38 protein-coding genes, 2 pseudogenes and 2 CRISPR repeat arrays are annotated in these 44,628 nt (G+C 45.6%); of the genes and pseudogenes, 17 read left to right on the forward strand and 23 right to left on the reverse strand.

Annotation, left to right across the window (positions count from 1 at the left end; all coding sequences use genetic code 11):
• Positions 1 to 64: 64 nt before the first annotated feature.
• Positions 65 to 412, reverse strand: a complete 348-nt coding sequence (locus ACIFQM_RS03830) for an MTH1187 family thiamine-binding protein (protein WP_025682770.1) — start codon at positions 410 to 412, stop codon at positions 65 to 67.
• A 529-nt stretch (positions 413 to 941) separates the two neighbouring features.
• Here ACIFQM_RS03830 and ACIFQM_RS03835 point away from each other — a divergent pair.
• Together ACIFQM_RS03835 and ACIFQM_RS03840 are read left to right on the forward strand one after the other, a co-directional pair.
• Positions 942 to 3,275, forward strand: coding sequence for a ribonucleoside-diphosphate reductase subunit alpha (locus tag ACIFQM_RS03835; protein WP_430041385.1), 2,334 nt, complete (start codon positions 942 to 944; stop codon positions 3,273 to 3,275).
• Between the two features lie 23 nt (positions 3,276 to 3,298).
• Positions 3,299 to 4,330, forward strand: a complete 1,032-nt coding sequence (locus ACIFQM_RS03840; RefSeq protein ID WP_430041383.1) for a ribonucleotide-diphosphate reductase subunit beta — start codon at positions 3,299 to 3,301, stop codon at positions 4,328 to 4,330.
• Between the two features lie 196 nt (positions 4,331 to 4,526).
• On the opposite strand, the gene ACIFQM_RS03845 is transcribed toward ACIFQM_RS03840, so the two are convergent.
• Complete coding sequence (locus tag ACIFQM_RS03845; protein ID WP_430041381.1) at positions 4,527 to 5,363, reverse strand: HAD hydrolase-like protein; 837 nt, start codon at positions 5,361 to 5,363, stop codon at positions 4,527 to 4,529.
• 177 nt (positions 5,364 to 5,540) lie between these two features.
• On the opposite strand from ACIFQM_RS03845, the gene ACIFQM_RS03850 reads away from it, so the two are divergent.
• Positions 5,541 to 6,050 (forward strand): hypothetical protein, encoded by a 510-nt coding sequence (locus ACIFQM_RS03850; RefSeq protein WP_430041379.1) that lies wholly within the window; start codon positions 5,541 to 5,543, stop codon positions 6,048 to 6,050.
• A 9-nt stretch (positions 6,051 to 6,059) separates the two neighbouring features.
• On the opposite strand, the pseudogene ACIFQM_RS03855 reads toward ACIFQM_RS03850, so the two are convergent.
• Together ACIFQM_RS03855 and ACIFQM_RS03860 are read right to left on the reverse strand one after the other, a co-directional pair.
• Positions 6,060 to 6,331 (reverse strand): annotated as a pseudogene (locus ACIFQM_RS03855) (ADP-dependent NAD(P)H-hydrate dehydratase); the annotation flags it as partial.
• 51 nt (positions 6,332 to 6,382) lie between these two features.
• Positions 6,383 to 7,015: an NAD(P)-dependent oxidoreductase gene (locus ACIFQM_RS03860; protein WP_430065038.1), complete on the reverse strand. Its 633-nt coding sequence runs from the start codon at positions 7,013 to 7,015 to the stop codon at positions 6,383 to 6,385.
• 296 nt (positions 7,016 to 7,311) lie between these two features.
• On the opposite strand from ACIFQM_RS03860, the gene ACIFQM_RS03865 reads away from it, so the two are divergent.
• Together ACIFQM_RS03865 and ACIFQM_RS03870 are read left to right on the forward strand one after the other, a co-directional pair.
• Positions 7,312 to 8,280, forward strand: a complete 969-nt coding sequence (locus ACIFQM_RS03865) for a flagellar export protein FliJ (protein WP_430065040.1) — start codon at positions 7,312 to 7,314, stop codon at positions 8,278 to 8,280.
• 273 nt (positions 8,281 to 8,553) lie between these two features.
• Complete coding sequence (locus tag ACIFQM_RS03870; protein WP_430041373.1) at positions 8,554 to 9,510, forward strand: ArsR/SmtB family transcription factor; 957 nt, start codon at positions 8,554 to 8,556, stop codon at positions 9,508 to 9,510.
• A gap of 119 nt (positions 9,511 to 9,629) precedes the next feature.
• Here ACIFQM_RS03870 and ACIFQM_RS03875 read toward each other — a convergent pair whose 3' ends face one another.
• Both ACIFQM_RS03875 and ACIFQM_RS03880 read right to left on the reverse strand, forming a co-directional pair.
• Positions 9,630 to 10,688, reverse strand: coding sequence for a lactonase family protein (locus tag ACIFQM_RS03875; RefSeq protein WP_430041371.1), 1,059 nt, complete (start codon positions 10,686 to 10,688; stop codon positions 9,630 to 9,632).
• A gap of 169 nt (positions 10,689 to 10,857) precedes the next feature.
• Positions 10,858 to 12,057: an MFS transporter gene (locus ACIFQM_RS03880; protein WP_430041370.1), complete on the reverse strand. Its 1,200-nt coding sequence runs from the start codon at positions 12,055 to 12,057 to the stop codon at positions 10,858 to 10,860.
• Between the two features lie 324 nt (positions 12,058 to 12,381).
• Between ACIFQM_RS03880 and ACIFQM_RS03885 the strand changes: the two are divergent.
• The 3 genes and pseudogenes from ACIFQM_RS03885 to ACIFQM_RS03895 form a co-directional block, all read left to right on the forward strand.
• Positions 12,382 to 12,546, forward strand: a pseudogene (locus ACIFQM_RS03885) (phage holin family protein); the annotation flags it as partial.
• A gap of 72 nt (positions 12,547 to 12,618) precedes the next feature.
• Positions 12,619 to 12,945, forward strand: a complete 327-nt coding sequence (locus ACIFQM_RS03890) for a peptidoglycan recognition protein family protein (RefSeq protein WP_430065052.1) — start codon at positions 12,619 to 12,621, stop codon at positions 12,943 to 12,945.
• 32 nt (positions 12,946 to 12,977) lie between these two features.
• Complete coding sequence (locus tag ACIFQM_RS03895; protein WP_430041393.1) at positions 12,978 to 13,046, forward strand: hypothetical protein; 69 nt, start codon at positions 12,978 to 12,980, stop codon at positions 13,044 to 13,046.
• Positions 13,047 to 13,130: 84 nt separating this feature from the next.
• Here the strand turns inward: ACIFQM_RS03895 and ACIFQM_RS03900 are convergent, their stop codons facing one another.
• A complete protein-coding gene (locus ACIFQM_RS03900) occupies positions 13,131 to 13,625 on the reverse strand; it encodes a hypothetical protein (protein WP_430041368.1) in 495 nt (164 codons plus the stop codon).
• Positions 13,626 to 13,866: 241 nt separating this feature from the next.
• Between ACIFQM_RS03900 and ACIFQM_RS03905 the strand changes: the two genes are divergently transcribed.
• Positions 13,867 to 15,279, forward strand: coding sequence for a transcriptional regulator (locus ACIFQM_RS03905; RefSeq protein ID WP_430041366.1), 1,413 nt, complete (start codon positions 13,867 to 13,869; stop codon positions 15,277 to 15,279).
• Positions 15,280 to 15,689: 410 nt separating this feature from the next.
• Positions 15,690 to 17,344: direct repeats of the CRISPR family, unit length 32 nt; unit sequence ATTTCAATCCACGCACTCATATAGAGTGCGAC.
• A 214-nt stretch (positions 17,345 to 17,558) separates the two neighbouring features.
• On the opposite strand, the gene cmr6 is transcribed toward ACIFQM_RS03905, so the two are convergent.
• The 10 genes from cmr6 to ACIFQM_RS03955 all read right to left on the reverse strand — a co-directional run bounded on the left by cmr6 (position 17,559) and on the right by ACIFQM_RS03955 (position 29,155).
• On the reverse strand, positions 17,559 to 18,383 hold the full coding sequence (gene cmr6, locus ACIFQM_RS03910) for a type III-B CRISPR module RAMP protein Cmr6 (RefSeq protein ID WP_430065042.1): 825 nt from the start codon (positions 18,381 to 18,383) through the stop codon (positions 17,559 to 17,561).
• Position 18,384: 1 nt separating this feature from the next.
• Positions 18,385 to 18,771 carry a type III-B CRISPR module-associated protein Cmr5 gene (cmr5, locus tag ACIFQM_RS03915; protein ID WP_430041364.1) on the reverse strand — a complete coding sequence of 129 codons (387 nt, stop codon included), beginning with the start codon at positions 18,769 to 18,771 and terminating at the stop codon, positions 18,385 to 18,387.
• A complete protein-coding gene (gene cmr4, locus ACIFQM_RS03920; RefSeq protein WP_430048139.1) occupies positions 18,768 to 19,670 on the reverse strand; it encodes a type III-B CRISPR module RAMP protein Cmr4 in 903 nt (300 codons plus the stop codon). The genes cmr5 and cmr4 overlap by 4 nt, the downstream gene beginning before the upstream one ends.
• A gap of 34 nt (positions 19,671 to 19,704) precedes the next feature.
• Positions 19,705 to 20,958 (reverse strand): type III-B CRISPR module-associated protein Cmr3, encoded by a 1,254-nt coding sequence (gene cmr3 / locus ACIFQM_RS03925; RefSeq protein WP_430065044.1) that lies wholly within the window; start codon positions 20,956 to 20,958, stop codon positions 19,705 to 19,707.
• Complete coding sequence (gene cas10, locus ACIFQM_RS03930; protein WP_430065046.1) at positions 20,927 to 22,759, reverse strand: type III-B CRISPR-associated protein Cas10/Cmr2; 1,833 nt, start codon at positions 22,757 to 22,759, stop codon at positions 20,927 to 20,929. Before cas10 ends, cmr3 begins: the two co-directional genes overlap by 32 nt.
• Positions 22,729 to 24,093: a type III-B CRISPR module RAMP protein Cmr1 gene (cmr1, locus tag ACIFQM_RS03935; RefSeq protein WP_430065048.1), complete on the reverse strand. Its 1,365-nt coding sequence runs from the start codon at positions 24,091 to 24,093 to the stop codon at positions 22,729 to 22,731. Before cmr1 ends, cas10 begins: the two co-directional genes overlap by 31 nt.
• 28 nt (positions 24,094 to 24,121) lie before the next feature.
• Entirely contained in the window at positions 24,122 to 25,141 is a 1,020-nt protein-coding gene (locus ACIFQM_RS03940; protein ID WP_430048144.1) for a DUF6602 domain-containing protein, read from the reverse strand.
• Positions 25,142 to 25,496: 355 nt separating this feature from the next.
• The gene (locus ACIFQM_RS03945) at positions 25,497 to 25,871 is read right to left on the reverse strand and encodes a hypothetical protein (RefSeq protein WP_430065050.1); all 375 of its coding nucleotides are present in this window, start codon (positions 25,869 to 25,871) and stop codon (positions 25,497 to 25,499) included.
• The gene (locus ACIFQM_RS03950; RefSeq protein ID WP_430041356.1) at positions 25,864 to 26,112 is read right to left on the reverse strand and encodes a hypothetical protein; all 249 of its coding nucleotides are present in this window, start codon (positions 26,110 to 26,112) and stop codon (positions 25,864 to 25,866) included. The genes ACIFQM_RS03945 and ACIFQM_RS03950 overlap by 8 nt, the downstream gene beginning before the upstream one ends.
• A 262-nt stretch (positions 26,113 to 26,374) precedes the next feature.
• A CRISPR array of direct repeats spans positions 26,375 to 28,029; the repeat unit is 32 nt; unit sequence ATTTCAATCCACGCACTCATATAGAGTGCGAC.
• Between the two features lie 364 nt (positions 28,030 to 28,393).
• Positions 28,394 to 29,155: an AAA family ATPase gene (locus tag ACIFQM_RS03955; protein WP_430041355.1), complete on the reverse strand. Its 762-nt coding sequence runs from the start codon at positions 29,153 to 29,155 to the stop codon at positions 28,394 to 28,396.
• A 212-nt stretch (positions 29,156 to 29,367) separates the two neighbouring features.
• On the opposite strand from ACIFQM_RS03955, the gene mprF reads away from it, so the two are divergent.
• Positions 29,368 to 32,010, forward strand: a complete 2,643-nt coding sequence (mprF, locus tag ACIFQM_RS03960; protein ID WP_430048304.1) for a bifunctional lysylphosphatidylglycerol flippase/synthetase MprF — start codon at positions 29,368 to 29,370, stop codon at positions 32,008 to 32,010.
• Between the two features lie 117 nt (positions 32,011 to 32,127).
• Here mprF and ACIFQM_RS03965 read toward each other — a convergent pair whose 3' ends face one another.
• Positions 32,128 to 32,754, reverse strand: coding sequence for a nitroreductase family protein (locus tag ACIFQM_RS03965; protein ID WP_137061387.1), 627 nt, complete (start codon positions 32,752 to 32,754; stop codon positions 32,128 to 32,130).
• 239 nt (positions 32,755 to 32,993) lie between these two features.
• On the opposite strand from ACIFQM_RS03965, the gene ACIFQM_RS03970 reads away from it, so the two are divergent.
• Both ACIFQM_RS03970 and ACIFQM_RS03975 read left to right on the forward strand, forming a co-directional pair.
• Entirely contained in the window at positions 32,994 to 33,470 is a 477-nt protein-coding gene (locus tag ACIFQM_RS03970; protein ID WP_430041353.1) for a disulfide oxidoreductase, read from the forward strand.
• 169 nt (positions 33,471 to 33,639) lie between these two features.
• Positions 33,640 to 34,125 carry a CcdC family protein gene (locus tag ACIFQM_RS03975; protein ID WP_430041352.1) on the forward strand — a complete coding sequence of 162 codons (486 nt, stop codon included), beginning with the start codon at positions 33,640 to 33,642 and terminating at the stop codon, positions 34,123 to 34,125.
• Between the two features lie 243 nt (positions 34,126 to 34,368).
• Here ACIFQM_RS03975 and map read toward each other — a convergent pair whose 3' ends face one another.
• Positions 34,369 to 35,115 (reverse strand): type I methionyl aminopeptidase, encoded by a 747-nt coding sequence (gene map, locus ACIFQM_RS03980; protein ID WP_430041351.1) that lies wholly within the window; start codon positions 35,113 to 35,115, stop codon positions 34,369 to 34,371.
• A gap of 364 nt (positions 35,116 to 35,479) precedes the next feature.
• On the opposite strand from map, the gene gntK reads away from it, so the two are divergent.
• Together gntK and ACIFQM_RS03990 are read left to right on the forward strand one after the other, a co-directional pair.
• Positions 35,480 to 37,033: a gluconokinase gene (gene gntK, locus ACIFQM_RS03985; protein ID WP_430041350.1), complete on the forward strand. Its 1,554-nt coding sequence runs from the start codon at positions 35,480 to 35,482 to the stop codon at positions 37,031 to 37,033.
• Between the two features lie 12 nt (positions 37,034 to 37,045).
• The gene (locus ACIFQM_RS03990; RefSeq protein ID WP_430041349.1) at positions 37,046 to 37,219 is read left to right on the forward strand and encodes a hypothetical protein; all 174 of its coding nucleotides are present in this window, start codon (positions 37,046 to 37,048) and stop codon (positions 37,217 to 37,219) included.
• Here the strand turns inward: ACIFQM_RS03990 and ACIFQM_RS03995 are convergent.
• Both ACIFQM_RS03995 and ACIFQM_RS04000 read right to left on the reverse strand, forming a co-directional pair.
• Positions 37,208 to 37,324, reverse strand: coding sequence for a YjcZ family sporulation protein (locus tag ACIFQM_RS03995; protein WP_430041348.1), 117 nt, complete (start codon positions 37,322 to 37,324; stop codon positions 37,208 to 37,210). The genes ACIFQM_RS03990 and ACIFQM_RS03995 overlap by 12 nt on opposite strands.
• 150 nt (positions 37,325 to 37,474) lie before the next feature.
• The gene (locus ACIFQM_RS04000) at positions 37,475 to 38,296 is read right to left on the reverse strand and encodes a MerR family transcriptional regulator (RefSeq protein ID WP_430041347.1); all 822 of its coding nucleotides are present in this window, start codon (positions 38,294 to 38,296) and stop codon (positions 37,475 to 37,477) included.
• 593 nt (positions 38,297 to 38,889) lie between these two features.
• Here ACIFQM_RS04000 and ACIFQM_RS04005 point away from each other — a divergent pair.
• A complete protein-coding gene (locus ACIFQM_RS04005) occupies positions 38,890 to 39,846 on the forward strand; it encodes an L-lactate dehydrogenase (protein ID WP_430041346.1) in 957 nt (318 codons plus the stop codon).
• A 95-nt stretch (positions 39,847 to 39,941) separates the two neighbouring features.
• On the opposite strand, the gene ACIFQM_RS04010 is transcribed toward ACIFQM_RS04005, so the two are convergent.
• Positions 39,942 to 40,568 (reverse strand): sensor histidine kinase, encoded by a 627-nt coding sequence (locus ACIFQM_RS04010; protein WP_430048301.1) that lies wholly within the window; start codon positions 40,566 to 40,568, stop codon positions 39,942 to 39,944.
• 432 nt (positions 40,569 to 41,000) lie between these two features.
• Positions 41,001 to 41,741, reverse strand: a complete 741-nt coding sequence (locus tag ACIFQM_RS04015) for a LytR/AlgR family response regulator transcription factor (protein WP_430041343.1) — start codon at positions 41,739 to 41,741, stop codon at positions 41,001 to 41,003.
• Between the two features lie 496 nt (positions 41,742 to 42,237).
• Here ACIFQM_RS04015 and ACIFQM_RS04020 point away from each other — a divergent pair, with 496 nt between their 5' ends.
• Both ACIFQM_RS04020 and ACIFQM_RS04025 read left to right on the forward strand, forming a co-directional pair.
• The gene (locus tag ACIFQM_RS04020; protein WP_430041342.1) at positions 42,238 to 42,972 is read left to right on the forward strand and encodes a YiiX/YebB-like N1pC/P60 family cysteine hydrolase; all 735 of its coding nucleotides are present in this window, start codon (positions 42,238 to 42,240) and stop codon (positions 42,970 to 42,972) included.
• A gap of 110 nt (positions 42,973 to 43,082) precedes the next feature.
• Positions 43,083 to 44,309 (forward strand): hypothetical protein, encoded by a 1,227-nt coding sequence (locus tag ACIFQM_RS04025; RefSeq protein WP_430048298.1) that lies wholly within the window; start codon positions 43,083 to 43,085, stop codon positions 44,307 to 44,309.
• Positions 44,310 to 44,628: the final 319 nt, after the last annotated feature.

Raw genomic sequence — 44,628 nt, forward strand, 5'->3', positions numbered from 1 at the left:
TTATTCAACAGGCGTGCTATTATACTCTTCATTACATAAAAATCAATGACTTACATCCATTTTTTCAACTAGGATTTGGATTTAGTTCGGTAACGTTTCCTGTTGCGGTGCCAGATAGTTTATCTGCGACGGAACGGAGCTTTTGGCGACTGGAGGAAGGCTTATCTCGGCGGTCGTCGATTTTAACCGAGGTGGAAACGCGCTTGGCTCCTGACAGGAATGGCGCTTCGTGCAGCGCAGCAATAGCGGTGAACACATCGTCCAGCGAACCTTCAATAATCGTACTCATGGAGGTAAGCTCATAGGTAATTCCTTTTTGCGTCTTCAACACTTTTTGCATCTGGGCAACGTAGTCGCTCAGGCTCGTACTCCCCGTTCCAATCGGGATCACTGTCACTTCTGCAATGGCCATCGCCAAGTTCCTCCTTTAATTTAAAATCGTCACTTCTTTAAAAATCTAAAACCTCTGTCCGATAAAGCAACCTTATTTCATAAAAACAGTCCATATGTATGCTGCTTGTTTCTGTAGGAAACATCTTTATCATTCATTGTACCGTTCACAAAGCCTCAATTCAAATGCAGCCCGCGACTACTCTGCAAAATTTGATTTTCCATTCCTTTTCCTTTACGTATGGCTTCAAATGTTGCTATAATACTCCTTGCGCTTATTTGAAATTTTAAGTTTCTCAACACAACATGTTGGGTTAAATATTTATAAGACGTCTAAATGTAGTGATGTAGCCGATAAATCGTACGGGAACCATCTTTTCCCCCTTCATTGGCAAGCGCATCGCTATTTCTATGTTGTTGGATTACATACAGCCCCAAAATGCTGTCTGAACCAAGCAAGTAACCCGGGAATTTTCAGCGTCGTTTTTCATTTTCACTGTCATTTATTTTCAAGTTTATCTCCCAAGTCAGGAAAGCGAGGAATTAATCCCATGCCACAACTCGTAACGAAACCAAACAACCGCCAGTTGGCTTTTGATGAAATACGCATTTCCGTATATGCCGACCGTATGCTCAGCGGATTGGACAAGCTGGATAAAGATCGCCTGATTCGCGGTGTGGTCAGCAAGCTGCGCCGGGACGAAGTCACGGGCGACGAAATCAGCAACGCATTTGCGATGGCTGCGCTTGAACTGGTCAGCAAGGAAGAACCGGACTGGAAATTCGCCGCTGCGCGCGCTTTGCTCACTTCCTTATATAAAAAAGCGGCTACTCACCGCCGTTACAAATCCTATGCGGACGAGCCTTACGGCGCTTTTTATCCGCTGATTACCGAGCTGGTCAAGAAAGGCATCTATCGTCAAGAGCTGCTCGACTACTACACTAAGGAGCAAATTGATGAGCTGGGTGCATCCATTTTGCCGAAAAATGACCTGCTGTTCGATTACATCGGGCTGTTGACGCTGTCCGAGCGTTATCTGGCGAACGATTTTGACGGACGGGTGATGGAGCTGCCGCAGGAACGCTATATGATCATCGCAATGTACCTGATGCACAAGGAGCCTGCCGACAAGCGTATGGAGCTGGTGAAGGAAGCTTACTGGGCGATGAGCAACATGTATATGACGGCGGCTACGCCAACCATGTCCAATGCAGGGAAAAAGGTCGCCGGACAGCTCTCCAGCTGCTTCATCGACACCGTAGATGACTCGCTGGAAGGCATTTTCGATTCCAACACCGATGTAGCCCGTCTCAGCAAAATGGGCGGCGGCATTGGCGTATACCTCGGTAAAATACGGGCACGTGGCTCCGACATCCGTGGACACAAAAATACAAGCTCCGGCGTCATCCCGTGGATTCGCCAGCTAAACAATACAGCGGTCAGCGTAGACCAACTGGGTACACGTAAAGGCGCAATTGCCGTCTATCTGGACGTATTCCACAAAGATATTCTTGCGTTCCTCGATCTGAAGCTGAACAACGGTGACGAGCGCATGCGTGCACATGATGTTTTCCATGGCGTATGTCTGCCCGATCTGTTCATGGAGCGGGTGGAAGCACGTGGCGAATGGAACCTGTTCTGCCCGCATGAAGTGAAGAAGGTCATGGGCTGGAAGGATGACAGCGGCCGTCCACTGGGGCTGGAGGATTTTTACGATGAAGGCTTTGGTAAAGGCTCCTTCCGCGAGAAGTATGAGGAAGCGTCACAGCATCCCATTCTCTCCCGCATTACGGTGCCTGCCATCGACATCATGAAGCGCCTGATGAAATCGCAGCTGGAAACAGGTACGCCGTACATGTTCTACCGCGATACCGTAAACCGTGCGAACCCGAACCGTGCCCACGGTATGGTATATTCCTCCAACCTATGTACGGAAATTATGCAAAACCAATCGGCGACCGTGGTGGAAAAAGAGGAATTAGTCACCAAGGATGGACAAACACGCATTGTCATTTCCAAAATTCCCGGCGATTTTGTCGTCTGCAACCTGAACTCCATCCATCTGGCTCGCGCTGTTCCGGCAGGTGTGCTGGATCGTCTCGTACCGATTCAGGTACGTATGCTGGATAACGTGATTGATATCAACAACATTGAGGTGCTGCAAGCACAATATACGAACAGCCAATATCGCGCAGTCGGTCTGGGTACATTCGGACTGCATCATCTGCTCGCACTCGAAGGCATCCGTTGGGAATCCGATGAAGCGGTAACCTATAACGATCATTTGTACGAAAAAATTAACTATCTGGCTGTAAAATCAAGCATGGAGCTGGCGAAGGAAAAAGGCCGTTATGCCAAATTTGAAGGCTCTGACTGGTCTACCGGGCACTATTTCACATCCCGTGGCTATACGGACGGTATGCGTGAAGGCAAATTTGTCACCACCTCAGAGTGGAGTGAACTTGCGGAAGAAGTCAAACAAAACGGTGTCCGCAACGCATGGCTGTTCGCCATCGCGCCTAACGGCTCCACGTCCATCATCGCAGGTTCTACAGCCAGCATTGATCCATTGTATGAGCTGCTTTCCTATGAAGAGAAAACAACCTACAAGATCGCTAACCCTGCACCGGACTTGAATGAAAAGACAATCTGGTACTACAAAACGGCTTTCCTGCTGGATCAGCATGCTTCGATCAACATGGCCTCTGCCCGTCAGCGTCATATTGACCAGGGCCAAAGCTTTAACCTGTATGTGCGCCCGGATATCAAAGCTACTGAATTCCTGGAACTGCACATTCATGCCTGGAAATCAGGGATGAAATCAACCTATTATGTACGCAGTCGCGCACTGACGATTGAGGAATGCGATAGCTGTGCATCCTAATATAACGAAGGAGAGAATCTCCCATGCAGTTACAAAAGATTTTTAACACGGAAGCACCTAACCGCTCTACCCGCATTATTGAAGGCGAAAACTCCGGCATTCTGAACTGGAACGATATTCGCATGCCGCATATGTACAAGCTGTACAAGGTGTTGCTGCTGAACCACTGGATTCCGGATGAAATCCCGATGTCCAAGGATGCGTCCCAATTTCCTACGCTGGATGCCGAAGAACAGCGCACGTTCAAAATCAACATCGGCCTGCTGGCCGTGCTGGACTCCATGCAAACGATGTTTGTCGGGGATGTAAAACGCTACTTTACCGATTCCTCGCTGGAAGCTGTGTCAGCCATTATCGGGCAGCAGGAAGTCGTGCATAACCAATCCTACTCCTACGTGCTGTCCTCTCTGGTATCGGATCAGGAGCAGAAGGAAATTTTTGAATACTGGAAAAATGATCCTGTATTGCTGGAGCGTAACACGTTCATCTCAGACATTTACCAGGAGTTCCGTGATGAGCAAAATCCGCAAACCTTTTTCCATGCGATGGTGGCGGACTTGATTTTAGAGGGCATTTTCTTCTATAGTACGTTCGCTTTCTTCTACAATCTGGCCCGTGATCAGAAGATGATGTCGACCAGCCAAATGATCTCGTATATCCAGCGGGATGAAAATCAGCATTGCTACTTTTTTGCCGAAGTGTTCAAGCAATTGCTGTCTGATTTTCCTGAGCTGGACACGAAGGAAAATACGGATTATGTCTACCGCATGATTGACCGCGCAGTGGAGCTGGAAACGAATTGGGCACACTACACGCTCAAGGAGGTTCGCGGCATCGACTTGAACGAGCTGGGCGATTATATCAAGTATATGGCGAATATGCGCCTGAGACTGCTCGGTATGGACAAAGCCTACGAAGGCGTAGACGTAAATTGTATGCCTTGGATCAAGCCGTTCTCGGATGAAGCGCTGAACGCAACAAAAACAGACTTTTTTGAAGCAAAATCGCGCAATTACGGCAAGGTCGGAGAGGACAACGGATTTGACGATTTGTAATTAACCAGATACAGCCTTAACTCGGTATTTACCGGGCTAAGGCTTTTTTTCATGAGTTTCATCCGAATCTTCGAGATACATTTTAAAACAGTCGTATGCCCAGAACCTGAAAAGTTCACTTTCGTCCGATGTGGTGCATACATATACCCTAGAACCGTGTAATCCAATCCATCGCTCCACAGTGTATCAACGTTGCTCACGATGGAGGCATTAACGCTGTTTTTACTTGCTTTGTATAGGAAGGATAGCCGCCCGTATGCTGGAGCATTTCGATTTCACGCAAAATACGCGGCAAGTCAGCGACCGAGTTCATGACGATGTGGGCTCCCGCCCTTTTTAATCCGTATACGCTCTGCCTGCGCCGTTCCTCAGCCACTCTGTCGTCGGATTCACGGCTTGTTGCTTGCGACGTGATCAGCGTACCTTCGCTATGATTCAGCACACCTATTGTCCACACACCGGCATTCCTGCCCTCTTGCATATCAGCTGCCGTATCTCCTACTTTCACAATATCGCTAAGCGGGAAAACCTGTAAGCGGTGTGCAATCTCATAGATCATCCATGGATAAGGGCGCCCTTGCGATACTTCACAGGGAGCTACTGTGCAATCCAGTGCATATGGGGACTGTGCAGGCATAAAAACGTTGCCCAGCATCTCCATCGGGCAAGATGCGGTAGCGCCTGACTGAATCCGACGATCCTGCAATTCATTCAGCGCTTTATCGATACCGAAAGTGGGCTCAGCTCCCTGGATCAAAGAACGGAGAACAGGCACAAGCTCAAGATATATATGCTCGATATCCGTTCTCCCGGGATGCGTATCGAAGCAATCCAGCCATTTTTTCCGAACCTCTGAAAGTGCCAGCACATTCGCAATATGATCACGAATCGGTAATCCTCGCCCATGAGATGCCTGTTCTTCGGTTACCTGTACACCCTTCCATCTGAAAATATCACGTATTCCCTGGATTAAGCCTCGTCCTCCGGGGTCCAACAATGTACTTTCGAGATTAAAAATAACCGCTTGTATCATGCAATCCCCGCCTCTCCGTAACGCGGCTATCTGCTGTCAGTGTTTCTTAGGACCATGATACACAGCTAACGTAAAATGAAATGCCATAAAGCGTCAGCGGATTGTAATTGAAAATAAATTCCTGGATTGGTTGCCGATTACTGATTGTAATGAAGTGTACTAAGGAGGACTCACAACATGAGACATCCATGGAATGAATATAATCCCAAGATGCCTTGGCGGATGGAGCTGGGTTGTTATGCGCTGAACAAGCTGGCTTGCGGAGGGATGGTGTTTGGTCTGATATGGGCCTATTGCTATATAACAGAGGCAATGACGGGGATTCCTGTAGCCATAGCAGGCAATAGCGGTGAGCTGACCGCGCAGCTGTGGGCATATGGTTTTGCCCTCCCGGCAGCTCTTACCGCCGATGCGCTGCACGATCTCTTGCCCTGGCTGCGGAAGCCGGAGCGGCTCACCCTGTACCTTGCCGCAGGATTCAGTATTTTCCTCCTGCTTGGTTCTTTTATATCCCCTGAAGGAACGGGTGTCTTATGGAGCAACGGCATCGCGGGTATCGTGATTACGTTACTGTATTATCGGGGAAGGCATTATGCGGGAAGACTCTGGCTGAGTCGTGGATTTGGGGTACAGATCATCCTGGCCTTCCTCCTGCCCTTGCTGTTTTGGTCTATAGGGCTTCAATGATATCCCCCGCAATGACCGAGACAGCAAGCCTGCGATGATCCCTGTCAGCACATCACCTGCGCCGCCTGTCGCCATCCCGGCGTGGCCTGTCGTGTTGACATAGGCCGTTCCGTCCGGGCACGCAATGACGGTACGCGCTCCCTTGAGCACCAGCGTGACCCCGCGTGTCCGGGCGTACAGCCGGGCATGGGCGATGCGGTCACGCTGCACCTCGGCCGTAGATAGGCCCAGCAGAGAGCCATCTCGCCGGGGTGCGGTGTCAGTACAACCGCCGCGCCTCTCGGCGGTCACAATATACATGCTTCTTCGCCTCCCGTAGTGCCATCCCTTTTTTAATACCCGACCGTAAAACGGGAATTTACAAATTCCCCTTCTACCAGCTCATCAATCAGGGCAACTGCATAATCCTCAACCGAGATGCGGCTGTGACCCAATTCATCAACAACTACATGGTCCAAGCCAATGCGAAACTGCCCTGTACGCCGTCCCGGCTCAATGATTGCGGCAGGACTGCAATATGTCCAGTCCACATCCGCAGCACGATACAGCTCCAGTGCATCGGCATGTACGGCAGCCAGTGGCTTGACTTCCTCTGGAAACTCGGCGGTATCCATCAGGCGTTCACCGTTTTCCGTTTTCAGGCTACCAGCTCCGCCAACCACCAGTATGCGCTCTGCGCCGGAACGCCGGGTTCCTTCCAGTAAAGAACGGGTTGCTTCGAGCAATTCTTCCTCAGCTCCAAACTTGGGACCATACGCGCTGATCATAGCATCATGTCCTTTGGCCACGGCTGTTACGGAATCGGGATTCAAAATATCCGCTTGAACGACCGTCAAATACCCACTTTGCTCCGTTACACGCTGCAGATCACGCACCGCCGCCGTCACCTGATACTTGCGCTTGATGGCCTCCTTCACCAATGCTTGACCAATGGTTCCTGTTGCTCCAAAAATAATGACTTTCATCTGTACTTGCCTTCTTTCTGTCTATGATTTACTTACTATTACTTATCCGCTTTAGCCTCAGCTTAAACCTGCTTCTCTTACAGCCCGTCCGGGTGATTCGATCCTCTATGATGTTCTGCGGTACTTTCTATATGCTCGTATTGCTCGTTCATGCTGAATCTCCCCTCCCTGCTTGTAATCTTGTCTATTTTACCAAAAAATACTTCATATATCTCTGTCAGACGTGACCAAGCCCTTGAAATGCCTGTGTGGTCTGTGCAATAGTGTAGAAAGAACAATGGAAGGAGGGATTGCGGGTGTCCCCGACGGACTTCGCGGCATTGGCCGCATATATCTCACCCGGTCTGATTGCCGTCCTGCTGGCATTGTCCTTGCTGGTATGGCTGTATGCTCACAGCGCAGCCCAGCTTCGCAATTCGCGTCAGCAGCGGCTGAATGAATTACAGGAATCGCTACGTATCTACGGACGGCTGGCAGGCTTTCTCCAGACCTCTACTCAGTACAGCTTAAGCAGCCACGAAACACGCCAGCATCAGAGTGGACTGATTCATGCCCTTCAGGAAGCGAAGGCTGCTCCCTATTTAACCCCTCACCTTCAGGAACAGGTTCAGGCATCTCTAAGAGAATGTGACGCATTCCGCAGGGAGCTGCTTCTCAAATCACTGGAGCGCGAAATGAGCAAGCTGATCGACGAGCGTCGGCTTGTTCTGCTGGAATCACATGCTCCGGGCTGGGGTACGGCTTTATGGAAGCTGCTGCGTCCCGCTGCCGGGCCGTTGGCTCTGGCGGGTATCGTGTGGCTAATCTCACGGCTGATTGTGGAACTTATGTCGTATAGTACAATCTATAGTAGTCTGCCCGAAGCTGTCTCATCTGCGTCCTGGCTCATAGGGTGTACATGGATGAGATTTGTTTCCGGCTTGATCGCCCTGCTGTACGTATATCGGCTGATGACCCTGCGCAGACAAAATGATCTGGATGTGACGGCATCCCATTTTCCAACGAGCCTGTTGTCCATGGTGATCGCCGCCGTTGCCCTGTTTCAATGGATCGGACCGGAGGCTTCTCCCTACATACTGGCTGTGCAGCTTGTCCTGTTTGTGATCGGCTTCCGGCTCACCCGGGGCCGCTCACGGAGTGATCGCCCTTATGTCGGTCATCCCGGCTTGATGAAGGTCGATCCTTCTCAACATCAGGAAATGCACACGACAGACAAAGACAGAACGTCCGACTCTTCTTTGGCGGAGGAACATAACCGTTCCTAGACGCCAAGCGATGCAAAATCGTTTACAGCATGAACGTTAAAACCACATCCCATCACAGGACATCCCGACAGACGCCGAATGGTTTTATGGGGTGTCCTGTTTTTTGAACAATTTTAGACTTTTTGAAGGGTTAAGCTTGTGCCAGCAATCAAGGAAAGGGTATATTGTTTATATAAATGTAAATCATATCGTTTTTTATGTATGAATATTGAAAAAAATCCATATATGTTAAACTATCATCAATTGTTGATGTACGTTAGAATTGGAGGAACTATGCAACTGGACATTTCTGAAAAATCACTTCCCGTATATGAAGCACTGGCCAGTGAGGTTCGGCTGAACATGATTGTTCTGCTTGCGGAGAAGCCTATGAATATACGCGAGCTGGCGGAAGCACTGGGACTCAGCAGTGCCATCATGACCATGCATGTCAAAAAGCTGGAGAGAGCATCCATTATTTCGACCAAAATGCTGCCTGGTCGCGGTGGCGTTCAGAAAGTATGCTCACTGGCTACGGACAAAATTGAAATAGCTATGCCCCGCTATCAGCAGGATGTACGGCAATTTCATCAGACGGAGATTTCCGTCGGGCACTTTACCGATTTTGAAATTCAGCCGACCTGCGGGCTGGCTACCGTCGAGAAAATTATCGGAGAATTCGACGAGCCTCGTTCGTTTCTGGACCCTGAGCGCTTCAATTCCAAAATTCTGTGGTTTAGTCAAGGATATATGGATTATAAAGTACCCAATTTCCTCCTGTCCAGCCAAAAGGCCGAGGAGTTGGAAATTTCGATGGAGCTATCCTCCGAGGCCCCTTTTACCAACGACAACTGGCCTTCGGACATTACCTTTTTCCTGAACGATGTGAATCTGGGGACTTGGACCAGCCCGGGAGATTTCGGCGATAACCGTGGGAAATACACACCTGCATGGTGGCCTGATTTTATCAACCAATACGGTCTGCTCAAAAGACTTCGTGTTACGTCTAAGGGTACCTTTATGGACGGCAAGCAAATATCCGATGTGACCTTAAGCCAGCTGGTGATAGATCAGAAGCAATGGAAATTCCGCATTGCCATTCTGGATGATGCCCAGCATGTTGGAGGGGTTACCCTGTTCGGTACTGGATTCGGTAACTACAATCAGGACATTCTGTTCCGCTTGTACTACAAGCCTGCGGAAAACCATACGAAAACAGCAACAGTAGAAGCTGGCGACAGCAGCAAATAAACTTTCAGAGCCTGTTCTCCTCACACCCTAAAACACGCCCCTTTGCCCCATGCGTTCATGGCAAGCAAAGCGCCGTGTTTTTATTTTTCATCTTCTTTTAACGTGCCTTTTTGCATACGCTATGACTGCCGCACAGGCTCAATGCATACAGGTAAAGGAACTTCCAGCACATATCCTGTTCGAGTCAATCGTCCGTCTTCGCTATGAATAGCAAAGGATACGATGTTATTTCCGTCCTGATTCGCGACAACCAGATACCCGGACAGGATGTTGAAGTTACGCGGCGTGCTGCCAAAAGTCTCCACCCATTCAACCGTCTCCAGCTTACCGCTGTCCAGATCGACATGGTACAGCACGATGCTGTTATGCCCTCGGTTGGACACATACAGATAGCGTCCACAAGGCGTAATCCGAATGTCTGCGACTGTGTTTTCCACATCTATGCTGCCCTCCGGCAGCGTGGACAAGCTTTGCAGCCATTGAAGCTCCCCGTTGCGTTCGTTGTAGCTAAATACAGCGACCGTATTATTTAGCTCGTTAGCCACAAAGGCATAGGGACGCGAAGGATGAAAAACCAGATGACGCGGACCGGAGCCGGGCGGCAGCTCTGCCTCACGATGGGTCACCAGCTTCCCATCTTCCGTCAAACGGTATACCACAATCTGATCCAGCCCCAAATCACATACCATTGCGTACTGCCCTGAAGGATCAGAAATAATCGAATGCGGATGTGCCGCATCCTGACGGTCCTGGAGAATACCTGAGCCGGTATGCTGGACCTGCCCCGACATTTCCCCCAACCCGCCAGCTTCCGTCACCGGGAATACAACGGCATTCCCGCCTGAATAATTGGAAGCCAGCACATACCGTCCATCCGCTGTCACTGAGACATAGCAAGTGTGCGCTCCTTCGGTCCCTTTTCGATCCAATGGGTGCAACTCTCCCGTCTGCGCATGCACCTGATACGCATACAGCTCGCCTTCCTCTGTCTCACTGGCAGCATACAGCTTGGTCCCATCTGGATGCAACGCCAGAAATGAAGGACGCTCTATTCCTTCCACGCCTCCAATGATACGCATATCACCATTTTCCGCATGTAAAGCGCATACATAAATTCCTCTCTCATGGCGATGTGCATAAGTTCCTGTATAAAATAACTGTTCATTCCACTCTTTCATCGGCTCTCGTCTCCTTTGTAAACTTACCATGCATTATTACCCACGATGCAGTCGTTTCATTAACCATTTCTCTATGTATACCAAAAATAGTCTCCTTCGGCGCGACCTGTGGTTCACAAGAACGTCACAGATCGCACCAAAAGAGACTATGTTTACAAGAAAAATAACATTAAACCGCTGTCGTTTGTGTACCTTTGCTGTTCCATTTTACAGCCAGTCCCAAACTAAGGATGAGAATAACCGCCCCGAAAATGTATGGCAGATTGATATGCACCTCAAACAACGTACCCGCCAGCGCAGGTCCTAAAATGTTACCGATACTCATATAGGCATTATTCATCCCGGCTGCAACTCCCTGTTCATCCCCGGCCATTTTGGATAAAGCCGTATTAATGGCTGGTCGCAGCAGCGACGTAGCAGTAAAGAAGATGAGCGATACCCCGAGTACATAATAAAAGTTGCCAGAGAGCAGCATAAGCACAAGAGAAATCGCGGAAAACAGAAAGGAGCCGATAATAACACCTTTTTCACCAAAACGATTCAACAGCGGACTGATCACAACCGCCTGAATCACCGTTCCGACCAGTGCCCCTACCGTAATAATGATCGCAATATCGCGCTCATTGTAATGAAACTTGCCTGTCACAAAGAAAGGAAACATGGTTTCAAAATGCGTCAGCCCAAAGGTTAGGGTGAAAATCATAATCAACAGCATGAAATACGGCTTGCGAAAAGAAAGTGCAAACTGCTTAATGACATTGTCGCGTTTGGCTTTGACATTCCGGAACTTCAACTGTTTCTCCATCGACAAGGTTTCCGGCAGCAAAATCAACGAAACCAGGGCAGCTACACCCGATACTCCAGCCGAAGCGTACAAAGGCGTGCGTATCGAAATATCTGCCAGCAAGCCGCCCACACCAGGGCCGATAACAAACCCGAGAGACATGGCCGCGCCCAACAAACCCATTCCCCGACCGCGATTGTGTACCGTCGTAATGTCGGCAATATAAGCCATCATCGGAGGAATCATAAAGGCAGCCCCTGCGCCTCCGAGCAAACGGGATATATACAGCATCGTCAACGAATGCCCTATAGCAAATAGTACTGAAGAAATCGTCATGATCACCAAACCGATAATGATCATTTTTTTGCGTCCGTATTTATCGGACCATTCACCAGCTAACGGTGAAAACAGAAACTGGGTCAAGCCGAATACGGCAACCAGGTAGCCTCCCGTTTCACCAGTACCTCCGAGGGAACCCATGAATTTGGGGAGGATCGGAATGATGAGACCAATTCCCAGCATGGCAATAAACATATTAATCATCAAAATGACCAACGGTCCCATTTTCAATTGTGACTCTGACATGTTGCGTGTTGTCCTCCCAGATTATATATTTCGCATACGAAAATCTTATTTTGCAACTATTAGTTCAAAACTCTTCACTATATTAATAGACCCACGAGTAAATAACAATCATAAATTACACTAAAATGTTATCAGTAATCTGAAGCCGTTATAAGATTCTTGAAAAATAGAAAAGCAGTCTTAGCAGCTCGCATTAGGCATTGTGGAGCACATAGATAACGCTTCTGCATTAATTATATACAAACATGCGTTCTATATTCAATACACAAAAAAAGGAACTAAAAGCATAATAATGGCAGAACCCTACACGCACTCATATAGAGTGCGACTTTTTATATGGCAAACGAGCTATTGTCGATTATTGAAAACGGTGGGAGACTGGGCGCACCTATCCCTTCGGTTATCCGGCAGGCGGTCGAAGTGTTGAAGGGTAAAGGCGGTTTGGATCAACAAGCAAAAAAGGGAGTTGACGAGTATGACATACCGTAAAGATCACATACCACAAGACACGGCCTGCAACCGTCGTCCGAGGCTTCCGCTGTCCGCTACTACTATTATACCATTCATAATACAGGGAACCCGTCCAGCACGGCAGCGAATGAGCGTGCGTGGCTAACGAACTTTCATATTGCAATTGATGATCATGAAGCCGTGGAATGTATTCCATTGACAGAAAATGCTTGGCACAGCGGAGACAGGGGCAAACCGGGAAGCGGCAACCGTTCCAGCATAAGTATTGAAATTTGCGAAAGTGGGAACTACGCTAAAACGCTGACCGATGCTGTTGCGCTGGTAGCTGGTATGCTGCGGGAACGTGGCTGGGGGTGTGGATCTGCTGCGGCGACATTACGACTGGAGCGGCAAGATTTGCCCGAGATTAATGTATAATTAACGGTAAAACCTATGTACCGCTGCGTGCTGTGGGCGAGGCATTGGGTGCTGCTGTTGTGTGGGATGGTAAGACCAATATGGCTACAGTTACAAAGTAAATCCTATTGAATAGCAAATCCCCTGCCAGCATATGAATTGGCAGGGATTTTTTTGTTAGGAGTCGTTAACCTTAGCTCTTAAAATTAGAGTTCATCTGGGTTAGTGGCTGATATAGCCCATGCTGAGGCGTCAACATAAGCTCCGCCAGCGCGCCACTGTATTTCATAGTTTCCTGAGCGCAATCCGCTTGAAAACCCATCCGTGCTGTACCAATTAAATGTATCACCAGCACCCACATACTTGGTAAAATAATCTCTCCCACTGTCGACATGCTTTAAGGTAAAAGTAAGCGTCGCCCTGGTGTTGTTTTTTACACGTAGCTTAACATGACCATATCCAGGAGATATGGAGAACTCTGTTAATGGCGACTTGCCGTCAAGGTTCACATTAAAAAGATCTTTTGTTCTAAAAAGACTCACTCTGTCATGATTAACAGGTGTTGTCACCTCATTTTGGGTCGCGTAAGTCGATGGACTTGCAGAATTAGCACCTGAATCCGCAAAAATCGCACTCGGCACGGCAACAGCCCCTAACAAACTCAAAGATAAAGCTGTTGTAATTACTTTTTTCTTCTTCATGGATTATTCCTCCTTATATTATACTACCACCTCAATATACTAAAAGATTCCATATTTTATATATATTCTAAAAAAGAAATCATGAAATTACAATTAATAATTTTTTATTGTAATGTATACTATTTCAAGCGAATACCTCACAATAAGTTACAAAAATTATTGACAACTGTTAAATTGTGGTCAACAATAGAACGCAAGAATATAAAAATCTTGGAATTTTTATGTGAAGGGTGGATATGACATGAAGCATACACCTACGATTCGGACGGAATTAGACAGTTACCTCCAACAGGAAGGTTGGAGCTTAGCACGATTTGGGCAAATTGCAGGCATGAATCGGGGAGCAGTAAGTGCTATCTTGACAAGAAACAAACCTATGTCCGTTAACCAACTGGACCGAATTACTGAGACGATGGGTTTACCGGAAGGCCACTTGTATGACTTGTTTATAGATAACTATATCATCGACTTACCACCGAATATGAGGCGGATCGAGCCATTTTTGTATCGCTGTGCGGAGTTGGACAAGTTGGATGCAATCCGTCGAGTGGTGGGGATCATCATGGACAATCTACTTTACTCGCCCAGACTATATGATATTGCGGAAACTTTATTTGCACAGGGAAGACATGCTGCTGCATTACTACTCTATGAAGGTGTAGCAGAAGCGGAAAAATACCAACATTCGGAACGTTTGGCAATCTGCCATTATCGTATATTCACGATTCAGATTGGAGACGATCAAAGTCGAAACCTCAAAGCTGGTACACGATTTGAACCCTTTGTCGAACGTCTGGATGAGATAGACCAGCTTGACGCATTGAAGGATTTGGCTAACGTGTATAGGTCTTTGCGTCTATGGGACGATGTTGATGAAACAGCGAGAAAAATGAAGGAGAAAGCAAAAATTCAATATTCGATGAAACATCAGGAGAAGCGCAAGAATAGAACGCATGCAAAGAAAACAAAGAGTCCATTATTTGGTTACGTTGCTTATGCTGACCTGTTGTGTGCAAGTGTCTGTGAAGCCCGAGGCAATTACCAACAAGCTCTACAGTATACATACGCCTACGCTGATTTAGATTGGGTCAAAGAGACGGACGAGGATACTCAGCATTGGGTCAACTTGTTCAAGCATTGGTCACACGCTAATGTTATTGTGAATAAGCTTTTATCTGGAGATATAAGTGTGCTACACGAATATCTTAACTATATAGATGCATCGACAGATACAACTCAAGAAGATAGGGTTACTCAATTACTGAACATTATGATAGCGGCTAACCTATATGCAATAGATGTAAATGATATACTTAAACAGTTTGAAACAGAGATTGAGTCTTTTTCACAGCAACCATCGGGTGATATATATGCGCAACAAGTGATGCCGGATTATTTCGCGTGGTTTGGTTACGAATTGGCTTACTATTATTTACATCAAGGGATGTACAGTGATGGTTTTAAATATTTAATGAATGCATTGTTAAAAGCGAATACACTAAATAATGAGACATATTTTATAAACTGTATGGGATTGTTTGCTCGTTTTCAAGCCCATGCGGTTCCTGAAACCAAAGCAGAGTTTTTCAATTTCATTGAGAGGGTGTGGATAAACAATGTTGAGAAAAATGATTCTTCTGATCGTCGCGACTAGCTTTTTGTTTATCTTAGGTATGCCTGTTCAGCCGCATAATCGTCATGAAGGTATTAAACCTCTTGTACAACATGGAGGATACTAAACGGATAGGAATAACAATCCCCGCTAACCTTAACTGGTCGGCGGGGATATTTTTTTGCTCAATACGGAGAACTATTGTACACCCGTTTTGCATCCTCGACGGATTTAAAATCAAACTTCCTTGAGGTAAAGCTAGGCGAGATACTGGAGCATGTAGAAGAGCAGGAGAAATGATGATGCTAAAAAAATACCAAGAAGAGTGGTTATCCTATAACACACATAAACGTATCGACTGCGTGCTTCGGGGTATAATTGCAGCAGCATTATAGGGATATATCATTTTAATCATTTGTGGGCATCAATTCTAATCAAAAAAGGAGCAGGAGATTTCAATCCACGCACTCATATAGAGTGCGACGTTGATACCTTTTGCATCCATTGCACTGTTAATAGATATTTCAATCCACGCACTCATATAGAGTGCGACACTTGTGCTTCAGACAACTTTCTAGCTTGTCCATTTTCAATCCACGCACTCATATAGAGTGCGACGCAAGGTAATATTGCTGCCTCCATGATTAGTAATTGTTTTCAATCCACGCACTCATATAGAGTGCGACTGTATCTTATCCATGATTGACCGCTTCCTTTTCAAGATTTCAATCCACGCACTCATATAGAGTGCGACGAAGCACTTTGTTAATTTAGGCGATTTCGGATCAATCATTTCAATCCACGCACTCATATAGAGTGCGACGAAGATGAAAGAGAATTCCCAGACTTCGACTCCGAAATTTCAATCCACGCACTCATATAGAGTGCGACTTTGCTACAGGCGCAAAGGTTGTTGTCGATGAGGATATTTCAATCCACGCACTCATATAGAGTGCGACTACTTTTGTATCCTTTTTATTCGCCTTTCTTGATTTCAATCCACGCACTCATATAGAGTGCGACCCGTTGTTGACAGCGACGAAATCCTTGTAGTTACGCAATTTCAATCCACGCACTCATATAGAGTGCGACATAGAAGGCGCTATGTAAGCCGCCCTCTACAAAGATTTCAATCCACGCACTCATATAGAGTGCGACGTCAGCGAAGGGAATATCGGTTTATTACTTGCTGCAAATTTCAATCCACGCACTCATATAGAGTGCGACTTTAAATCGTTAATTGTGAATTGCCCAGCAGCCGTAAAATTTCAATCCACGCACTCATATAGAGTGCGACCCATATCCCCTCGAGCAGCCAAATGAGCCAACCGAGAGATTTCAATCCACGCACTCATATAGAGTGCGACCTAAGCAAGAGGCATCACAATCACAACGCTTCATGATTTCAATCCACGCACTCATATAGAGTGCGACGGTAGGAATAGGTGGCACCTGGACGGATTATAATATTTCAATCCACGCACTCATATAGAGTGCGACGAAACACCCGCAATACAAGGGCTTTATCGCTTCTATTTCAATCCACGCACTCATATAGAGTGCGACGGTGGTGTGATTGACTTTTTAACTGGTGTATTTACTGGATTTCAATCCACGCACTCATATAGAGTGCGACGTTTATTCTGATTGGCCTGTTCATAGCAATAATATTATTTCAATCCACGCACTCATATAGAGTGCGACTGCTACGCTGTTCCAGTCCGGCGGCGGTGGATAGGTAATTTCAATCCACGCACTCATATAGAGTGCGACCTATTACAAAACGGACGATCCGGCATTAAAATTTCAATCCACGCACTCATATAGAGTGCGACTTATATTTATTTATTTGTTTAAAATGATGTGAATAATATTTCAATCCACGCACTCATATAGAGTGCGACATTTTCTTGAAACTGCATGAGGCGAAATACATAACAATTTCAATCCACGCACTCATATAGAGTGCGACTCAACGAACATTTGTCAGCATATCAAACGTTAAAATTTCAATCCACGCACTCATATAGAGTGCGACTGAAATTAACTATTTCTTCTTTGTATCGCCGCTTTATATTTCAATCCACGCACTCATATAGAGTGCGACAGCGAAAAGTGGGGTAAATCAATCTTTCGCAGCTCTATTTTATCATAAATTTTAACAATAGGTATCAACTAATGAATTTGCACGCCGTACACGTTCACACTTCATTCACATTCGACATATTTTCGACAAATTTCGAGGTGCGAAGGATCCGGGGTTTTTATGTGAGCTTCACATTCGCACTTCTACGATTTCATTGATTTCTATTTGCGTGTGCTTATTTACCCTCTTTCTCATCACTTATCTGTTCAATTTCCAGCAGTCTACCGTACCCTGCGTTGGTCTTCCCACCGATCCCCTCCGTGTTTAACGCTCCAAGCAGGATCGTCTTGGCCAAGCTTAGCCACTTCGTTGCCTGTTCCGGCTCTCCCTCACAGGTTAATACGATTTGGAAGCAGGCTGACGCTGTAAGAAAGGGAACGGGGATAGGAGAATCATCGTCACGTGGAGCCTTATAATCCAAGCCCTTGTGATAAGGCTCTACTATAATTCCGTTGTAATCCTGATGATGGGGTGTAAGCACATCCTGCCTGAGAGCATGTTCAACACTTTTTGGCGTGGGAAGTGCATCGTGAAATTGAACAAATCCGGCAGACGTCGGTGTACCAAATAAAATGCCAAAGTCATCCCCTGTACGCTTCAATGTCGGATATTGGTCGCCCAGTTGCCGATGTACATAATGGGAGGCTACACCCTTTAATGCAGTTGCTGGCAGGTAAGGAACTCCGTATATGCGGTGCAAAGCCAAGCTTGTCTCCAGCACAGAATGTCCATCTCCAATGACAATCGGTGTTTGTGATTCAACTATGAATGACAACCTTGTAGCTGCTACAAAATGCTCAGGCTTGTAGTATTGGTTAAAATAATGCTTATACAAGTTCATTTTCGCCGTGGTCCAGTTCTTTTGATATGCACAGATCCGTTCATAGAACGCTGCCTTGGTATTGTCTTTGTTGCCCTTTTCCTTCAACACTTGTTCTAAATTTATTTTTTCTCCATGCCAATGCTTGTTACTCTTCGTCATAGCTAGATAGGTATTCATTTTAGAAACTCTCCTGTTCCAGCGTATCCGCTCCTTGCTCAATTTTCAGAATGGCCTCCGCATAACGCTTAAACCAGACAGAAGCACTCAGCACCTGTCGCGACAAATGAAGGTAGGCAGCATTTTGTACTTTGAGCGCATCTTCCCACGTTTGATTCAGAGCGAGCGCATTGTGCAAATGCTTCAAATATACCGTATGTGGATTTTTTTCATCTCCCGCTCCCTTTGACTGAAAAAAAGTAACAGCCAAGAGCAATCCATTGGTCAGGACGAGCGAGGGAAAACGGTGGCAGAGCTGTCCGTATTGCTTGGCAACAGCGGAGTCCGCCTCCAGTGATTTTATTCCTTCAAAAGCGACCCGTGCATACTCATGCTGCGATGATTTCATTGATCCCCGCCTCCCGAGCGTCGGCAACGCACACGTCCTTTGCCAATACTTGCGTTGCCTCCGAGCTGTACGAATATTTCTTTCTCTAATTGTTGAAGATGGGCGGCCCGTTGGGATACATCTGACGATCCATTAACCCGATCACACCAGATCATCCCATAAAAAATGGCTTCCGTGGGGACATACTCCTCATACCATAGCGCGCCTGCTTTAGTTGTTTTCGTCTCTTCCTGTATACGAATACGAGGATTCACTTCACAACACATCGTAGTAAAGTATCTAAATGTGTCATCTGATACTAACACCAACCGCTCAGTGAACAGCTTTTTTGAATCCGTCTCACTTGCTTTGAACAGTTTATTCGCCAGCAAAATTGCCCATTCGGTAAATTCCTGCGATTTTTTAATTTTTCCATAGAACTCATCCATAAAAATCTGCTGCTCATGATCCACTACACCCTGTGTAGTTACCCAAGCTACCTCACCTTTTTTTATATCCTCCTCAAATAGATTCAAATCGGGTATCCCAAAGGACAATCCCATCGCTTCTCCGTCACGTGCCAGACGCTTCAAGACCATAGGAGAAGTCACATAAGCAAAGGTTCCATATCGGCTAGCTACTGGAAAAGCAAGGATTCGCCCATCCGAGAAAACAAGCGCCCCAGCCTCTGCTCCATTACTGTTAGATTGACCAAATGCCTGCTTGCACCAAAATTCCTTTTCCTTTTGTGCATGATAATAATCTCTGTTTACTCCTTTCATGCTGCTGCCCGGAATCATGGGCCACTCCGTCACCTTCTCGCGCATGATAGGCAGGTCAATCGCTCCTAGTCCTTCTCCCGAGCCGATATGTAGTGGGGACAAACAGTGAATCCAGTACCACTGGCTTACATTTTCCATTTTTTCTACTCCTTCATGATTAGGTTTATTGATTTTAAGAGAGGTTATCTGTCAAGTTCCAGTTCCCCCATAAAGCCAGCCCATAGCCGTCTTCTTTGTCAAAAGCCTCTTTACGGCGATTCGTGTCAGACACGGATTGCAGCCACATCTCCTTCGCCAAATCAGACGGATTTCCCTCGATAACCTCAAAGAAATATACGCTGCCTGCCGGAACCATACGCCGGACTGCCTTTTCCTTGTATAAAGCATCCTTCGAGTAGCTCCATCCCGAAATCGGCTGCCAACGAGGGACACAAGCCCAGCGCAGTTGAAGCTCTACTCCGCACTTCCATGGATGCTTGGTACGAAGATTTTCGTCTAGCCAGCCAGGCAGCCAGCCTTTGCGAAAATAGGCAGGAGTCGCTAATATCATACGAATATAGGGCGCTCCCTGCATACTTTCTTGAATGGCCTGTGGACAATCCCATGATGAATCTGCTTCCACTTCGCTAAAGTAAGCCAGTCTGCGCTTGCCACCCATGGAATGTATTTCAGATACGGTATCTTCCAAGCTGACTGCTTCCTCTTTCCACTCCATTTCGGCCTCCAACGTAAGCTCCGCGGGAAAAACCAGCGATTCTGTCGAGAACAACTGCTGATCCCTGGCGGTATGTGTCTTGGGATCAATCGCTGTATGTGTGCGTTCCTCGCGGCTAAATGCAGCCATAAAAGGGGACGTTTCACCAGCTACGGGCAGCGGATTGTTTTTTTGTTCCTTGCGCCACTTTGCAAGAGACTGCATCCAATCCTCTTTGGATAGGGAATCTGTCAGCCAACGCTCCATCCATTCCCTGGAGATATACGCAGGTGCATTCTTCATCTTTTTCTGTGTTCCCGCTCCAAGTGGCGGCCAAAGTACATCTACCAGCCGCCCTTCCTGCCCTGTGCCAAAAAAGCCCTGCTCGCCCTGTGATCCATTTGTCAAATAAACAGGTTTAATGTTTTGCACACTAGCTCCGTTTTGCTCTTCATATATTTCGACGTCCTGCGGCATCGCAAAATACAAGCTGCCCTGGTGTTTATATAACGGACCTCGGACGCTCAATTTGGCAAAATGGTTAAGCCCAAGCGACGAATTCCCTGTCTTGGCCTGCTCTCTTTTAGCCAGCACCGTGCGGATCGTGCCTGCAAGCACACTTGGCGTGATATCACTTAAGGTATGCGCCCGAATCCCCGGTGTAGCGTTGAACGGCCTTCCGTCACGCACCATTACAGGGTCAAGGGGTTTTACTTGCAGCCGTTTCTTCATGAACCATTCCCACCTTTTCCAGATGAATCGTTAAAATAAGCTGCTCCGCTAATGTCCGCAACCGTTCCAACGGTTCTTTGTCAGTATCGTATAGCTCCTTCAATTTTGGAATCCAGTTCTGCTGGAGCAAGTCCTTGTCTTTCCCTTCCGGCTTCTTTTTGAACGCCAGACGCTCGATCTCCATCCACAATAAATCCCCAAGCAGCTTACGGTCACGAAGCCACGAAGAGCCTGTATCCATCTCCTTGTAGCTTTGATACATGCTACGCAGCTCATAGGCAAATTGGGATGAAAAATACGATCTGTGCTCGCTTAAAATCTTTATTTTTTCCACCGGATTCTCTCGAAACGGCAGAGCTACTTTCATCAGGCTGCCACCGCCGCGCTTGTAGAAATGAACCTCCAATGCATCACGCGTTTGCTTGGCCCGACTCTCTGCTTCATGCGCCATTTTACGTACCTCTTCCAGCGGCTCGAGCATATGAGTAATCACAATCCCCACAGACAACGTAGGAGCTGTAATCACAGAGCCCATTACATCTATAAAAGCTTGTCGCAATGCATGGGCTGCATTCAGACAGGTGTGGACTGGCAAATAAGCCATCACATCATCGCCGCCACTATACACTAGCTGCCCCTGATGATCTTTCATTATTTGGGCTGCCCGGACAGCGAAGCTGGAGAGCGCCTTGGAAAAACGAATATGGCTCTGTTCATCCTTGATGCCACGAAGATGCTGACCCATACGATCACCATCTGCAACCAGAAAAGCATAATAGGGGGTGGGGCGAACAAAATCCAGTCGATCTTCCCGTGATTTTTTTTCCAATTGGCTATACATATTTTCCAATTCCTTGGAAATTGAATGTTGAAGGCTCTCTTTCTGTTCTCCACCAACCTTAACGCATTCCTCCAGATAGTCCTCGATTCGACGTTCATAAAACAAGCGCGCATCATAGCTATCAGCATGTGATTTACGTGGTGGTTTAATCTTTTGTTCGCCAAGCAACGTATTCACCGTACGCAAATAATCGTCCACTGCCGAGCGGATATTTGCCTTGTCGTGAATTTGATTCTCAAAGGGCAGAAAAGCCGTTTCACATACGGAATAAAAGCGTTCCTGTTGCGGATGAAGTAATAAGGACAAACGTTTAATGACGGAAATGGCATCCAGGCTCTCGTTTTTCTTAATTCCCAGTGTGGACAGTCGTTCTTTATCCCTGTCCTGATTGATCCAGACGGACTCACGACCGCCATCCAGTGAAGATTTTTTCTCGCCGTACATGGCCCCTGGATCGTTCTGCTTGAAATCCCGCAGTGTTTTTCGGGCCGCTAATAATTGTTCTGTTTTCGCTAATGCCATGTCGTAGTCAAGCCCTTGCGTTGCAGTCCAGGCCGCTTGAAACTCCAGCAGATCGCTGACCTGACGATCCCATGTGCGTATATTAATAATGCGCCCGAGTTGCTGCTCAGCCGCTCTGGCATACTCTTTCCATTTCCCCTGAATAGCTCTTCTGACCTGCCAAGCTACCTTGTTCGGCTCATTCGTATCTATTAACCCCAAAATTTTGTTGGGTGCGCTGATCTCCTGTTCTTGCTCAGTTGTCGTCTCTGAACCCATTGCAGGAAAAACCAATCGTCCTCCCTGCTCTATGAACTCTTTTGCTCCAGCTTTGCTTAATTCAGAGAGCAGGTGTGAGCCAAACCACAAGTCCCGCGTTCTACGTGCCTGAGCGATGAACTCCTGCACGGGCCCGATAGAAAAGATCATCATGATTTCTTTCGATTCGTGCTGTCGCAAAATTTATTGACCTCCTCACTGTGCAAAAAAGCCTCAACGGCTGATTGATAGTTTTGCATCGGGTTATGCTCGTATAAAGTTTCAGGATAAATTTCTTCAGCTCGCAATTTTTTTATAACGTTATCTTTTTGATTCAAATGAACTTCTTCCAGTGCAGGCTGATTCAGGATAGCGATTATTCCAAGCGACCTATCCAGATTACATGCCAGTGGCTTTACGATGACAGGAGACGCAAGGCGTTCCTTATCTTTTGGAACAAGTTGTGTATCATAGGGCTCTTTTTCCCAAGGTTTTCTTTTGCGGAGTTCTGTAGTTGGCAATTTTTTGTCTTCATCCATCGTTTGCTTAAATTTAAAAATAATAGGCATTCCGAGTTGTGCTCTTGGAAAAGCAAGTAGCTTATCCGGTTTACTAGCAGGGTATTTTTTTATATGTTTAGGATGCTTCATACCTGTAATGTTACGAATAGAATCCGCTTCGGGCCATTGGCTTCTTCCAGGTCGGCTGCTGCTTTTTCCCTCATTCGCACGTCTCCGGAACAAGCGATAGGCCTCAATTGCTTCATCCCAAGCATCAAACATCCCCTCTATACGGGGGCGGAACCTTATTTGTCTACTAAGCGTCGGCCATTCACGACTTTGCTTCTCCTGCAATAATTTCAACTCATACTTTTGAATGTGTTCTTCAAACCAAGCCTGAAATTTTTGATGAGTACAGTGATCTGAGGTAGGAGAGATTCCTTTGCAGTATAAACTCCCGCATCCTCTACGTGTCCTTGCTCCGACTCCACCGAAGTTAATCCAGGCCCATAGTGCAGGTGCTATTTCTGTGCGTTGTATTTCCTCAAGATTAATAGATTTTGTGATATCATCAGTCGGTTGTTTGTAGATAATATGAAGCTTGAATGTATGCCCTATAGTGTAGTCAATGGATTTTCTTTGAGCTTTCTTCACCTCTTCATCCGCTGAAACCAATGAATACTTTGGAAATCTGGCCCTGCGGTTAACATTTTCTACAGCACGCGATTGCTCAATGCGAATTTGTATACAGCTCGGGCGACTGGTGTCTCCAAAAATCTCTGCTTCTCGTTTGCGTAGTTCATACACGTTGTCAAATGCTGCACCCCGTGTTGCTCGCCACCAGAAACGCAGCTGTCCTCGCACTGTGCTGGTACGAACCAAACGGTCTGTATCAATTTTTCCTGCAAGATATCCTCCTCCAAACATAGGCGTTACGATAGTGATGTCATATAGCTTATGCAGCGCTGGAATTTGGGCAATGCTTTTTTCCAGATTGGCGACTATCGTTGCAGGACTTTTCAGCGTTCTTCCCATACGAATCTCCTTTCCTCATCCTTTTAAATTAATCCGCGGTTTGTTCATTCTGGTCTTTCTTAGCTGTTGCAATGTCTCTAAAAGCCTGAGCATACGCCAAATGCGGAAATAACATGGGGTTATTAATCAGCATAAGCAACTGGTTAAGCTGAAAGTTCAAGGTGAGAAGGGGGTTTTCTGGTATTTTCAGATCGCACAGCGTGTTTGCAAGAGATATATCCGAAAATTTCAATTCCTTATACTTATTACTGTCGACTATGCTCTTTTTAAAATTGTCTCTATCTACATCCTTCCAGTATGAAGGTGTCACATCCATAGGACAGTCACGATTTATTTCGGCTTCATTTGCGCCCATATTCAATCGCTTTCCCCACCAGCCAAGCGTCTGCTTCTCATGTTCTACCAGCAAATCAAATGCCCTGTGCGCCCCTTGAGTGCCTGATTCAGCTCTTTTGAACAGAATAAAATCGAATACACCTTCTAGCTTCTCCCCGACATTGTCTATGGCTGTCTGTTGTTCGCGCTGAAGGTTACTGGCGAGAATCAAAATAGGTCGGGTGCGTTGCTGTGATACATTTGTAATTCCTGTTACGTACCCTTGTACCATTCGCGCAATGCCAGTTGGTCGCGGTTGTAATTTTTTAATACTATCTGCCCAATCCTTAATTTTTTTTTCATCCCACTTTGTACTCTTGCACTCAATTGCTACTGCTACAGCCTCAATGGGAATGAACTTGAGCGTATTGTACTGGAACACATAAGGCGTAAATTGCTCATCAAAGACAGCGATATCCACTTCCATAGATCGCTTTTTCTCCGAGTCAATAATAATCACTCCTTGGGCTAAAGAGTATTTAAGCGGGATAATGCTGCGGAAAAATTTGATCCACATCTCCTCGCGATAGTTTCCGCTAAGAGTGCCATGCTCAGAAGCAATGTCGATCTCTTCCACCATCATCTGATTCAAGTAGCGGTAATTATGATGAATGCGCTCAAAAACATTTCCAACCTTTCTATTTTCACCAGCTTCATCTGTAGTTTCGCTCATGTCTTACACCCTTTCTTTCATTTGAATTCGCATTTTCATGAATCTTTAGTCCTATAAATAGGTTAAATCAGATTCAAAAAAGGAAAAAAGTTCAGAACCACATAGGTATTTATATTCATTCTAATTATAATTATCTTTGTATGTATTTTACAAGGATAATTTTTCATAGATCGTGACACCAAAGTAAATAACCGTGCTACAGCAGTCATCTGTACTATATACGAAGCCCAAAAAAACAGCCCCCTGTAAATTTCAAACAAGAGATTACCAGGAGGCCACTAGCTTCATTTCGTCACTATGTTTTTTGAACTCTACTTAGAGAGATACGTCGCTGTTTCGGCATGAAATAGGTAGCTTACTTCTCGTTACCATTTATTGTAATGTACTTTGCATTGATTTCAGGAATCGTTACATCACTGCGCAGAATTGTTTTATACGTCTTCAAACCCTCTACAGTCCCCCATAACGTAACAATATCGTTCTCCAGAAGCCTTCCTTCGCCCTCTGACCTACGGTAATTCACAAAAATAGTATCTTGCCAAATACCGTACTTGCCTTTACTAACATTGACCCTCAGAGCAACAGTATGACCTGACTCAAGCGTTTGAATTACCTTCCCAGTAAAGGTGACTTCTTTCGACTTGTAGTTGTCAGGGTTTCTTGCCAAATCAATGTATTTTACATATTTTGCTGAATTTTTGAATTGTTCTGGTGTTTTTTCTTTAGCCAACAGGTTCTCCGCTTGTGAAAATAGCAATAGCGCCAAACAATGAAATAATACTAACAAGGATATACATGACGACCCGAAAGAATTTAACAAAAGGACTTAGCTTGATCTTTCCGTTTCCGTCCGAATAGTATCCCTTTACGTGCTCATCATGAACGTAACTGTATACCTCTTGTTGCTTGGATTGTTCCTTTTGAATCTTTTCCATTTCTTTTTTGAATCGCCGTTGACTACTGTTCAGCAAGTCCTTCTCCTCCTAAAGTATAAAGGCCAAAATTAACAGCATTATTCTATAGATCAATGAAAAAATCCCATTATTAAAGAAAATGAAATATTCACTATTCCGATTTTTGGCTTTTCGTGGCCGAAGCGTATATTGCAGAAGATCGAGTGAAATTCTTTAAACTGTAGTTTACGTTTGTTACTTTGTGTAATCCCCATCTACATACCACGACTCGCGTGGGGCGTAGCAAAGAAATGGATTATAATGTTATTTATGTAATCAAATTTAAATCCTTTCACTCATATAGAGTGCGACTTGATAAACAGACATCCGAAACCGTTTTTTCAATTTCAATCCACGCACTCATATAAAGTGCGACCTTCCAAGACTTAGCTAAAGAGTTTACAGTATTCCTATTTCAATCCACGCACTCATATAGAGTGCGACGTGGCAGGTGTCTGGTGAGGCAATGGCAGGCAAAGAATTTCAATCCACGCACTCATATAGAGTGCGACCTTATCTCTAGATGGATGCTTACGCCCCTTCATAGGGATTTCAATCCACGCACTCATATAGAGTGCGACCGGGGGAATCTCTCCCTCTATCCCAGGAGCCAATCCAATTTCAATCCACGCACTCATATAGAGTGCGACATAATGAATATGCTTATTCAAAATCACTTCTTCAAATTTCAATCCACGCACTCATATAGAGTGCGACGTGAAACGAAACAATGGATGGGGCACGTGCTTCACAATTTCAATCCACGCACTCATATAGAGTGCGACTAAGCCCTGACCCTAACGGGCAGGCGGGGTGAAAGGAATTTCAATCCACGCACTCATATAGAGTGCGACTACACGGTACGTGGAGTCCTTAGATGACGAATACATTTCAATCCACGCACTCATATAGAGTGCGACTGTATAGCAGCCGCGGCCCGACAAAAGGCAAACTATTTCAATCCACGCACTCATATAGAGTGCGACGATGCAGATAAGCTAATAAGCTGGCTTGAAGCAATTTCAATCCACGCACTCATATAGAGTGCGACTTGGAGTGCATCATTGCTTCGAAGGATGGAGAAAAAAGAAATTTCAATCCACGCACTCATATAGAGTGCGACTTAATTACCGCGCTCAATGTTTACAACTTAAGACAATTTCAATCCACGCACTCATATAGAGTGCGACGGCACGACATCCGGATCATTGCCGAAGCTTTAACTATTTCAATCCACGCACTCATATAGAGTGCGACTAAAGTATACGTAAATCAAGTCCAAAAGGTAGAAGGTATTTCAATCCACGCACTCATATAGAGTGCGACGTTGAATACGGCGAGAAATGGCTTGATGATCTTGAGATTTCAATCCACGCACTCATATAGAGTGCGACCACACTGGGCAACACTTGGTTCGGCACGACTCCAGAGATTTCAATCCACGCACTCATATAGAGTGCGACGGTCCAAAGATAAATAAATTCTTTTCGGGTGTAGGAATTTCAATCCACGCACTCATATAGAGTGCGACATAGTTTAATTATGTATAACTTATATAAGTCTACTAATTTCAATCCACGCACTCATATAGAGTGCGACGCCGGATCTGAAGGCGACGAAAATGTATACAGGAGGATTTCAATCCACGCACTCATATAGAGTGCGACATCGATAGCTATAATGTAGAAAATTGAGATATGGTATTTCAATCCACGCACTCATATAGAGTGCGACCCATACACGTTACGTAGAATCCCTTGATGACGAATATATTTCAATCCACGCACTCATATAGAGTGCGACATAACTACCCGCAGATATATTGCACTGCTACCAAAATTTCAATCCACGCACTCATATAGAGTGCGACGACGAACATAGATGGCCCGCAGCATTAGGGCAGATTTCAATCCACGCACTCATATAGAGTGCGACAGCGAAAATGCAGTCATTCATACCTTATTGATATAAATTCCATACATTTTAGCAAAAAACGATGCCAAAAAGGCTTGAATCAACCATTGACTTCTACTGAAGAAAGCTGATTTAATGTTTTTCGACAAATTTCGAGGTGCGAAGGATCCGGGGTTTTTATGTGAGCTTCACATTCGCACCTCATGATAAGAGCAGCATGCTCATTTTATTTACCCTTATACATATACCATACATGAGCATGATAACCAATAATAAGGTGTAGAGCCGGTGAATATTTGGGCAAAAGACAAGCTTCGATCTCATCTGCTTAGACCAACGTATAGCTATATGAGTATGGAAAGCCCTCTTGAGGTTCACCCATTCCTTATTGGGGATCTTCGAATAGCTCCTGCATCATCTTTTCTTTATTGTTCAGAAATTGTTTCATGATGATGAAATGATCGGTTTCCTCCAGCGTCCGGGTGTCTATTCCTTCATGTGTCAGGTGGTACAGAACAGAGTCGGGATAGGCCATCAAAATGGGGGAATGCGTAGAAATGATGAACTGTGATCCCTGCTGTACCAGCTCGTGGATACGTGCAAGCATGGCCATCTGGCGCAGGGGCGATAGCGCGGCCTCTGGCTCATCCATGATATACAGCCCCTGACCGCCAAACCGATGCAAAAACGCGGCAAAAAAAGACTCGCCATGCGACTGCTCATGCAACGATTTTCCTCCATAGGAGTCTCGAATGGGGCGGCCACCGTCTTCCCGATCCAGCTCGTCGATATGACTCGCCAGATTGTAGTAGCTTTCTGCACGGAAAAAGAAACCGTCCCGCGGCTTGCGGACCCCTCTCACCAGCCGAACATACTCATGCAGCGAGGAATGCGTGGCCTGTGTAGAGAAATTAAAATTTTGGGTGCCACCCTCCGGATTAAATCCCCACGCGACCGCTATCGCTTCCATAAGCGTTGATTTACCCACACCGTTTTCTCCAACAATATAGGTAACAGACGGGTGAAATTTCAGCTCATTCCATTGATGCATGGCTTTTAAATTAAAGGGATATCGGCTCTCGTCAGCATCCTGCGGCCACATCAGCTCCAATCGGCGTACAAAAAGATCACGATCCCATATACTCATGTCCGTTCAGCTCCATTACCAAGCAAATGACTGGATTTTCCATCATTATATTGGAATTATTTACGGCAATCAATCTGAAATTCGGCTTTCGTAACCCTTCTGTTGTTATTCAGGCGTTTATTACAGGTATAATATATAGTAGCCTTTCATTGGGCATGATATCTCCGTGTATCATTCAGAATCTATTTTATTATTTTCAGGCAGGTGAATCTATGAATTCAAATCACAAACCCATTCAATCCTTTAAAATCGTACAGTTCATGATGACCATCTACAGGCAGCGGCTGACACGTATTTTGCTTCCGCTGGCTGTATTGGCTTTTATTATATGGGAGGCTGGACGAGAGCTGAAAGGCTTCAATCTGGCACGTATGCTTCATGAGCTGCGGCGAATGGATGCTACCTTTCTCATCGAAATCGGCGTGTTCTCACTGATAGCGGTGGCCGCCATGAGCGCATACGATTACGTGATCAGGCATCATTTCAAGCTACAGGTCAAGCCCGGAGCCACATTCCGGTACGCCTGGATTTCGAATACCTTCAATAACGTCTTTGGCTTCGCTGGCTTTACAGGAGCGGGATTGCGTACGGTGCTGTACAAAAAAAGCGGCGTGCCGCTGGGGATCATCACCTCTGCGGTTGTGTTCCTTTCGCCTGTAGTCATTACCGGGCTTTCCTTGCTGGCCTGGGGCGGGATTGCCCATCTATATCCGGTACAGCCCGTGCTGAATGCTCATCCGTGGCTTCATTGGGCGTTATGGGGAATGGCGCTGTACCTGCCACTGTTCCTGATTATGCAGCGCTCCAAACGGTACGCCACATGGTTCAACAAGGGAGCAGGCCAGCTTTCCTGGTCCACCATCTCCGCCTCCATCGGCGCTTCGCTGCTGGAATGGCTGCTGGCTGGCCTTACCTTTGCATGGATCGGCTCGCACTTGCTGCATGAGCTGCCGATGAATGCCGTGTTCGGCATTTATGTCATTGCCGCGATTGCCGGGCTGATCAGTCTCGCGCCGGGTGGAGTCGGTGCCTTCGATATTATTGCCCTGCTCGGGCTGCAAATGGCAGGCGCCAACTCGGATCGGGCATTGGCTGTGCTACTGGCCTTTCGCGTCTTTTATTACATCCTTCCGTGGCTGATCGGCCTCGTGCTGGCTGCGCTGGAAATGATTCCGCGCAGCGAGCGTCTGAGCCAACTGGCAGAAACAAGCTGGGAAACCTCACTCAACGCTTGGCAAAAGGTATGGGGCTGGCCCGGTCAATTCCGCTTTCTGGCCGACCTGGGGGTATGGGCACTTGGCAAGCTGGTACTCATCTCCGGCGTAGTGCTCCTTCTGTCGGCGGCTACGCCCGGTCTGCTCTATCGGCTGCGTTTTGCTGAGCTTCTGCTCAGTCTGCCCGTCATGCGCCTGTCGCACGAAATTTCCGTCGTCATCGGAATTATGCTCGTGGTGCTGTCTCACGGAATATCCCTGCGCATTCGCAGAGCCCTGCGGCTGACACTCGTACTGCTGCTTGCAGGGTCCATTTTCACCTTCATTAAAGGTCTGGATTTCGAGGAAGCTCTATTCCTGCTGTTCGTAGCGCTGATGCTGTGGATCTCGCGCTCGCGGTTTTATCGGGTTAGTGCGCCGCTGAATCGGCACAATATTTTAATCTGGGGCGGATTGTCTCTGCTCGTGACTGGAGCTTATTTTGTCATCGGGGCAGGCTCCAATACTGCGTTTATGCGCAATCTGCACGCCAAAGTCCATCTGGACTTTTTTATGAACCGAAGCGATTACGGGGTTACAGCGGTGTTCAGCCTGATTTTGGCGTGGGTGTTCCTGACAGTGTATCTCTTCCTCCGTCCCCAGCGTGAAATTGGCAATCTGCCTGACTTGCAAGAGCTGGATAAGTTAAAAGCATTTTTGGACAAGCAGGGCGGCAATTTGGTGTCACATATGCTCTTTCTCGGCGATAAGTATCTGTACTGGACCAAGAACGAGCAAGTGGTTATTCCCTATGCCCGCAGTCGGGACAAACTGATTGTGCTAGGTGACCCGCTCGGTCCGAAAGAACGTGTGAGCGAAGCGATTCAAGAATTTCAGCGCTTCGCAGACCGATATGCGTTAACGGCTGTATTTTATCAGGCATCACCAGAGTATTTGTCCATCTACCACGAGAACGGCTATCGGTTTTTCAAGCTGGGCGAGGAAGCGCTGGTGCCGCTGGAGTCCTTTACACTGACAGGTAAAAGCAATCAGGTGCTGCGCAGCGCCAAAAACCGCTTTGACCGCGAGGGGTACACGTTCGAGATAATCCAGCCGCCTTTAGATGGAGCATTCATTGAGGAGCTTCGTCACATTTCGAATATCTGGCTGGATGGACGGAAGGAGAAGGGCTATTCGCTCGGCTGGTTCAAAGAGCCTTATCTTCAGTTAGCCCCGATTGCGCTGTTAAAGGACACTGAAGGAAAGATCATCGCCTTCGCGACGATGGCCCCTGCCTATGATCGTGGACAAACGGTCTCCATAGACCTGATGCGTCATCTGCCCGATACACCGAATGGCACGATGGACTACTTGTTCACACGAGTGATCGAGTGGGCCAAGGACAGCGGATATACGACCTTCAATCTGGGCATGGCTCCGCTGTCCCAAGTAGGACAAAGCGAAAAAGCGTTGCGCGAGGAAAAGCTGGCTCGGCTCGTTTTCCAATACGGAGGACATTTTTACGGCTTTCAAGGGCTTCGCCGCTTCAAGGATAAGTTCAAGCCGCAATGGGAGCCACGCTATCTGGCCTATCCGGCTTCTGTCTTTTTACCTATTCTGACGCTGGAGCTGGTATATTTGGTCTCCAAACGATCAGATTAGGTAGAAGCATTTCTTGCAACGAAAGCATAACAAAAGGGTGTTCCCCCAACCACGACGGTTGCAGGAACACCCTTTTTATGTGAGGATTTTGCAAAATCCTGATGTTAAAAATTCTTCTTAGAAGCTACCTTTTACAACAACTTCAGACAATGGGAAACGTCCGGATGGACGTGCTGGTACTTGTGCTTTACCTACCGTAATCAGCATCGTTGGCAGGTAACGTGCAGGAATGTTGAATTGCTCAATCAATTGCGCAGGAATGAAACCACCCATAGCGCAAGTATCATAGCCCAGAGATTTGGCAGCCAGCATAATGTTTTGTGCCGCAAAAGCAGAGTTCAGGATCGCTGCATCGCGAGCTACTTGTGCGTTTTGGTAAGCACCGTTGATTTGACCTACCAATGCGTCACGGATTTCCGCAGGCATTGTACCAGCGTCTACCGCTTGATCATAAATCACAGCGTTACGGTTCGCTTCCAGATCACCCAAAACGGCAATGGTCACAGAGCTTTCGGCTACTTGCCCCTGATTGTAAGCGATAGGCAGCAACTTTTGCTTGTCAGCTTCGGTTTCAATCACGAGGAATTTCCAGTGTTGAAGGTTCCAGGCGGAAGGAGCTTCTATCGCAGCTGTCAAAATAGCTTCCAGGTCTTCCTCTGGCAATTTAAAATCCTTAACATAACTTTTTACCGCATGTCTTTCACTAATGACAGACAGAGTTTCGTTTTTTTGGATACTTGACATTCTGGACACACTCCTACATTTCTCATAGTATATATATCTGATCTTGAATCCTTATTAACTTCCTAAACTACTGTAATTATAAAAACGGTAGTGAATGATGTCAATATATTTAAGTATGATCCTGCACTCAAAATACAGTACAATATGGATAAGACATCCATATCAGCAGATAACTGCTGATCGGACAAGACACGGTGAGTTCATTTTGTTCTCATTTGAATCGAAAAAGGAGCGTTACTATGATTGGATCGTTTAAAAAAACAGATATAGCTTTGTTTGCCGCCTGGGTTGTGGCTTGTGTGGCCACATTAGGCAGTCTGTATCTCAGCGAGATTTTGGGGTACGAGCCTTGCAAGCTGTGCTGGTTTCAACGCATTCTGATGTATCCCCTGACCCTCTTGCTCGGAATCGCTTATTTTCGGGGAGATACGGGAATACGTCGTTATGTCATGCCGCTGGCTATTATTGGAGGCGCCATTTCGGCCTATCACTTTACGATTCAGCGTATCCATGCAGCCGCCAAAGCAGCTACGCAAGCTTCAACCTCCTGCGGCAGAGTATCCTGTGAACAGGATTATCTGAACTGGTTTGATTTTATTACCATTCCTTTTCTCGCACTCATCGCTTTTATCCTTATTATTGCAGCCATGGGGTATATCATGCGTCAGGAGAAAAAATCGGTGCAAGGAGAGGTACAAGCAGAGCATCTTGCATAAGTATGAAAGAGGCCCGAGGACGTGGGATCAGTCACCACAATCGAGCGTATAATCCGCTTGCCGGAGGAAAGACTGTAACTAAATATATCCATTACATATGTGGTATAATGAAAAAATATTTGCAGTCTGGCCAATAACGCTTACATTTCTGATAGAGGGGGCCCCGTCCATGATTCATATCAGCACCCCAATTCTGCAATATGGCGCAACCTTCGGCATGATCTTGATCGCTGTTTCGGCTATTTTCATCCGTATGAAGACAGGTCATCGCCCGGTTAACGCCAAAAAGATTATTATCCCTCCGCTCGGTATGAGCACCGGCTTTATGATGTTTATCGTGCCAGAGGTACGAGTTCCCTCGCTTTGGGCAATGGGCGCTTTTCTGGTCGGCTGGTTTATTTTCTCGTACCCGCTGATCCGCAGCACCAAGTTTGAGATGCAAGAAGGATTAGTTTTTGTACAACGCTCACGCACCTTCTTTTTTATCCTGATCAGTCTGCTGATCGTTCGCTTGCTGCTGCATGAGTTTATCCAGCGCTACATTACCATTCCACAGACGGCAGGGCTATTTTTTATCCTTGCCTTCGGGACATTGCTTCACTGGCGACTTCGTATGTATTTTCAATATCGTCAGCTTAATCCTGAAACGGTTTAGTTCGTCTATCTATTGTACTTTCTACCGTCGGGAATCGAATGTTGTAAAATGCTGAACCCAAAAAGACACGATCTTCCAACAGGAGTCGTGTCTTTTGTACTTGTTGTAAAGCTGCATTACACCTGCCCGGAAAAAGCTACCCGATTGCCCCCTCCATCTTCACAGTATACATAACAACGAGGTGCCTATGCTAAAAGAGACTGCCCTCTGGACAGCCCCTTTTCTGTAATACGCCTACCTGGTTTATTGCTGTGTCAAAATGATCGGGCCGTCCGCTGTAATCGCCAGCGTATGCTCGTATTGCGCCGACAAACCGCCATCCAGTGTACGCGCCGTCCAACCATCCGCATCCACCTTGCTGCGGTAGGTGCCTGTATTCAGCATCGGCTCAATCGTAATGACCATGCCTTCCTTCAAGCGCGGTCCGCGATGCGGTGGTCCATAATGCGGCACCTGCGGTTGTTCATGCATATCTTCCCCGATGCCGTGACCAATAAATTCGCGAACAACCGAGAAGCCTTCTGCTTCCGCATACGTTTGAATCGCATGGGAAATATCTCCGATCCGGTTACCGATTACAGCCTGCTCAATCCCTCTGTACAGGGATTCCTTGGTAACGTCCAGCAGCTTTTGCGCCTGCTCGGAAACATGACCCACTGCATACGACCAAGCGGAATCCGCCAGCCACCCGTTCAGGTTTACAACCATGTCAATCGTCACAATGTCCCCGTCCTTCAACGGTGTCTTGTTCGGGAAACCGTGGCAAATGACATCGTTAGGCGATCCGCAAGTCGCAAACTGATAGCCGTTATAGCCCTTTTGTTCGGGCGTTGCGCCATGCTTTTTCATAAATGATTCCGCAAAGGCGTCAATTTCCAGCGTTGTAATTCCCGGCTTGATCATTTTGGCAATTTCCCGGTGGCAAGCAGCCAAAATGTCGCCAGCTTTCTTCATATTTTCAATTTGTTCTTTGGTTTTAATAATAATCATTAAACGGTCTCCTTCTTTTCCGTGTTCGTTCCACTTTTCACTGCTGCTTTTTTCTGCTTCTATTGTAACGCTAAAAGCATTGAAATGAAACCGATGTCCAATGACACCGTTTACAAGCATCTTTTACGGGGTTTATAATACGAAATGACTTGTGACCGCTTTAAACCGAATGATTGACAAAATGAAAGTCGCTCTCAAGCACAGAGACGTCGTTGAATTTTCTCTGCAGGACTTCAATTTCCATGAGGCTTTGGTTCTGGAAGAACCATCGCACCTTTGCAAACGCTTTAAATAAGATTATGCTGCTGAGTGTGTTAATTTAACGATAATGAGCTAATAACGGTAAGTGAAGGGGAGATTGAATATGGCAGACACCCGATATATGATCGGAGTCGATATTGGCACGACCAGTACCAAGGCGGTGCTTTTCGAAGAAAACGGCAATATTGCTGCTCAGCATCATGTGGGCTATCCACTACATACACCTGAGCCGGATGCGGCGGAACAGGACCCGGACGATATTTTCAAAGCCGTCGTGACAACGGTGCAGGAGGTCATGAAACAAAGCGGAGTAGCAGCCGAGCATGTGCTGTTCGTCTCCTTCAGTTCGGCCATGCACAGCGTGCTGGCGGTGGACAAGAACGGCAAGCCGCTGACCGCCTCGATCACATGGGCAGATAACCGCAGTGCCAAATGGGCTGAAGCGCTCAAGCACGAATACAACGGACATGATATTTACTTACGCACCGGGACACCCGTTCATCCCATGTCTCCACTGACGAAGCTGATGTGGATTACACGGGATTTGCCGGATATTGCGACTCAGACGTACAAATATATTTCCATTAAGGAATATGTATTTGCCCGGTTGTTCCAGCAATATGTCGTGGATCATTCGATTGCATCCGCTACGGGTCTCATGAATTTGCAGCAACTGGATTGGGACGAAGAAGCGTTATGTATTGCTGGTGTCACAAAGGAGCAGTTGTCTGAACTGGTGCCGACAACTCATGTCCTGAAGGGACTGGACTCGACCTGTGCACATGATATGGGCTTGCTGGAGACGACTCCTTTTGTCATCGGAGCCAGTGACGGTGTCTTGTCCAACCTTGGTGTGAATGCCATCAAGCCGGGGGTTGTCGCTGTCACGATCGGTACCAGCGGAGCCATCCGTACCGTGGTTGATAAGCCGTTGACCGATGACAAGGGACGCTTTTTCTGCTACGCATTGACGGAAAAGCTGTGGGTGATCGGCGGCCCGGTGAATAATGGCGGCATTGTGTTCCGCTGGATTCGCGATGAATTTGCAGCCTCCGAGGTGGAAACCGCCAAACGATTGGGGCTTGATCCGTACCATGTGCTGACCCAAATCGCGGAACAGGTACGCCCCGGCTCGGACGGCCTGCTCTTTCTCCCGTATCTGTCCGGTGAACGTGCGCCCCTGTGGGACCCGAATGCCCGCGGCTCCTTCTTCGGCTTGTCCCTGCGTCACAAAAAAGAGCATATGATCCGCGCCGCTCTGGAGGGTGTGTTGTTCAATCTGTACACGGTTATGCTGGCCATGGAAGAGGTCATTGGCAGACCTTCGGTCATTCACGCCACTGGCGGATTCGCACGCTCGGAGCTGTGGCGACAGCTCATGGCGGATATTTTCGATCAGGAGGTCATTATCCCGGAAAGTCTGGAAAGCTCCTGCCTTGGCGCAGCTATTTTGGGCTTGTACGCATTGGGACGGATTGATTCGCTGGATGCTGTATCCGGTATGATCGGCACCACTCACCAGCATAAGCCCGTGGCGGAGCATGTGGATATTTACCGTGATTTACTGCCGATCTATATCCGTATTTCGCGTAAATTTGAAGAGGAGTTCAAGGATATTGCCGAGTTTCAGGCCAAATCCTTAAAGCCTTTAAACTAGTGGAACCTGCCTATGTCAGAAAACGATCTAACAGGCATTAAGGAAGCCATTGGCTCCTTCAAACCCTATAAAGCGAAGACCCTTCTCATCAAGGGCCTTCGCTTTATTGTTGTACGCCTGACGTTATGCAAGGCAACATCTGTGCATTTTACGGGAAGCCGTCTATCACCGGAATTACAGAAATAGAGTCTTGGATATGATTACCAGCAAAATAAACAGAACCAGAATTGCTCCTATGGAAGTCCAACCTCCGCCGCACCCCATACCGCCCATTCCACACATATGACTCATTTACAACACTCCTTTCGCTCATTTACAGGATCATTGTATGTAGATATGGTCAGATGCGTAAGGGGGGCATTCCCCCATTTTTACGGCGAATGCCCGTTACCGATATAAGACCACCAGAACCGGGAAGAAGGTCTGATGGTCTTATCATGCCTATGCCTCTCTTCGTCTGCGTGGTGTCAAACCGAGCCAGGACAGCAGCGAACCGCGTGACTTACGCTGTCTACCCTGATAGGTACGCAAATTGGTGATTAACTGCCGATCCCGTTCCTCTTCCACCCGTTCTTTCATCCAGCGCTTTTGGTCCTCCAACTGATTGGAAAGGCTGGTGTTCTTCTCCACCAAACGGCTATGCTCCACTTCCAGCTCTTCCAAACGACTTCGCATCTCCTGTAGCGCGCTCTGAACCATAATCTGCATCTCCGTCAGTGCCTGGGACTCTATAGGCTCCTGCGTTTGTAGCTGCACTGGTGTTTGTTCCAGCTCTTCTTTTTCCCTCTCCCTTGTTTGCTCCAGCCTGTGCTCAATCGTTAGCGCCAAGGTACGCGTTTGTTGTTCCTGCACGCTCACTTCATCCCCTAATCCTGCCGATTCAAGAGTAGCAGCTACTTGCTCCTGCACTACAGTCTCCTCCCTGCTCTCTGCCGCAGCCAATATTTCCTCCCAGGTTGCAGCCAGCGATTCACCATCCGATACGGATGGCAAGCGGATGCCTGCATCCTCGATTTGGAAGGGGGCTGTTACCCTCTCAAGCACCACCTGAACCGCCTGCTCCATCGTCAAATGCTCCTCACGCAACGCCCCTCGCATCACCTTCAAGCACTCTACATCCTCTGCACTGAACATTCTCGATTGGTTGGCGGAGCGCGGGAACACATAGCCCTGCTCCTCCAGCGCTGCCGCATATTTACGAAGGGTACTGGCCCCGATTCCCAACTGCTTTGCTGCTTCCGTCGTCGATCTGCTTTCTTCCATTGATCATTACCTCCCCGGATGGTATGGAAAGAAATAAGCTTGTATATGTACAATTCGCGGAATCAAATGGAAACCCTTTGGCAAAAATGTTCTAATATTGCGGACTGCTAGGAACCTTTGTCATAACCGAATATTTTATAAAAATGCAGGAAACGACTTCAAATCAACCATATACAGTCGGATAAACCAGCAGCATTTAAAATCTGACAAAATATGTGGTGCCTTGCCTGTTTCCCATTCAATAAGGAGCCTTTTTAGAAACGTCACATAAATGTCATACTTCACATAATTACATGGCACTATTCCTACCATCAATGCATCGGAAAGTACAATCAATGCGTATACCACCTCAAAAAGAAGCTACTCACCCCCTGCAATCCACACCTGCAAAAGCACTGCATATTCCACGTATTCTCTATATTTCAGCATATATTTGTGCCTCTGGTCATCGTTGTTTTTATATTTTTCGGAATGAAGGTAAAACAATGGATATTTCCAAAAGCTCAGCAATATGTTATGTTATGTAACGTAAAATGGTTTTTAGACATAATTTATAGCATATTAACGTTCGCTGGAACGAGGAGGAAACATAAATGAAGGGGAAGGCAAGGAAGGTAGCTATTGTCGGCGCGGGTATGGTCGGTTCGAGCTGTGCCTACTCAATGGTCAATCAGTCCATTTGTGATGAAATTATGATGATTGACCGCACATATGATCGGGCTTTGGCCCATGCGCTGGACCTATCCCACTGTATGGATTTTACGTCCACACGTACCAAGGTACATGCAGGAACATTTGCAGATTGCACGGATATGGACGTTGTCATTATTACGGCTGGAGCTAACCCCAAACCAGGTCAAGATCGTCTGTCCGTACTGGATGATGCGGTGATCATTACGCGCGAAATTGTAACGGCGATTATGGAGAGCGGCTTTGACGGCATTTTCGTCATTGCGGCTAATCCTGTCGATATTGTGACCTATCTCGTACAAAGCATATCCGGTCTGCCACGCAACAAGGTGATCGGCACGGGCACCTCCATTGACTCGTCCCGGCTTAAGACGCTGCTTTCCGAGGTGTTTTCCATAGATCCGCGCAGCGTACAGGGGTATGCTCTTGGCGAGCACGGCGATTCCCAATTCGTTGCATGGTCACACGTTACCATTGGCGGCAAGCCAATCCTGCACATCCTGCGTCAGCATCAGGAGCGGTTCAGCCACGTCGATCTGGATGATATTGCCCGCAAAACGAAGGATGCAGGCTGGGAGATTTTCACCCGCAAAGGAGCTACTTATTTCGGCATTGCTAATGCGCTGGCGTATATTACCCGGTCCATTTTAAATGATGACGGTAAAATTATAGCAGTTTCGGCCGTATTAGACGGCGAGTACGGACATACAGATGTCTGCACAGGCGTTCCAGCGATCATCGGCAGTAAAGGAATTCAGGAGGTCATCGAGTTGGAGCTAAGCCCGGAAGAGCAAGCCAGGTTCGACGCCTCCTGCCGCCTCATCAGCGACAATATCCGTGCCCTGCCGGGCTTGGTATAAAATGTGTCATACGCCGGATTGAGATGTATTATCATATTTTATCAATCCGGCGCGATGTATACTTCAAAAAAATCCACTTATCCAATACACTATATTCATTCTAAAAGCTGTAGAGAGACCATGATATTGAATCTGTGGTTCATAGCCTCAATACGTATATTTCCATCGTATTTCTCCGTAACCCTTCGAATGTTAGCTAATCCGTTTCCGTGAAAATCAGGCTCTTGTTTTTTCGTACGAAAACTACATGTGAAATCCTTCATCGTGTTAATAACATTCATAAATAGCGTGTACTCATTAGAAAATATATTAATTTCCACATACTTATCATCTGTCTGGCCTGATAATATCGCTGCTTCAACTGCATTGTCCAGTATGTTTCCTAACAAGACACAGAGATCATATCTTTCGATTTTCAGGTTTTTATCAAGAAGATTAAATTTGTATTTGACCCGTACTCCGTTATCCTGTGCAATATTTAATATATTACTTACCAACGCATCAATGACCAGGTTTCCAGTATTTACTCTCAGATACGAAATGTCTATCTTGTCCAGAGTTAGATGGATATATCCTGAGGCCTCATGCAACCTCCCCTCCTCAATACATCTATCTATAAACAAGAGATGCTTATTGGTATCGTGTATAACCCGCTTGATGTCCTTAAAGGAATTAGTTGTTTTATCATAAGTTGTATCCTGATATTCCATTTGTCTTAGCAATTGCACAATCACTTCAGCCAGTCTAAACTTTTCAATCATATTGAAAAACAGATAAAAAACCAACAAATTAACGATCAATAGTCCAATAACAGAGATTACACAAAAAATATTTGTACTGCAATAAAGAAATAACGTGTTTATAATGAGTGTACTGATTAGTATAACAAGTACTATTATTAAATAGTATCCTCCGTGTACCTTAGAATTACCTCCGCGTTTAATGTTTTTTTTAAACATAATAAATATAAGTGTTATTATAAAAGAAACTGACAATACCAGCAGCCTGTTCACATATTCTGCAATCGTTCAGTGAGCCTCCTCCCATAAAACGAATTAAATAACTTCCCATCATCCGCTGATTACCTTCATGTATGTACTTGCTACATTAACTTCAAAACAATATCTCACACAAGAAACTTGTATATCATTAAATCACCCATTTACCTTAAATTCACCAATCATATATTTGGTATAAGTGTTCTTAACCGACTTTAATTTGGACCGACCTATAGGGAATTCTGTACCATTCGACATAAAAACGGAATGGCTAGAGAATTTGTTAATATGCTCCATATTAACAAGGATAGAACGATGAACCTGTAAAAATTGATAATGCCCCAGTCTTTTTGCATAATCGGACAGAATCCCCCTCATGAGGAATTTGTCGCATACGGTTGTAATTTCCAGTTTCCGACGACTCATAGATCCACCATGCATTTCTACAGATATAATATCGGTATATTTCAATACAATCTCTTGACAATCTACTTTAATGACCAGAAAACGCTTCTTTAAAGAAAGAATATATTTTGATAATTTAATGATTTTTTGTTCAAAAATTTCGTAGGAAACAGATTTGAGCAAATATTGAAATGTCTGAACATCAAAGCTGTCCATCACATACTCAGGGTAACTTGTTAAAAAAATAATCTGAACATCATAATCTGGAATTGCACGTACCCTTCTTGCTGTCTCAAGGCCATTCATACCTATCATCTCAATATCCAAAATAAGAACATGAAAAGGATCATTTTCACTTTCTTGATAATATGCTAATAACTCCTCGCCAGAGGAAAAACAAGAAATATGAAATTCTTGGTCCATTTTCAAGAATAGCTTTTTCACATGATTTTGTTGCTCCACTTCATCATCACAAATAGCGACCTTCAGCAAAGTAACATCCCCTTTCAAAACTCCCGACAGATTTTAATGATTGATTACAAACAGCTCTTTTAAAAAAATAACCTGACATAAAGATGTCGTTCATACCTAAAACGAATCCATTTAGACCATTTTAAAGAATTTTATTGTTAAATATGTATATTATGATACCAGATAATGAATAAAAAAGGATACAAGAAATAAAGGGTTTTAAGACCTAATCTTCTTCCGAAAATAGAATGGTTGTATTCAGGTAATACCTCTGACGAAGTGCGTTTACCTGATTCAATATACTAAGGCTGTCACTTCTTCCCTTTGTTTCTTTTTATAACATTACATAAGCTTACTTTTACCATGGTCTTTTATAAAAATATCAAAGGGCTGGATGACCACTTTTACATGTGGAGGTGAATTCTGACTTTGATTCAAACGAAAAACTGAAAACCATGTATCTATGTATGTAGTGTATTGTTTTATCTAATTTATTAACGATGGAGGCTGAGGTAATATGAACAAATTATTTAAAACAATTATATCTTTAAGTGTTGTAATCAGTGTTTTGGCACTCCCTACTATTCAAGTCAGTGCTGAAGAAGTGAATTCATCCATTTCCACTGATGTTTACCAGGAAATGAAGGGTGCAGGAATGTCTGACCAAGATATTGAAATGGTTGAAAAGCATAATATGGAAGAAATTAAGTATATCAATAGTGGAAAATTAAAAGAAAAAGCACTCGAAGACCAGCAAACCATCGCGTTGCAAGGAGATAAATCTGACGAACGGAACACAGCTATTTCGCCGAACGCTACCAAATTGGGTTCCTACGGAGATATTTTAGTAGCCTTTAATGCAAGCTCTTGGGGAATTGATTTTGGTTACCCTGGACATGCAGGGATCGTATCTAATACCAACGGCTACACAATAGAATCATTCCCCGCAGATGGAGTACAGTATCATACAAACGATTGGGGTAGTCGTTCCAATATTTATGCTATGCATGTTAAAGGTGCTAGTAGCAGTAATTATACAGGGGCTGCCAGCTATGCCTATACGAAAATAGGTAAACCTTACAATTGGAATTTTGTTAATCCGTGGTCTGAAGATAAATTTTATTGCTCACAATTAGTATGGAAAGCGTGGAAAACTCAAGGAATTGATGTCGATTATGTCACTATCGATCCTATTGTAACTCCATTGGAAATTGCAAAATCAGGCAATACGAGTATATATTATAGTAATTAGTCATAGTAATCAACTATAACACTTAAAATTCCAGTTAGTTGAAGCACGTGATTCTGCTAACTGGAATCATTTTTTATATTGATATCAAAATTCTCATGGGGGTAAAGACATTGCTAACAAAGAAACAGGTGGTTTGGATCGTCATTGTTATGGCATGCATAATCGGTCTACTTTTAACCCTTTTTATTATTAATAAAAATACAGAAAAAAAATCATCTCAAAATTCTAATCCATCTATGAGTGCTCTCTCAAAAAATATAAAACTGAATACCGCTGAAAAAGGCTTTGTGGCCATCTACTCTGACGCAATGAAGGAAGGTGCTGATCTTGTAAGCTACAGCCCGACTGGAGATATTATAGGTGTGCAGAAACTAGAAAATGGCCGTGCCCTCTATTATTCTACCAAGTTGTCTGGCAACTACTATATCACCTCTGAACGACAAAATCGGCATTATGTTCTGGATAAATCAGGGATCATTCGCTCTTTTTTTGGTCCTTCAAAGTACGACCAGGATAGAGCAATCGGCACCTCTTTTGTTAAAAGTAGTGGAGAATATCTATTTTTCTCAATGAATGTGGGTAACAATCCACAATATTCGCCAAAGGTATATGCTAATGAGTTGGTATATTCAAAGACCGGCAATTCGACACTTCATCACATAATGTTGCCAGGATATTTCCAATCTGTGGTAGAAAAAGATAGTAAGGCTTATGTACTATACATAGACGGGAATGGAGAAAACGTTGGTATTTATGTAATTGATCTAAACACAAATAGCTTGCTTCATAATTATTCTATCCCAAATCATAAGTCTCAGGAACAAGCATATTATCCAGTGGGGCAAAATAACGGATCGTCCCTTCAATGGTTTCATAATCGTTTAATCGTCATGCTGGATGGAAATCGTCCGGGTATTCAGGATCGGCCTGTTATGCAAATTGTAAATCCCTTAAATGGTACCCTAGATAAAGAAATTTCTATCTCTAACGAATCATTTTCCTTGTATGATACTGCAATACATGACGGAAATTTGTATGTCATATCAAATAATAATAAAATTATGGTTTGGGATGATTCCTTACAAAACGTTAAAAAAATTCAATTAAAACAGAGTAAAGATTTTATTCAAAAAAAGGAGACTGAAAGAGGATATATATCAGGTACACATATTTCTGGAAATTCAATTGATATATTATATGACTTTGTTAAGAAAAAACCTTTGGACCGAGTCAGAGAAATACGACGCTACAGTTTAGAGACAGGTTCCGAGGAGGCTGTCATTCCCTTGAGCTATCATTCCGATAAAGAAATAGTTCGTTTTTTGGGCACAAATTAGCTATGAAGCTGCCATACTCCTTCAAGGCGAGGTGTATTTATGATTTATTTAGTTTTTCACCAACTGAACCCCCTTGTTCCCACTCTGCTCGTATGCCCTCTAATCGCCATTATATTGGGAATTATGTGTGCAATTCTTCATTCGAGGGTTCTGCCAGGTGTAAGTGTAGCTCTTTTACTTCCCCTCCTGTTTATCACAACAAATATAGCCACCTTTAAAGCCAACTTGGACACATGGGCGATGTACGGTATTATTTATGCCCTGATGACCTATGCCGCATTTAGAATAACTTCCCGAGCTATATAAGTTGAACTAAAGA

Origin of the sequence: Paenibacillus sp. NRS-1782 (assembly GCF_050467685.1) — a bacterium.
Classification (GTDB): Bacteria; Bacillota; Bacilli; order Paenibacillales; family Paenibacillaceae; genus Paenibacillus; species Paenibacillus terrae_A.

What these genes read in the sequence shown, in the direction of transcription:
- ACIFQM_RS03830 (WP_025682770.1), bottom strand. Translation starts at nt 412, where the DNA reads ATGGCCATTGCAGAAGTGACAGTGATCCCGATTGGAACGGGGAGTACG.
- ACIFQM_RS03835 (WP_430041385.1), top strand. Translation starts at nt 942, where the DNA reads ATGCCACAACTCGTAACGAAACCAAACAACCGCCAGTTGGCTTTTGAT.
- ACIFQM_RS03840 (WP_430041383.1), top strand. Translation starts at nt 3,299, where the DNA reads ATGCAGTTACAAAAGATTTTTAACACGGAAGCACCTAACCGCTCTACC.
- ACIFQM_RS03845 (WP_430041381.1), bottom strand. Translation starts at nt 5,363, where the DNA reads ATGATACAAGCGGTTATTTTTAATCTCGAAAGTACATTGTTGGACCCC.
- ACIFQM_RS03850 (WP_430041379.1), top strand. Translation starts at nt 5,541, where the DNA reads ATGAGACATCCATGGAATGAATATAATCCCAAGATGCCTTGGCGGATG.
- ACIFQM_RS03860 (WP_430065038.1), bottom strand. Translation starts at nt 7,015, where the DNA reads ATGAAAGTCATTATTTTTGGAGCAACAGGAACCATTGGTCAAGCATTG.
- ACIFQM_RS03870 (WP_430041373.1), top strand. Translation starts at nt 8,554, where the DNA reads ATGCAACTGGACATTTCTGAAAAATCACTTCCCGTATATGAAGCACTG.
- ACIFQM_RS03875 (WP_430041371.1), bottom strand. Translation starts at nt 10,688, where the DNA reads ATGAAAGAGTGGAATGAACAGTTATTTTATACAGGAACTTATGCACAT.
- ACIFQM_RS03880 (WP_430041370.1), bottom strand. Translation starts at nt 12,057, where the DNA reads ATGTCAGAGTCACAATTGAAAATGGGACCGTTGGTCATTTTGATGATT.
- ACIFQM_RS03900 (WP_430041368.1), bottom strand. Translation starts at nt 13,625, where the DNA reads ATGAAGAAGAAAAAAGTAATTACAACAGCTTTATCTTTGAGTTTGTTA.
- ACIFQM_RS03905 (WP_430041366.1), top strand. Translation starts at nt 13,867, where the DNA reads ATGAAGCATACACCTACGATTCGGACGGAATTAGACAGTTACCTCCAA.
- cmr6 (WP_430065042.1), bottom strand. Translation starts at nt 18,383, where the DNA reads ATGAATACCTATCTAGCTATGACGAAGAGTAACAAGCATTGGCATGGA.
- cmr5 (WP_430041364.1), bottom strand. Translation starts at nt 18,771, where the DNA reads ATGAAATCATCGCAGCATGAGTATGCACGGGTCGCTTTTGAAGGAATA.
- cmr4 (WP_430048139.1), bottom strand. Translation starts at nt 19,670, where the DNA reads ATGGAAAATGTAAGCCAGTGGTACTGGATTCACTGTTTGTCCCCACTA.
- cmr3 (WP_430065044.1), bottom strand. Translation starts at nt 20,958, where the DNA reads ATGAAGAAACGGCTGCAAGTAAAACCCCTTGACCCTGTAATGGTGCGT.
- cmr1 (WP_430065048.1), bottom strand. Translation starts at nt 24,093, where the DNA reads ATGGGAAGAACGCTGAAAAGTCCTGCAACGATAGTCGCCAATCTGGAA.
- ACIFQM_RS03940 (WP_430048144.1), bottom strand. Translation starts at nt 25,141, where the DNA reads ATGAGCGAAACTACAGATGAAGCTGGTGAAAATAGAAAGGTTGGAAAT.
- ACIFQM_RS03955 (WP_430041355.1), bottom strand. Translation starts at nt 29,155, where the DNA reads ATGAGTATATGGGATCGTGATCTTTTTGTACGCCGATTGGAGCTGATG.
- mprF (WP_430048304.1), top strand. Translation starts at nt 29,368, where the DNA reads ATGAATTCAAATCACAAACCCATTCAATCCTTTAAAATCGTACAGTTC.
- ACIFQM_RS03965 (WP_137061387.1), bottom strand. Translation starts at nt 32,754, where the DNA reads ATGTCAAGTATCCAAAAAAACGAAACTCTGTCTGTCATTAGTGAAAGA.
- ACIFQM_RS03970 (WP_430041353.1), top strand. Translation starts at nt 32,994, where the DNA reads ATGATTGGATCGTTTAAAAAAACAGATATAGCTTTGTTTGCCGCCTGG.
- ACIFQM_RS03975 (WP_430041352.1), top strand. Translation starts at nt 33,640, where the DNA reads ATGATTCATATCAGCACCCCAATTCTGCAATATGGCGCAACCTTCGGC.
- map (WP_430041351.1), bottom strand. Translation starts at nt 35,115, where the DNA reads ATGATTATTATTAAAACCAAAGAACAAATTGAAAATATGAAGAAAGCT.
- gntK (WP_430041350.1), top strand. Translation starts at nt 35,480, where the DNA reads ATGGCAGACACCCGATATATGATCGGAGTCGATATTGGCACGACCAGT.
- ACIFQM_RS03990 (WP_430041349.1), top strand. Translation starts at nt 37,046, where the DNA reads ATGTCAGAAAACGATCTAACAGGCATTAAGGAAGCCATTGGCTCCTTC.
- ACIFQM_RS03995 (WP_430041348.1), bottom strand. Translation starts at nt 37,324, where the DNA reads ATGAGTCATATGTGTGGAATGGGCGGTATGGGGTGCGGCGGAGGTTGG.
- ACIFQM_RS04000 (WP_430041347.1), bottom strand. Translation starts at nt 38,296, where the DNA reads ATGGAAGAAAGCAGATCGACGACGGAAGCAGCAAAGCAGTTGGGAATC.
- ACIFQM_RS04005 (WP_430041346.1), top strand. Translation starts at nt 38,890, where the DNA reads ATGAAGGGGAAGGCAAGGAAGGTAGCTATTGTCGGCGCGGGTATGGTC.
- ACIFQM_RS04020 (WP_430041342.1), top strand. Translation starts at nt 42,238, where the DNA reads ATGAACAAATTATTTAAAACAATTATATCTTTAAGTGTTGTAATCAGT.